61 protein-coding genes and 2 tRNA genes (2 of these 63 running past the window's edge) are annotated in these 57,279 nt (G+C 44.2%); 28 read left to right on the forward strand and 35 right to left on the reverse strand.

The window, feature by feature from the left end; genetic code table 11:
- The 3 genes in view from phnY to ACN0W5_RS10470 are tightly spaced (at most 49 nt apart) and all read right to left on the reverse strand, a layout consistent with a single transcriptional unit that may run on beyond the window.
- Window positions 1–13 carry the 5' portion of a phosphonoacetaldehyde dehydrogenase gene (gene phnY, locus ACN0W5_RS10460; protein WP_417454086.1) on the reverse strand. 1,421 nt of this gene lie to the left of the window's left edge, so the window shows 13 of its 1,434 coding nt (coding positions 1–13); the start codon lies at window positions 11–13; its stop codon lies beyond the left edge, outside the window.
- A gap of 24 nt (window positions 14–37) precedes the next feature.
- Window positions 38–1,288, reverse strand: coding sequence for a phosphonoacetate hydrolase (phnA, locus tag ACN0W5_RS10465; RefSeq protein WP_417454088.1), 1,251 nt, complete (start codon window positions 1,286–1,288; stop codon window positions 38–40).
- 49 nt (window positions 1,289–1,337) lie between these two features.
- Window positions 1,338–2,492, reverse strand: coding sequence for a 2-aminoethylphosphonate--pyruvate transaminase (locus ACN0W5_RS10470; RefSeq protein ID WP_417454089.1), 1,155 nt, complete (start codon window positions 2,490–2,492; stop codon window positions 1,338–1,340).
- Between the two features lie 190 nt (window positions 2,493–2,682).
- On the opposite strand from ACN0W5_RS10470, the gene ACN0W5_RS10475 reads away from it, so the two are divergent.
- The 5 genes from ACN0W5_RS10475 to ACN0W5_RS10495 all read left to right on the forward strand — a co-directional run bounded on the left by ACN0W5_RS10475 (window position 2,683) and on the right by ACN0W5_RS10495 (window position 6,122).
- Window positions 2,683–3,561: a LysR substrate-binding domain-containing protein gene (locus tag ACN0W5_RS10475; protein WP_417454090.1), complete on the forward strand. Its 879-nt coding sequence runs from the start codon at window positions 2,683–2,685 to the stop codon at window positions 3,559–3,561.
- Between the two features lie 96 nt (window positions 3,562–3,657).
- Window positions 3,658–4,446, forward strand: coding sequence for a substrate-binding periplasmic protein (locus ACN0W5_RS10480; protein ID WP_417454379.1), 789 nt, complete (start codon window positions 3,658–3,660; stop codon window positions 4,444–4,446).
- 214 nt (window positions 4,447–4,660) lie between these two features.
- Window positions 4,661–4,951 (forward strand): chorismate mutase, encoded by a 291-nt coding sequence (locus ACN0W5_RS10485; protein WP_299375623.1) that lies wholly within the window; start codon window positions 4,661–4,663, stop codon window positions 4,949–4,951.
- Between the two features lie 169 nt (window positions 4,952–5,120).
- The gene (locus ACN0W5_RS10490) at window positions 5,121–5,795 is read left to right on the forward strand and encodes a cytochrome c oxidase subunit 3 family protein (RefSeq protein ID WP_417454091.1); all 675 of its coding nucleotides are present in this window, start codon (window positions 5,121–5,123) and stop codon (window positions 5,793–5,795) included.
- Window positions 5,796–5,798: 3 nt separating this feature from the next.
- Window positions 5,799–6,122 carry a cytochrome C oxidase subunit IV family protein gene (locus tag ACN0W5_RS10495; protein ID WP_417454092.1) on the forward strand — a complete coding sequence of 108 codons (324 nt, stop codon included), beginning with the start codon at window positions 5,799–5,801 and terminating at the stop codon, window positions 6,120–6,122.
- A 43-nt stretch (window positions 6,123–6,165) separates the two neighbouring features.
- Here the strand turns inward: ACN0W5_RS10495 and ACN0W5_RS10500 are convergent, their stop codons facing one another.
- The 9 genes from ACN0W5_RS10500 to ACN0W5_RS10540 all read right to left on the reverse strand — a co-directional run bounded on the left by ACN0W5_RS10500 (window position 6,166) and on the right by ACN0W5_RS10540 (window position 15,730).
- Window positions 6,166–6,567, reverse strand: a complete 402-nt coding sequence (locus ACN0W5_RS10500; protein WP_417454093.1) for a YchJ family protein — start codon at window positions 6,565–6,567, stop codon at window positions 6,166–6,168.
- 22 nt (window positions 6,568–6,589) lie between these two features.
- Entirely contained in the window at window positions 6,590–7,114 is a 525-nt protein-coding gene (locus ACN0W5_RS10505; protein WP_299375615.1) for a hypothetical protein, read from the reverse strand.
- Between the two features lie 203 nt (window positions 7,115–7,317).
- Entirely contained in the window at window positions 7,318–7,545 is a 228-nt protein-coding gene (locus tag ACN0W5_RS10510) for a hypothetical protein (protein WP_417454380.1), read from the reverse strand.
- Between the two features lie 158 nt (window positions 7,546–7,703).
- A complete protein-coding gene (locus ACN0W5_RS10515) occupies window positions 7,704–9,407 on the reverse strand; it encodes a putative 2-aminoethylphosphonate ABC transporter permease subunit (RefSeq protein ID WP_417454094.1) in 1,704 nt (567 codons plus the stop codon).
- Window position 9,408: 1 nt separating this feature from the next.
- Window positions 9,409–10,530: a putative 2-aminoethylphosphonate ABC transporter ATP-binding protein gene (locus ACN0W5_RS10520; protein WP_417454095.1), complete on the reverse strand. Its 1,122-nt coding sequence runs from the start codon at window positions 10,528–10,530 to the stop codon at window positions 9,409–9,411.
- Window positions 10,531–10,828: 298 nt separating this feature from the next.
- Window positions 10,829–11,866, reverse strand: a complete 1,038-nt coding sequence (locus tag ACN0W5_RS10525) for a putative 2-aminoethylphosphonate ABC transporter substrate-binding protein (protein WP_417454096.1) — start codon at window positions 11,864–11,866, stop codon at window positions 10,829–10,831.
- 235 nt (window positions 11,867–12,101) lie between these two features.
- Window positions 12,102–13,790 carry a Na/Pi cotransporter family protein gene (locus tag ACN0W5_RS10530; RefSeq protein ID WP_417454097.1) on the reverse strand — a complete coding sequence of 563 codons (1,689 nt, stop codon included), beginning with the start codon at window positions 13,788–13,790 and terminating at the stop codon, window positions 12,102–12,104.
- A 481-nt stretch (window positions 13,791–14,271) separates the two neighbouring features.
- Window positions 14,272–15,087, reverse strand: a complete 816-nt coding sequence (locus ACN0W5_RS10535; protein ID WP_417429789.1) for an LOG family protein — start codon at window positions 15,085–15,087, stop codon at window positions 14,272–14,274.
- A gap of 163 nt (window positions 15,088–15,250) precedes the next feature.
- Window positions 15,251–15,730: a hypothetical protein gene (locus ACN0W5_RS10540; protein WP_417454098.1), complete on the reverse strand. Its 480-nt coding sequence runs from the start codon at window positions 15,728–15,730 to the stop codon at window positions 15,251–15,253.
- Between the two features lie 306 nt (window positions 15,731–16,036).
- Here ACN0W5_RS10540 and ACN0W5_RS10545 point away from each other — a divergent pair, with 306 nt between their 5' ends.
- Both ACN0W5_RS10545 and ACN0W5_RS10550 read left to right on the forward strand, forming a co-directional pair.
- Window positions 16,037–16,396, forward strand: a complete 360-nt coding sequence (locus ACN0W5_RS10545; RefSeq protein WP_417454099.1) for a hypothetical protein — start codon at window positions 16,037–16,039, stop codon at window positions 16,394–16,396.
- Window positions 16,397–16,506: 110 nt separating this feature from the next.
- The gene (locus ACN0W5_RS10550) at window positions 16,507–17,145 is read left to right on the forward strand and encodes a ribbon-helix-helix domain-containing protein (RefSeq protein ID WP_299371576.1); all 639 of its coding nucleotides are present in this window, start codon (window positions 16,507–16,509) and stop codon (window positions 17,143–17,145) included.
- An 85-nt stretch (window positions 17,146–17,230) separates the two neighbouring features.
- On the opposite strand, the gene ACN0W5_RS10555 is transcribed toward ACN0W5_RS10550, so the two are convergent.
- The 6 genes from ACN0W5_RS10555 to ACN0W5_RS10580 form a co-directional block, all read right to left on the reverse strand.
- Entirely contained in the window at window positions 17,231–17,587 is a 357-nt protein-coding gene (locus tag ACN0W5_RS10555) for a hypothetical protein (protein ID WP_417454100.1), read from the reverse strand.
- Between the two features lie 231 nt (window positions 17,588–17,818).
- The gene (locus ACN0W5_RS10560) at window positions 17,819–19,198 is read right to left on the reverse strand and encodes a TolC family outer membrane protein (RefSeq protein WP_299371570.1); all 1,380 of its coding nucleotides are present in this window, start codon (window positions 19,196–19,198) and stop codon (window positions 17,819–17,821) included.
- 716 nt (window positions 19,199–19,914) lie between these two features.
- A tRNA-Phe gene (locus ACN0W5_RS10565) sits at window positions 19,915–19,990 on the reverse strand.
- Between the two features lie 126 nt (window positions 19,991–20,116).
- Window positions 20,117–20,302, reverse strand: coding sequence for a DNA gyrase inhibitor YacG (locus tag ACN0W5_RS10570; protein WP_417454101.1), 186 nt, complete (start codon window positions 20,300–20,302; stop codon window positions 20,117–20,119).
- Between the two features lie 18 nt (window positions 20,303–20,320).
- Window positions 20,321–21,499: a ribonuclease E/G gene (locus ACN0W5_RS10575; RefSeq protein WP_417454102.1), complete on the reverse strand. Its 1,179-nt coding sequence runs from the start codon at window positions 21,497–21,499 to the stop codon at window positions 20,321–20,323.
- A 6-nt stretch (window positions 21,500–21,505) separates the two neighbouring features.
- Window positions 21,506–22,096: a Maf family protein gene (locus tag ACN0W5_RS10580; protein WP_417454103.1), complete on the reverse strand. Its 591-nt coding sequence runs from the start codon at window positions 22,094–22,096 to the stop codon at window positions 21,506–21,508.
- A gap of 258 nt (window positions 22,097–22,354) precedes the next feature.
- Here ACN0W5_RS10580 and ACN0W5_RS10585 point away from each other — a divergent pair, with 258 nt between their 5' ends.
- Window positions 22,355–23,128: a substrate-binding periplasmic protein gene (locus ACN0W5_RS10585; RefSeq protein ID WP_417454104.1), complete on the forward strand. Its 774-nt coding sequence runs from the start codon at window positions 22,355–22,357 to the stop codon at window positions 23,126–23,128.
- Window positions 23,129–23,130: 2 nt separating this feature from the next.
- On the opposite strand, the gene ACN0W5_RS10590 is transcribed toward ACN0W5_RS10585, so the two are convergent.
- From ACN0W5_RS10590 to ACN0W5_RS10625, 8 genes are all read right to left on the reverse strand, one after another.
- Window positions 23,131–23,574 carry a low molecular weight phosphatase family protein gene (locus tag ACN0W5_RS10590; RefSeq protein ID WP_299371555.1) on the reverse strand — a complete coding sequence of 148 codons (444 nt, stop codon included), beginning with the start codon at window positions 23,572–23,574 and terminating at the stop codon, window positions 23,131–23,133.
- Entirely contained in the window at window positions 23,575–24,069 is a 495-nt protein-coding gene (locus ACN0W5_RS10595; RefSeq protein ID WP_417454105.1) for a UPF0262 family protein, read from the reverse strand. It lies immediately after the preceding gene.
- A 175-nt stretch (window positions 24,070–24,244) separates the two neighbouring features.
- Window positions 24,245–25,537 (reverse strand): histidinol dehydrogenase, encoded by a 1,293-nt coding sequence (hisD, locus tag ACN0W5_RS10600; RefSeq protein WP_417454106.1) that lies wholly within the window; start codon window positions 25,535–25,537, stop codon window positions 24,245–24,247.
- Window positions 25,527–26,189, reverse strand: coding sequence for an ATP phosphoribosyltransferase (hisG, locus tag ACN0W5_RS10605; protein ID WP_417429813.1), 663 nt, complete (start codon window positions 26,187–26,189; stop codon window positions 25,527–25,529). Before hisG ends, hisD begins: the two co-directional genes overlap by 11 nt.
- A gap of 93 nt (window positions 26,190–26,282) precedes the next feature.
- A complete protein-coding gene (locus tag ACN0W5_RS10610) occupies window positions 26,283–26,852 on the reverse strand; it encodes a DUF2948 family protein (protein WP_417454107.1) in 570 nt (189 codons plus the stop codon).
- 34 nt (window positions 26,853–26,886) lie between these two features.
- Window positions 26,887–28,176 (reverse strand): UDP-N-acetylglucosamine 1-carboxyvinyltransferase, encoded by a 1,290-nt coding sequence (murA, locus tag ACN0W5_RS10615; protein WP_417454108.1) that lies wholly within the window; start codon window positions 28,174–28,176, stop codon window positions 26,887–26,889.
- A gap of 194 nt (window positions 28,177–28,370) precedes the next feature.
- The gene (gene dcd / locus ACN0W5_RS10620; protein WP_417429819.1) at window positions 28,371–28,916 is read right to left on the reverse strand and encodes a dCTP deaminase; all 546 of its coding nucleotides are present in this window, start codon (window positions 28,914–28,916) and stop codon (window positions 28,371–28,373) included.
- Between the two features lie 216 nt (window positions 28,917–29,132).
- Window positions 29,133–29,387 (reverse strand): hypothetical protein, encoded by a 255-nt coding sequence (locus ACN0W5_RS10625; RefSeq protein ID WP_417454109.1) that lies wholly within the window; start codon window positions 29,385–29,387, stop codon window positions 29,133–29,135.
- A gap of 111 nt (window positions 29,388–29,498) precedes the next feature.
- Between ACN0W5_RS10625 and ACN0W5_RS10630 the strand changes: the two genes are divergently transcribed.
- From ACN0W5_RS10630 to ACN0W5_RS10640, 3 genes are all read left to right on the forward strand, one after another.
- Window positions 29,499–29,573: transfer RNA gene (locus tag ACN0W5_RS10630), tRNA-Thr, on the forward strand.
- Window positions 29,574–29,942: 369 nt separating this feature from the next.
- Complete coding sequence (locus tag ACN0W5_RS10635) at window positions 29,943–30,599, forward strand: FkbM family methyltransferase (protein ID WP_417454110.1); 657 nt, start codon at window positions 29,943–29,945, stop codon at window positions 30,597–30,599.
- 195 nt (window positions 30,600–30,794) lie between these two features.
- A complete protein-coding gene (locus ACN0W5_RS10640) occupies window positions 30,795–31,322 on the forward strand; it encodes a hypothetical protein (RefSeq protein ID WP_299378853.1) in 528 nt (175 codons plus the stop codon).
- On the opposite strand, the gene ACN0W5_RS10645 is transcribed toward ACN0W5_RS10640, so the two are convergent.
- A complete protein-coding gene (locus tag ACN0W5_RS10645; protein ID WP_417454111.1) occupies window positions 31,234–31,923 on the reverse strand; it encodes a hypothetical protein in 690 nt (229 codons plus the stop codon). The genes ACN0W5_RS10640 and ACN0W5_RS10645 overlap by 89 nt on opposite strands.
- Before the next feature lie 246 nt (window positions 31,924–32,169).
- Between ACN0W5_RS10645 and ACN0W5_RS10650 the strand changes: the two genes are divergently transcribed.
- The gene (locus ACN0W5_RS10650; RefSeq protein WP_417454112.1) at window positions 32,170–33,105 is read left to right on the forward strand and encodes an alpha/beta hydrolase family esterase; all 936 of its coding nucleotides are present in this window, start codon (window positions 32,170–32,172) and stop codon (window positions 33,103–33,105) included.
- Between the two features lie 44 nt (window positions 33,106–33,149).
- Here ACN0W5_RS10650 and ACN0W5_RS10655 read toward each other — a convergent pair whose 3' ends face one another.
- Window positions 33,150–33,344 carry a hypothetical protein gene (locus ACN0W5_RS10655; protein ID WP_417454113.1) on the reverse strand — a complete coding sequence of 65 codons (195 nt, stop codon included), beginning with the start codon at window positions 33,342–33,344 and terminating at the stop codon, window positions 33,150–33,152.
- 270 nt (window positions 33,345–33,614) lie between these two features.
- Between ACN0W5_RS10655 and ACN0W5_RS10660 the strand changes: the two genes are divergently transcribed.
- The 3 genes from ACN0W5_RS10660 to ACN0W5_RS10670 all read left to right on the forward strand — a co-directional run bounded on the left by ACN0W5_RS10660 (window position 33,615) and on the right by ACN0W5_RS10670 (window position 35,902).
- Complete coding sequence (locus ACN0W5_RS10660; RefSeq protein ID WP_417454114.1) at window positions 33,615–34,262, forward strand: hypothetical protein; 648 nt, start codon at window positions 33,615–33,617, stop codon at window positions 34,260–34,262.
- Between the two features lie 36 nt (window positions 34,263–34,298).
- Window positions 34,299–35,468 (forward strand): amidohydrolase, encoded by a 1,170-nt coding sequence (locus tag ACN0W5_RS10665; RefSeq protein ID WP_417454115.1) that lies wholly within the window; start codon window positions 34,299–34,301, stop codon window positions 35,466–35,468.
- A gap of 95 nt (window positions 35,469–35,563) precedes the next feature.
- Window positions 35,564–35,902, forward strand: a complete 339-nt coding sequence (locus ACN0W5_RS10670; protein ID WP_417454116.1) for a hypothetical protein — start codon at window positions 35,564–35,566, stop codon at window positions 35,900–35,902.
- A 40-nt stretch (window positions 35,903–35,942) separates the two neighbouring features.
- Here ACN0W5_RS10670 and ACN0W5_RS10675 read toward each other — a convergent pair whose 3' ends face one another.
- The gene (locus tag ACN0W5_RS10675) at window positions 35,943–37,085 is read right to left on the reverse strand and encodes a trans-sulfuration enzyme family protein (RefSeq protein WP_417454117.1); all 1,143 of its coding nucleotides are present in this window, start codon (window positions 37,083–37,085) and stop codon (window positions 35,943–35,945) included.
- Window positions 37,086–37,454: 369 nt separating this feature from the next.
- On the opposite strand from ACN0W5_RS10675, the gene ACN0W5_RS10680 reads away from it, so the two are divergent.
- Window positions 37,455–38,201, forward strand: coding sequence for a hypothetical protein (locus ACN0W5_RS10680; RefSeq protein ID WP_417454118.1), 747 nt, complete (start codon window positions 37,455–37,457; stop codon window positions 38,199–38,201).
- Between the two features lie 24 nt (window positions 38,202–38,225).
- Here the strand turns inward: ACN0W5_RS10680 and ACN0W5_RS10685 are convergent, their stop codons facing one another.
- The gene (locus ACN0W5_RS10685; protein ID WP_299085088.1) at window positions 38,226–38,549 is read right to left on the reverse strand and encodes an HlyU family transcriptional regulator; all 324 of its coding nucleotides are present in this window, start codon (window positions 38,547–38,549) and stop codon (window positions 38,226–38,228) included.
- Between the two features lie 158 nt (window positions 38,550–38,707).
- Here ACN0W5_RS10685 and ACN0W5_RS10690 point away from each other — a divergent pair, with 158 nt between their 5' ends.
- Window positions 38,708–39,205: a hypothetical protein gene (locus ACN0W5_RS10690; protein WP_417454119.1), complete on the forward strand. Its 498-nt coding sequence runs from the start codon at window positions 38,708–38,710 to the stop codon at window positions 39,203–39,205.
- Window positions 39,206–39,251: 46 nt separating this feature from the next.
- Here the strand turns inward: ACN0W5_RS10690 and gatB are convergent, their stop codons facing one another.
- From gatB to ACN0W5_RS10715, 5 genes are all read right to left on the reverse strand, one after another.
- Window positions 39,252–40,706, reverse strand: coding sequence for an Asp-tRNA(Asn)/Glu-tRNA(Gln) amidotransferase subunit GatB (gatB, locus tag ACN0W5_RS10695; protein WP_417454120.1), 1,455 nt, complete (start codon window positions 40,704–40,706; stop codon window positions 39,252–39,254).
- A gap of 1 nt (window position 40,707) precedes the next feature.
- Window positions 40,708–42,189: an Asp-tRNA(Asn)/Glu-tRNA(Gln) amidotransferase subunit GatA gene (gene gatA / locus ACN0W5_RS10700; protein WP_417454121.1), complete on the reverse strand. Its 1,482-nt coding sequence runs from the start codon at window positions 42,187–42,189 to the stop codon at window positions 40,708–40,710.
- A complete protein-coding gene (gene gatC / locus ACN0W5_RS10705) occupies window positions 42,189–42,476 on the reverse strand; it encodes an Asp-tRNA(Asn)/Glu-tRNA(Gln) amidotransferase subunit GatC (protein ID WP_299380596.1) in 288 nt (95 codons plus the stop codon). The genes gatA and gatC overlap by 1 nt, the downstream gene beginning before the upstream one ends.
- A 285-nt stretch (window positions 42,477–42,761) precedes the next feature.
- Entirely contained in the window at window positions 42,762–43,202 is a 441-nt protein-coding gene (locus ACN0W5_RS10710; protein ID WP_417454122.1) for a YbaN family protein, read from the reverse strand.
- A 182-nt stretch (window positions 43,203–43,384) separates the two neighbouring features.
- Complete coding sequence (locus tag ACN0W5_RS10715) at window positions 43,385–44,080, reverse strand: NnrU family protein (protein WP_417454123.1); 696 nt, start codon at window positions 44,078–44,080, stop codon at window positions 43,385–43,387.
- 240 nt (window positions 44,081–44,320) lie between these two features.
- Between ACN0W5_RS10715 and ruvX the strand changes: the two genes are divergently transcribed.
- The 11 genes from ruvX to ACN0W5_RS10770 form a co-directional block, all read left to right on the forward strand.
- On the forward strand, window positions 44,321–44,803 hold the full coding sequence (gene ruvX / locus ACN0W5_RS10720) for a Holliday junction resolvase RuvX (protein WP_417429852.1): 483 nt from the start codon (window positions 44,321–44,323) through the stop codon (window positions 44,801–44,803).
- A gap of 346 nt (window positions 44,804–45,149) precedes the next feature.
- Window positions 45,150–45,368: a PLD nuclease N-terminal domain-containing protein gene (locus ACN0W5_RS10725; protein ID WP_417454124.1), complete on the forward strand. Its 219-nt coding sequence runs from the start codon at window positions 45,150–45,152 to the stop codon at window positions 45,366–45,368.
- A 96-nt stretch (window positions 45,369–45,464) separates the two neighbouring features.
- Entirely contained in the window at window positions 45,465–45,644 is a 180-nt protein-coding gene (locus ACN0W5_RS10730; protein ID WP_299380588.1) for a PLDc N-terminal domain-containing protein, read from the forward strand.
- A gap of 337 nt (window positions 45,645–45,981) precedes the next feature.
- A complete protein-coding gene (locus ACN0W5_RS10735) occupies window positions 45,982–47,208 on the forward strand; it encodes a CaiB/BaiF CoA transferase family protein (RefSeq protein ID WP_417454125.1) in 1,227 nt (408 codons plus the stop codon).
- A 92-nt stretch (window positions 47,209–47,300) separates the two neighbouring features.
- Window positions 47,301–48,275 (forward strand): aspartate carbamoyltransferase catalytic subunit, encoded by a 975-nt coding sequence (locus tag ACN0W5_RS10740; RefSeq protein WP_299380586.1) that lies wholly within the window; start codon window positions 47,301–47,303, stop codon window positions 48,273–48,275.
- Window positions 48,272–49,573: a dihydroorotase gene (gene pyrC / locus ACN0W5_RS10745; protein ID WP_417454126.1), complete on the forward strand. Its 1,302-nt coding sequence runs from the start codon at window positions 48,272–48,274 to the stop codon at window positions 49,571–49,573. Before ACN0W5_RS10740 ends, pyrC begins: the two co-directional genes overlap by 4 nt.
- A 56-nt stretch (window positions 49,574–49,629) precedes the next feature.
- A complete protein-coding gene (gene plsY / locus ACN0W5_RS10750; RefSeq protein ID WP_417454127.1) occupies window positions 49,630–50,247 on the forward strand; it encodes a glycerol-3-phosphate 1-O-acyltransferase PlsY in 618 nt (205 codons plus the stop codon).
- A gap of 77 nt (window positions 50,248–50,324) precedes the next feature.
- Window positions 50,325–51,470 carry a DNA-processing protein DprA gene (dprA, locus tag ACN0W5_RS10755; RefSeq protein WP_417454128.1) on the forward strand — a complete coding sequence of 382 codons (1,146 nt, stop codon included), beginning with the start codon at window positions 50,325–50,327 and terminating at the stop codon, window positions 51,468–51,470.
- A 168-nt stretch (window positions 51,471–51,638) separates the two neighbouring features.
- Window positions 51,639–54,326 carry a type I DNA topoisomerase gene (gene topA, locus ACN0W5_RS10760; protein ID WP_417454129.1) on the forward strand — a complete coding sequence of 896 codons (2,688 nt, stop codon included), beginning with the start codon at window positions 51,639–51,641 and terminating at the stop codon, window positions 54,324–54,326.
- 17 nt (window positions 54,327–54,343) lie between these two features.
- On the forward strand, window positions 54,344–56,608 hold the full coding sequence (gene rnr, locus ACN0W5_RS10765) for a ribonuclease R (protein ID WP_417454130.1): 2,265 nt from the start codon (window positions 54,344–54,346) through the stop codon (window positions 56,606–56,608).
- 124 nt (window positions 56,609–56,732) lie between these two features.
- On the forward strand, window positions 56,733–57,279 hold the 5' portion of the coding sequence (locus ACN0W5_RS10770) for a S41 family peptidase (RefSeq protein ID WP_417454131.1). The gene runs 1,070 nt beyond the window's last position; 547 of the gene's 1,617 nt are visible here — the first part of the coding sequence; the start codon lies at window positions 56,733–56,735; its stop codon lies beyond the right edge, outside the window.

Here is a 57,279-nt window from a genome sequence, read left to right on the forward strand (position 1 = left end):
TCTTTACAGACATTCTTCTATCCTTATTTAAGGCCAATTACTCAGCGTAGTTTACAGAGCAATAGAACGCGTCGAAATTACGAAGACGCATATCTGATGGAATACCCGACATTGGGCGGTTGCTGATAAACGGTACTTTCTGCTCGGTGATACCACCGTGCGTCCGCAATGGACGGTCCAACGCAGAAAGATCATGACGTTCTTCAGAAGTTCCCAAGGCCAGGTGACGTTCGGAAATAATGATAATGTCACCCATACGATCTTCGGGTAGCTCCAACATAGCACAACCAGCAGGGCCAGATACCGCCAACTCAACACCATCAATCGCAGATAAACGTTTGATCGCCTCATCAACGCTCTGCCCCTTTGGCAGATAAGCAGTCGCAAAAGATCCTAGCGCACCATGGTGAACAACATATGGATCAGTAATCGGCAGGATAACACGGGCTGCACCTTTGCCGTACCATTCATCAAACAGATCCTGAAGATACAAAACATTCGGTTTGCCGTCAGCATCATGTTTTGGATTCATCCCGTGGTCAGCTGTAAGTGTCAGGACAGCACCCAACTCATCAAGCTGTGCCCAGTATTTATCCATCATTTCATAGAAGGCCAATGCGCCCTCTTCTTCGGGAGCATATTTATGCTGAATGAAATCGGTTGTGGAAAGATACATGATCTCTGGACGAACAGTTTCCAACAGTTTGACGCCAGCAGCGAAAACAAACTCGGAAAGATCAGCACTGTATACAGAAGGAACAGGCATCCCCACAAAATCATTAACATTTTCAATGCCATTGTCTGCCATATTGGCAAGATCAGATTTTTCAGCAGAGAAGCAAATCGCATTGCCTTTGCTGTAATCAAGGCCGTGCCCAAGAAGTAAACGGAGTTTGTCTTTTGCGGTGACAACAGCAACCTTGGCACCAGCGTCCTGATAAGAAGAGAAGATTGTTTTTGCGCGATAGTAACTTGGCGCATTCATCAATTCTTCTTCACCAGTTTCCTGATTATAAAAATAGTTACCACAAATACCGTGATAGCGTGGCGGACAACCACTGACGATAGAAAGATTGTTTGGATTTGTGAACGAAGGGACAACAGATTCAGCAATGCGATTTGTATTCACACCGCTATCCAGTAAGTTTTTCAGCCATGGCATACGCCCAGCCTTCATCGCGACTTCCATATAATCAGGTTCGCTGCCATCAACACAGACGACCACAACCGGGCGGTCAGATCTTTTATACAAACGGCCATTGGCCTGAACGAGTTTACCAGTACTCATAGGGTATCTCCCACTATAACAAATTCCCAATCAAGGAACGAATATCGAATTAGGCAGCAGCCGGCGCGCAATTTTTCACGCCCATTTCATTTATTGTTTCTTCGATGACAACCAATGCATTGCGAATGTCATCATTACCCATGCGACCAATACAGCCAACACGGAACGAGTCTGCAACAGTCAGCTTACCCGGGTAGATCAAATAGCCACGTTCAGCAAGACGATCATAAAAATTCTGGAAATCAAATTTTGGGTCTGTCGGCTTGTGGAAGGTCACAATAATTGGCGCTTGCAGATGGTCAGGCAAGAGTGTTTCAAAACCCATCGCACGCATACCATCGACAAGAATTTTGCAGTTTGAAGCATAACGACCTCCGCGCCCCTCAACACCACCTTCAGCTTCGTATTCACGAATAGCCTGTTCAAAGGCAACAATACAGTGTGTCGGCGGAGTAAACCGCCACTGGTCTGTCTTTTCCATCTGCACCCACTGATCATAAAGATCCAGAACCAGTGAAGGCGCATTGCCTTTTGTTTTTTCCAAAACAGTTCTACGAACAAGAACAAACCCCATTCCAGGGACACCTTCAAGGCACTTGTTGGAAGAAGCAGCAACTGCATCATATTTGATTTTTGATGCATCAACAGGAAGTGCCCCAAACGCAGACATAGAATCAATCAAAAGAGAACGCCCATGCTTTTCAACCACCTCGGAGACACCCGCAATTGGATTGAGGACACCAGACGTTGTTTCACAGTGGATAACAGCGACATGGGTAACGTCCTTATCTTCACTCAAGCGAGTATCGAGATCTGAAATACTTACGGGTTGATCTTCCGGATATTCCATAATCTCGTGTGCACGTCCGTAATAACTACAGATTTTCGCCATACGATGACCGTAGGCGCCGTTGACAAGGATTAACAGCTTACCATCCTGCGGTACCAGCGTCCCCAACATGGCTTCTACAGAAAAAGTTCCGCTGCCCTGCATGGGAACACAAACAAAATCATCTTGCCCGTTAATTATGCTTAAGAGACTACTGCGAACACGTCGGTTAATTTCGATAAATTTTTTATCACGAGAACCAAAATCATGAAGCATTGCTTCCTTAGTAGCAACAGACGTAGTCAAGGGACCTGGAGTTAAAAGCCAGGGGTCACCAGACGGGGAAGCAGCAACTGCAGATGTCTTATTAGACATATGGGATCTCCTCATTTGATCCGAGAACAAAAGCGATGGGTTAACCCCACATCACCTGATTAACTTCATCTGTTCATCCACCTATTTATAAACTTTTTATTTTAAGTGTTCTGAACGTCTTGCTCTATATGCATCGAATCTTTATCATAAATCAAATCGATACTTTTTATATTACAAATTGGTTTCACCTATGAATTATGCTCAAATCCGCGCATTCCATGCCGTTGCTAGTGAAGGCAGCTTTACCAAGGCTGCAGATGTTCTCAATGTAACTCAGCCAACTCTCTCTGGTCAGGTCGCAGCTCTGGAAGAAATTTACGGTGTAAAACTGTTTGAGCGCCGGGGACGCGGTATCGAAATCACCGAAATCGGTCGTCGCTTACATGCTGTAACTCTCCGTCAATTTGCCGTTGAATTGGAAGCAGAACAGGTCTTACTTTCGGCCCGCGGCCTTATGTCAGGGCAGCTCCGCGTGGCAGCAGATGCCCCCTATCATGTTGTCCCCTTACTAGCGACTTTCAGCCGGTTGTACCCCGGGATTAACTTTTCAATGAGCTTTGGTAACTCTCAACAGGTTCTACAGGGGCTTTATGAACGAAAGTCTGATGTTGTAGTTATGCCCAACATCCATGAAGACCGACGCCTTCACGCCGCCCCCTTAAAACGGGAACCGCTTATTGTTTTCGTAGATCGGAACCATCCCTGGGCTGCAAGACGCAGTATAAGTATCACCGAACTGCCTCATCATCGTATTATTTTGCGAGAAAAGGGTTCCGTCACCCGTAAAATCTTTGAAACATCTCTTGAAAGCGCTGGGGTTAAATTAACCGATATTCTCGAAATCGGAAGCCGTGAAGCCGTCAGAGAGGCTGTTGCATCTGGCCTTGGGATCGGGGTGGTTTTTGAAAGCGAATTCGGCAACGATACTCGCCTTCATGGGCTAACGGTCAGAGATGTTCAACTCGAAGGCCTTGAATATGTCGCCTGTCTTAAAGACCAAAAGGACTCACCAGTGATACGCGCGTTCTTTGACCAAATACAAAGCTCAACAGCAACTAATCTGGCTTAGGGCCTTGGTATGAAAAAATATATTAACCACTTTCAGAGCCTCGGTATGGTATAGTTCTACCAAGCTTTTCCTGTATAGACATAGAGAGGCCAAGTGATGCTCATCAGAATATCCATTGTATTTCTTGCTCTTGTCAGCTTCTTTACCATTAGTTTCAATGCTAACTCTCAGGCTCAACCATCAAATAGCTGCACATCATTTAGCGGCAATGGCATTAATAACTGGTATCCCTTTGTCTATCGGAAAGACGATGGGCAGCTAACCGGTATCGTTGTTGATGGAACACAAGAAGCCCTCACAAGAATTGGTCTGGAACTTGAGATCGATAACGATAAACCCTGGAAACGTATTCTCTATGACCTAGAACAGGGAAATGTTGATATGGTGCTCGGTGCTTATTGGAACAAAGAACGCGCGGCACAATATCATTACTCAGAGCAACTCGGAACTGATGAACTCAGAGTATTTGTCAAAGACGGTAAACAATTTCCCCTCACATCTCCTCAGGACCTTATTGGTCACTCAGGTATGAGATTACTCGGCGGTTCACTCGGCGACGAATTCGATTACTTTGCGAGCAATCATCTAGATTTCACAGAAGTTCCGAAAAGCGATAGCATAATTATCATGCTCCAGAACAATAGGGCTGATTATGGGATATTGGGGTATGTAGAAGGCTTGCAACACATCCATGCCCTTGGTCTGGAAAAAAACATTGTTCCCTTGAATATGCCAATCCTATCGAATGCGATGCATGTCATGATAAGCAAAAATGCTAATTGTGCTCATCGAGTTGATGATATGAACAAGGCCATTTTAGACATGAGAGATGATGGTACTTTACAAAATATTATAGATGACCATCTCAGCTTAATAAGAAAGTGAGCCCCCCCCACCCGAAGCTTCTGACAAACCAACATTATTTCCATTAAGGCACACAAGAAAATATTTTCTATTGATGTATTCTAATTTACTCACCGCTTTTGCACATCTATAAGATTTCTAGTTAAATACTAAGATTACTCTTTGCGTTGTTTTGAACGCAATAAACGGCAAAGACATTGTCTAATTTTATCGACGTTTTGAAGGTACAGTAAGAATGACAGATGATATTAAAGCAAAGCTTGGTGAATACCGGGATAGTATTGATAATATTGACGCTGCTTTAATCTATATGCTGTCAGAGCGTTTTAAAGTCACAGAAAAAGTCGGGCTGTTCAAAAAAGAGTACGACTTGCCCCCCGCAGATCCGTCAAGAGAGCAAAAACAAATCGAACGCCTGCGTGAACTTGCAAAATCGGCAAAATTAGATCCTGATTTCTCAGAAAAATTTATCAATTTTGTTATCGAAGAAGTTATTCGTAATCATAAAAAAATCCGTAAGGGATAATTCTAGGTCAGATCGCGAACAAAGAAGGCCTGCCAAATAGTTACTCTTAGTTTTCCTAAATATATCTACCCTCAAGAAGGTCACTCTACTTGAGGCATTTTGTCGTATTGCCAACCTAATCTCATCAATAAAGGATAAACACTCTAAAAGAGAGATCCTAGGCGACACCATGCATCCACCAGATAAAGATAGTGATTTCTACGAGGTATACTTAAAAGAAATCAGGACTGAGAAAAATGAAGAACGGCGAGCCCCCGGTATTTCCCGAAAAAAAGTTGATCCGATCCCAAATAATCAAAGTGCTTGGGGCCCTTTAGACGCACTTCCTGGTAATCCCATGATGTGGATCTTGATTATCAGTGAACTCATGGTTTTTGGCCTATTACTTGCGGGGTATTGTGTAAAATTTATAGAAAGCCCAGAACTCTTTACCAATTCACAAGCTCAACTCAATCGTTTGATTGGGGGTCTCAACACTTTAATTCTCATAACCAGCGGCTTATTCGCTGCTCTAGCCAACGAGACAAGCAAAGAAAACAAAGCATCTTTGACCCGCGCTTTCTTATCCGTGACAGCGGCCCTTGGGTTTCTTTTTCTCGCATTAAAATTTTACGAGTACGGCGAAAAAAGCGCTTTGGGGATTTCAATAGAAACCAACAGCTTTTATACCCTGTTTTACCTCATGACTGGTTTTCATGCCGCACATGTAATCTTTGGTTTATTACTTCTTGGATTGGTCAGCTTTTACAATCGGCACGAAAACATTCAAACTGCTTGCGCCTTTTGGCATATGGTAGATCTTATCTGGCTGATCCTATACCCAGTTCTCTATTTGGTGAGGTAACCTATGAGCACCCCCCTCAATAATACCCCCTGTAAAAAGCCTGTCCCCGTATTTCGCCTCATCATCACCTGGGCGCTCATGTTCGGATTAACAATAATCAGCATGTTCAGCGGTAATGTATTTGAATCACAAGAAATAGCGGCACCAATTGGTTTTATTCCTGTTGTTATATTAATGTTAACAACTCTATTCAAATGCCGCTTGCTTTTACTTGATTTTCTAGAACTCCGTCACGTAGCACCACAATGGAAACGCGGCTTCTTTTTTGCAATTCTCGTCATCACCGGAATGGTTTTAGCCGCTTATGCTCTGGCATTTGGTATATAGAAACAAGCTTTGAATCAATTTTTTTCCTCACCATACCCCCCCCTTATTCTGAGAGGGCTTTAACATAATACCACTGGCGACCTTTTTTACGAAACAGGCTTTTTTCTCTCTGCTCATGGGCCACACCATTAACAACAGATCTAGCAACAAATACGACCGATCCCTCTTTATCGGTTACCTGCCCACGATCACTTGCTATAACCTCTAGCCCAAGCCATCGGCTATCTTGCGCTCTAAGTAATGTGCCGAGCTCATTAAATGATTTCTGATACTGCGGCCACAAAGTTGCTCTTAGATAACTGACATCCTGTTTAACATAGGCCGAATAACGAGACCGCATTAACTGTTCAGCAGTTTCTGGTAATGCCAAACCCGAATGAAATCGGCAACAGCAAACATCATAAGGGTCACCTGCTCCGCAGGGACACATTTCAGTCTCAACCATAAACGATTTGAACCTTCGTAATTTACGCCAACTGGCGGCTTAGTTGACTAAGCCCTTGTTCCTGCGCTTCACTCATTTGGCCACCCTCAATTGTAGAGATATAGGTAACCATTGTTAGAAGTTGTTTTTTCTCTTCCACGTCTAAAGCTCGCCTCAGCACACGACTCAATCGCCTGATAGCTTCATCGACATTAGCAGTCTGTTCCATCAACCAACGACTCTGGCCCGTAATTTCAACGGCCTCTTCTTCAGATGTATTGAACACCCGCTTACACTCTTCTTTAATCGCAACCAGCTGTTCTCTTGTATAGTCCCCATCCATACGAGCAAAAGCTGCCAAAATTGTCGCCGCAGCAACTCTGTTGTCCTCAACATTTTCAAGCGGATTAGCTTTGGTTTTACGTCCGTGATTATAACGTCGTGCCGTCGCTCTGATATCATCGACAGCTTCAACAACATCCCTTGCAGCTTCCGCAGTTGACCGTACACGCCAAATGAAAAAAGCAATTCCGCCTAAAACAGCAACAATACCTAGTAAAATATGCATAGTTTATATCCGAACCCCCATGATCGTAGATTAAACTATTTCGACTAATAACTTGTGAACTTTCTTTTAATATAGGGTTATAGCGCAACACAAGAACGTTTAAATCACATTTACCTTAAAACCATGAGATGCATCCCCAACATGTGTTCTATTTATTGGTTGCTCGTTCAAAGCGAACTCTCTTTATAAGCCCATGAACTACTTCATAGATTGCCAACACATGAAGGACACCATCCCCAAAGGCCTATTACCTCTTCTTCATCAATGACAACACGTCCCACTGCAATGCGGTTAAGTAACTTGGCGTGTAAATTTGGATGAGAAAAACAATCTGCATAGGCTTTACGAAAAGCAGCCATTCCCCGAAAAAGAACTTCGCCATCGATAAGAAATTCAACTTCGACATCATCACTAAAGCAGGAGCAAAACAGATCGAGATCGCAGCAAGCTGTTTTTCAGCGAGTTGAGTAGCTGAAAGGGGCATTACAGATTTCCTTTAGTTCATCAGACAATAAAATAACAAAAGGGACAGAAGATATCTGCCCCTTTTGTTTCACTAAATATACTGCCTATTAAACAACGATAAGCATTAGCGTTGTCGCCAAGCCTGCGTTTTCTTTTCCATATATTTAGACACAACAGCATGAAGAAGGCGCGCTGCCGCGTTCGTATAGAAAATCATCATTCCCATCGCTGCTGCCGGGGCGATATCCCCCGCATCATCCATGTTCAGAACCGCTACCGATGCCAGCTGTGTGTGGTACGAATAGATGAAAACCACCGCAGATACTGTCGTCATTGCATTCACAAAGAGATAGATCGCAATTTCCAAAATAGCTGGCGAGCAAACCGGTACCGTGACCTTCAGGAACATTTTGTAAAAAGGCTGCTGAAGAGATTGCGAGACGGATTCAAACTCTTTATCCATCTGCTTTAATGCTGTCATCGCCGTTAGATGCGCCACAGTATAAAAGTGAGTCACAGTTGAAACGACAAGGATTGCCATTGTCCCATAGATAAAGTTGAAAGGATTATCTGGGTTATTAAAGAAGAAAATGTAGGATAAACCCAACACCATACCCGGCACAGCCATCGGCATCATCGCTAGGAATTGGAACAGTGTTCTTCCTTGTTGGAAACCACGCCCCTTTTCCACCATATAAGCCCCGGTAAACACAACTGTCGTCCCCACAGCCGCTGTCCAAAGAGCCATCTGGATAGAATTATAATAAGAATCCCATCCGCCGCCATCCATCAGATCAAAGTTATAATGCTGCAAGCCAAGGGAAAGATTGTAGGGCCAGAACTTCACCAAGGCAGCAAACTGACAGGTTCCAAGAATTGTAACAATAATCAACACGATAAAGCCGGAATAGCTCATCATAAGCGTATCAAATTTTTTATCCGGCTTTGGTTCGTACGGAACAGCTCTGGCAGATAACTGTGCAACTTGTTTCTTCTGTACCTGTCGATCAATAAAGAACGCAAAAATCGCAGGGATCAAAAGTACCACGGAAACCACAGCACCCATGGAAAAGTTTTGCTGGCCGATTACCTGTTTATAAATATCAACTGCGAGAACGTTATACTGCCCACCAATCACCTTTGGCACACCAAAGTCCGTAATCACCAATGTGAACACAACGAAAGCAGCAGAAATCAAGCCGTAACGCGCGCTTGGTAATGTAACAGTCCAGAAAATCTTCCACTTTGGTGCGCGTAAAACAGTTGCTGCTTCATACAAACGTGCGTCAGAAATCGACAGAGCAGTCATTATGATCAAAAGTGCATGGGGAAAGGTAAAGAAAACCTCTGCGATCACAATCCCCAAAGGACCATATATCGTCTCTCCAAACAGAAGCCACTTCATATAACCCTGTTTTCCGAACATATATATAAGCCCAATCCCCGGTAACAAAGAAGGAACCAGAATGGGGATCATTGCCATGATCTTGAAAAAACCCTTGAACCTCATACAGGATCGGGTCAATGCATAGGCATAAATAAAGGCCAACGTGACCGTTATCACCATAGTAATGATCGAAATCGTTACTGAATTTTCAATGGAATTAAACAGAGCTGGCGTAGAAAAATACTTGATATAGTTTTCAACGCCGATGAAAACGCCGTCTTTATTCTCGAACGACTTTGACAGCATGGTGTACAATGGGAAGGCTAATGCGATCAGCAAATAAGCCCCAATCATCACCATAAAGGCGCGCATGGTCCAATCGTCACGACTGGCCTTTGGTTTCACCATTTTCAATGGCGTAGAATTTGTAACCTCCGCCATATCATTTTACTCCGGGAAATACCGTCAAACGGTCTTGAGGAATAGAAACCGTAATGGTGTCACCTTCTTTAACACCCGTACGACGTACCATATTGATAGAAAAATCCCCTTTGATATGGGCATCACTATTGGTTTGCTTACTCAACAGGTCTACCCGGAAAAAGGATCCCATAAATTCCATAAACTTCACTTCAGCTTCGAAGGCGTTTGGAAGTTTCTTATCACCCTCTTGAACCAAAAGATTTTCAGGACGGAAGGCTACTGTAATATTACCACGTTCTGTGATTTTTTCTGGGTCGCATTTAAGCTCAACACTACCCATTTTAAGGGTATCACGGCCATTCACCTGCCCCGGAACAAAATTCATCGTACCAATAAAATCCGCAACAAAGGCTGACGCCGGATGACGGTAGATTTCAAGTGGCGATCCCACCTGCTCAATGACCCCATCATTCATAACAACGATACGGTCTGCCATTGTCAGGGCTTCTTCCTGATCATGTGTGACCATAATCGTTGTAACGCCAAGTGTACGCTGTAATTCTTTGATTTCATGGCGAAGATGGGCACGTACCTTTGCATCCAACGCAGATAGAGGTTCATCAAGCAATAGCAAACCAGGGTTTGTCGCAATCGCTCGTGCCAACGCAATACGCTGTTGCTGGCCCCCAGATAACTGTGCAGGGTACTTGTCAGCTTGTGAGTTAAGACCAACAAGTTCGAGAAGTTCATTAACTCGTTTATCTATGTCAGCCCTAGGCAGTTTTCTGTTTTCCAAACCAAAGGCAATGTTTTTGTGGATCGTCAGATTTGGGAATAAAGCATACGATTGGAACACAATACCAAAATCTCGCTCACTCGGCGGAAGAGATGAAACGTCGCTCCCCCCTTGCGTCACTGTGCCAAAGGTTTGAATATCCAGACCTGCGATAGCACGTAATAGTGTGGTCTTCCCACAGCCGGATGGCCCCAAGAAACACACAAACTCGCCTTCGTAAATCTCTAACGAAATATCGGATAACGCCGTAAAGTTACCGAACTGTTTTGTTAAATTAGATGTTGTTAAATAGGGCTTTTGCCCATTTCCTGTTTCGACCCGGATATCAGCAGTATTTGCGCTCATTGCCATTCCTCTCAAGCGGCAAAACGGCACAGTTTATCCTGTGCTCTTTTGCAACAGCTTAATTGCATCAGCATCAACGACTCTCGATATTTTGCACAGAATTTGCACTTTTCAAAACCTGGCTCAAACATCAAAACAATAGAATTCCGTTTGATTACTGACGTTTTATTTAACTGTAAATTATTGTGTAGAGCGTTAAGTGAAAATGTATCACCGTTCTAACACTTGTATTTTGATATTCCGCTCTCTGGCTCACCAAAGAGCGGAATATCTAACTTACCTTATGATTTTGGTCTGATTAGTTTTTAGGCTCAGACTTGGAATCATAACGATCTGTCCATTCAGCCAGAATCGCATCACGATTATTCGCAGACCATTCAAAGTCCATTGCGATCATGCTGTCTGTAATGTTTGCAGGGTAATTTTCAATTGGTTTTGAAACACCTGGCATAGCAACAACAGCGTAACCTTGATTGTAATGCTCCATTGCTGGCTTGGAAACGATGAAATCCATCAATTTCTTAGCAGCATCAAGCTTCTTGGTACCTTTAACAATAGCCGCAGCTTCCATTTCCCAGCCAACACCTTCAGATGGCATCACAATTTCCAATGGCGCACCTTGGTTTTTAGATTTTGCAGCACGGAAAGCAAAAGAAATCCCGATTGACACTTCACCAGCTGCAGCCTGTTTACAAGGTTTGGAACCAGAGTGTGTATAATGGCTGATGTTTTCGTGGAGGTCATCCATGAACGCCCAACCATCTTCTTCACCAAACATTTGTAACCAGCTAGCAACATCTAGGAAACCAGTACCAGAAGACCCTGGGTTTGGCATTGCTACATGGCCTTTATATTCAGGCTTCGTCAGATCAGCCCAAGATGTTGGCATTGGAAGATTGTTCGCTTCTGCTTCAACTGTGTTCACACAAACAGCAGCAACCCACGCATCCATACCAGCCCAAACAGGGGTATCTGAATTATCACGGAAGCGACTATCCAGTTGATCAACGCCAGCAGGAGCATAAGTTTCAAACATGTCTTCTTTTTTCATAAGAAGAAGACTGGACCCAGCCAAGCCCCAGACAACATCAGCTTGCGGGTTGTCTTTTTCAGCCAATAGTTTAGCCGTCACAACACCTGTGGAATCACGTACCCAATTGACCGTAATGTCGGGATGAACTTCGTTAAATGCAGCAGCATAACGCTTCAGATCTTCAGCTTCCACAGCAGTATAAACAGTTAGATCTTCAGCAGATACACTGCCGGTAAGAAAGCCAATAGCGGCCAAAGTTGTGGCTACGCCACCTAGCAGTTTGGTTGAAAATGCTTTTTTCATTACTTTCATGCTCCTCGTTGTGATCGTCAAAGGGCTTTCCCTTCAACATCCCTATTCAGTTTTATGTACTGTGCCGTCTATAGCGACACTTTGTTACATTTATGCTAAGTCTTTGTTACGCAAAAACTTTAACTTGAACATCCGTCCAAACTTAATTCCTCCGAAAAGGAATCAAGGCCCTTTCAAACTGAGAGTATCCTGCCAATAGCACTCTCAGTTTACCGGCTACGCCGGATTACGTGTTCGCCTTCGCAGACCTTCTCTCAGAATGAGGCCGTACCCGAAGACGACTTTCATGCAATTCACCACTCGCATCCAAAATCGGATAAGCAACAGATGTCAAATGTGAATTTATTCGCTTTAAATCCCTGATCATGTCGATATGCAAAGCAGAGGATTCAATTGATTCTATGCGTCCTTCTCTCAACCGATCGAGGTGCTTGTCTCCACCACGTTGCTCCATATCCCTGAACTTCTCTTTACCAGCAATAAGCTGTCTGGCGATATCCACATCACCAGATACAAAAGCCGTCATCGCCAGCTGCATCTGATCCAATGCCATGCGATGTAGCTCGACCAATTCAATCCAACCTTGCTCAGAGAATTCAATCCTTTTCTTAATTTTTGTATTCGCTATCTCAAGCAAATTCTTATCAATGATATCCCCAATGTGCTCTAGATTGGTCGTGAATGAAATCAGCTCGACACAACGTGCACTTGTGTCTTCATCCAACTCACGAACACTCACCTTGGTAAGGTACAGTTTGATTGCTTCATGAAGTTCATCAACTTGATCATCAGCTTTGCTAACTTCCTGAAGAAGTGCAGGATCATTTGTTTCAAAGACACCAATACTCTTACGTAACATTTCTTCGACAACATCCGCTAAACGAAGTACTTCACGGGTAGCGCATGCCACAGCAACTGTTGGAGTATTGATAACACTCTGATCTAAATATTTAGGTTTAAGGTCATCTTCGGCGCCAGCACCTTCAGGCAAAGCGCGCTCCATTAAGCTCGACATCACCCCGACAAGCGGCAAAAAGACAATCGCAAGGCCAATATTAAATATGGTATGGAAATTCGCCACTTGGCGTCCTACACCTGCACCACTCAATTCTGCAACATAAGGCGTGATAATTTCCATCAATGGTAAAAGGATAAGAACACCCGCAAATCGAAAGAGCATATTCCCCATGGGTATACGTCGAGCTTTTGGCGTTTCTGACATTGTTAAGGCCATAGGAACAATACCAGCACCGACATTTGCCCCTAAGACCAGAACCAGAGCTAAATCAGCGGAAACGACCCCAGCGACACTCAACGACATTATCAATAAAACCATTGCCACCGACGAATGCGTGATCCAGGTAATTAAAGCAGCCAAAATAACGGCAAACAACGGGGCTTCGGACAAAGCGGCCAGAATGTTTTGCAAAACCACACTATCACGCATTGGCTCAGAAGCACCAACCACCAGCTTCAATGAAAGCAGCATCAAGCCAAGCCCAATAAACACGCGCCCCAAGTGGCGAAGTGTCATTGTTGGTCTTGTGGTGAAACAAACAAATCCTATTAAAATCAATACTGGTGATAACCAGGAAATATCCAGAGAGAGTATTTGTACGACAAGCGTAGAACCGACATCTGCCCCCAGCATCACTGCCAAAGCTGGCCCAATCGCGATTAATCCTTTTCCTGCAAAAGCAACTGTAAGTAATGCCGTTGCCGTGGAACTTTGTAGGATACCGGCCATACCGATGCCCATACCAAATGAAGAAAGCGTGCTTTTAGTGGCCGATCCTAAAAATCGACGAAGCTGACTGCCATATGCACGCAACACACCCGTGCGCACCATTCTTGTCGCCCACAATAAAAGAGCAACACCACCAGCTATTTTTAACAAAAGGTCAAAACCAGACACGCTTATACTTACCTCATTCAATGATTTTTTGGTTACAGAATACTACCCGCGAATAACGCAGCACCACACCTACCATGTGGCAGATCATTCCAGAATTAGTATTTGTAGCTTTAAGCTCCTCTTGCAGACAAGGCTAATTTCACAAAAGTGTCACAATATAGAAATATTTTCATAACAATAAAATGTGGCATTAACAACAAAATATCAACAAAAATATATCTATATACACCATTTTTCTAACATTTGCACATTTATAGTTGAACAAAAAACTATATTTACGTCAAAATAAGAGAATTATTTATATAGTGGCGTGACAATCGACATACATCAAATCGATATTTTGTATGATTGTTATAGTTATGTCCTATGGATAGAACTATAATCCAATAGCAATAATAATCGCCCCCATAAAAGCAACTTCATAAAAAACAGGCCCCTTCTATGAAGAGGCCTGTAAACAATCTTTCAACTCAATTGCATCTCAGAGCATTGGTCCGGGGGATTCCAACGCATGTTCTAACAATCCTTTGGTGACATACTCGAAAGCCTCATCCTTAGAATCTGTAACCAGATAGAGATCAAGATCTTCTTCGCTTATGGTGCCAAACTCGCAAAGCGCTTCAAAATTCACCACCTTATTCCAATAATCAGACCCAAAGAGAACTATTGGCATCTTCTTTTTTATTTTTTGGGTTTGGATAAGTGTTAGCAATTCACAGAATTCATCAAGCGTACCAAAACCGCCTGGCATCACCAGAACCGCTTTGGCCAGATAGATAAACCAAAACTTACGCATAAAGAAGTAATGAAATTCCAGAGCCAACTCTCGGGTAATGTAAGGGTTCTCACTTTGCTCAAAAGGCAATGAGATGTTTAAACCTACATTAATCCCCTTGCCTTCCGAGGCACCTCTGTTAGCTGCCTCCATAATCCCAGGGCCACCACCTGTGCACACAACGAAACGGCGCTCATCATTTGTTAAGGTCTTTGACCACTCTGTAAAACGCCGTGCTAATTCACGCGTCTCCTCGTAGTACCTAGAGACCTTCATCATTTGCTCGGCCTTACGCAAACCATTCCCGGTACGTTTAGCCTCAGCCATCGCGGCCAGAGCCTCTTCCTCTGACTTAATACGGGCAGAACCAAAAAAAACGATCGTGTCTTCTACGTTAAATTTTTCAAATCGATTTTGCGGACCAAAATACTCAGAAAGAATTCTTAATGGCCGAGCATCCCCAGAGTCCATAAAATCATCATCGTGATAAAATTTCGGAATATCATATGTCTTATCGTCCATGTAATACCTTTCAATAACACTCTATAAATATCGCCTCATAAATACATGAGAACAAAGTCATTTTAATAAAAATAACATCACCATTTTATAGATCAGCTTATTAAGCAAAATTTAAATCACGAATATTTACGAAAAAAACTTTCTGAAAATTTTCGATAGCAACCTACTGCTGATCTTTTTTCCAAGCCTCGTGTAGCTTGCGTCCAACCTTTCTCAATGCGCTATTAACCTGAACCTGATGACTGTCATTTACAGAACTATATAATCCACCAGCCCGCCACACTTCTACACGTCCAGAAAGCTCCTGCTGGGTAGCCGGATTGTAATAGCGCGTGTTTGCGTACAACGTGACCTCAACGTTACTGACGCAATTGGTCTTTTCAAAAATGACTGTCGTTACCCGAGTATGTAGCCAATAAGACGATGAATTACTCAGACGAATACCGCCTTCGGGAATTCCCCCCAATAAAGCACGCTCAAACGCTTCTCTACTCAGCCCGCACTGCTTGCTATAATGCCCCAGGGGTGAAATATTTAATTTAATATCCTGTACCCCGGTTAAGGGTCTTGCATTCGCGGACACAGAGAAACCTGCAATCAACACGCCTAAGAAAAAAATAATTTTACTTACGAACTTTACCATCTCAATCCCCTTCATTATTACACGACAACAAACATAACACACCACAGTGCCTGCAATGATAGTATATTGATAACTATTGATAAAAATATGTTCCCAACAAGGCCAAAATCTTGCTGGGCATCTTTTGCCGTACTAAAACATACTCGCATTATCGTTTTGCGAAGTATTTTCCATCAGAAAGACAATTACTTACCTGTCATTAACCATTTATCGCTACCTTAAGCACAGAGACCCTCCATTAAGGAGGTTACCCGTTTAGCAATTTTAGATGAGGGTCGTGATTATCACTCGCCCGCTGGAGAATTTATGCCTTACGTATCACGATCACAGGATGGAAAAATTACCGGCATCCATCAGGAAGAAACAAGTACAGCGAACGAATTCTTAGAAACTGACAATCCTGAACTCACAGCCTTTCTTGTACAAATGGGGCAACAACAAGACGGAAAAGAAGGCGAAATACACCAAGAGCTCGTAGCTTCCGACTTCGAAATGATCCGCGTTTTAGAAGATCTGATCACAACTCTAATCGATAAACGTGTACTCATGATGACAGATTTACCCAAAGCTGCCCAAAGGAAGCTTTCCCAACGGTATTCCTTAAGAAGCAAGCTTACAGACCTTGGAGGAATCGTAGGACAAAACGACGACATTATGCTTCCCTAATACTTTTCACGCCAGTTTATACCAATATTGAATTACAATATTTACACGACATCCTGTATCTTATCCCTCTTACAAGAGGTATATAACTGGCTTTATTTAAATAAGGGAACATGCCGAAACCCATTCTTCCAGTTAACTTTGCAGACCAAGCCCCAAAAGCAAGGATCGTGCAATACAATAAGAAGCGCTATTCCATCAGGTTAGAGCCTGTTTTCTGGCGCGCCCTCGAAGCTGTTGCCAATGAGCATGAGCTTAAAGTTGGTAAATTCATTGGTAAACTAGAAACAATTTACGAAGGACCAAATTTTTCATCGTTTTTAAGAGTATTCTGCATGGTATCCGCAGAACGTCAATTAGCGTCGGCTGAAGTAGATACTCATAAAGACACCCTCGTATCCATCATCAATGCAAGCCCCAGCCCAGCAGCACTTATTGCCCAAGACATGACAATCGTATCCAGCAACAATGCATTTTACAGCTGGTTAGGTGAAGACAAACATGCCTTGGAAGGTACAACTATAAATAAATTATTCCAGCTAAGAACAAAAGGCTTGCTGAAGGACAGCTTAAGCGAACTCCTATCCCTTCAGATAAACCATATAGATGCCAGAATAATAAGAATGATCCCCGGCAAAGTGATAACTGCACAGGCAAGAATGGTCCGTGCCAGCCTATTTAATCACAAGAAACAATACCTTGTTATCTGGATCGCAAGCGCACCAAGAATAGCGGCCCCCAAACAAGCATGACTTTGTACAACCTTATAAAAACTATGGTTTATAAGATTAGCGAAAGGCACCTCGAACGAAAGAAGCCGTACTTACTCGAGAAAAATCACATCCCGGTTTGGATTGTAATTTCGCCTTCGCTATAGAGGGTTAAACCGCTGGCAAAGCTATACACATTAAGCCCGGTTACATCGACACCAGAAGCAGTAACATGTGAACTGGCGACACCACATGACACCAAAAGATCTCCTGCCTCTAAAAATACCTCGTTACATTCACCAGCAAAAAGAACAACGGCACCAGATTCATCTGGCAAAAGATCATCGAGATGAAGGGAAACAATATCCACCTTATCATCGAAAGAACTTTCAAAAGTAGAGTAGAAAAAATCATCAGAAACCGATGGCCCCTGTTTATTTTTCACGGCACCAACAGCCGTAGTATCTTTTACGTTGGAACTCATCTCTACTCGCAAGCTCAAAAAGAATAATTTTACATAACGATCCTGCTATATATAGCATTTATTGTAAATAACAACTCACATTTTCACACACTATGTAAAAAATAAACAATCGATTTTAATTAGCCGCGTTACCATTACGAAAATGATAACGCCACACTCAGAGATATGAACTACACAAAAAAAAGGGCGCCCGATCAGGCGCCCTTTAATTACCAACAATCTCAGCAGAGATTATTCGATCAGACCATCAGCCCATGACTTGTGATCAACCCGTGCCTGCTCTGGAGCTTGCACACCAAGATTAGTCATCAACTGACCGCTAAGAGCAAGAATACGGTATGAAGCAAGCTGCTCATTCGTCATTGCAGAGATCAACTGCCCACGAGAAGTGAAAAGTTCATTCTCTGCATCAAGAACGTCAAGCAATGTACGCTGCGCTACATCAAATTGGTCACGATAAGAATCGCGTGTTTCTGTGTTGTACTGAACAGAAGAAGCAAGATCAGTTACAGACTGACGATTTGATTCAAGCGCGAACCAAGATTGACGCATTTCACGTTGTGCATCAACAACAGAGCTATAACGCTGGTTCTTGCTTTCAGACAAACGAGCCAACGCCTCTTGTCTTGCAGCACGATCAATACCACCGCGGAAAAGATTCCAACGCAAGCGAAGCATTACTGAGTTATTTTGTTCGTATGAACCCGGAGTTGCATCGAACTCATCGCGATGTTCTGTTGAGGCTTCAAGATTTACTGAAGGGTAGAAAGGAACTTCAGAGAGTTCAACTTCCGCCTCAGCAGTACGAACATCAGCTTCAAAGATACGGATTGTAGGGTTGCTGTTCACAGCCAAATCTACAGCTTCATCCAAACCACCAGGCAGCTCAGATGAAAACGCTTCAGGCGTATCCAGATCTTCAGGGAAGTGACCAACGATACGCGTGTAGTTAGCTTCCGCATCACGCAAATCGTTATAAGTTGTTGTCAGTGTATTTCTTGCACGAGCAGCACGCGCCTCTGACTGAGAAACATCTGCACGACTACCGCCACCGCCAGCAAGACGTTCTTGCAGGTTAGCAACAATATCAATGTGAATCTGTAGGTTGTTTTTAGCCAAATCAAGCAGTTCACGCTGTCTCAAAACTTCAAGATACGCGCCAATTGCATCAAGAGCGAGGAATTCAGCATTTTCTTGAACGCGGTTAGCAGCAGATTCGACTCTGGCTTTCTCACGTTCAACTGTAGCGCCAGCTTCGAAACCATCAAAGATACGCTGCTGAAGGGTAATTGAAGCATCAGTAGGATTAATCACATCGTGCTTACCAGTACCACCGCCAGCACGAGATGTTGAATCATCGTTACTTTCAATTCCGGCACCAGCAGAAAGATCAATCTGCGGAAGGTAAAGGCCACGTGCCTGACGAAGTTCTTCGTCTACAGCCTCACGATTATGAGCAACAACCCCGATATCCGGGTTTGTTGCAAGAGCTTGTGTAATTGCTTCTTGCAGCGTGACTGCCTGAGCAGAAGACATAGCTGGCACAGCTAACGCACTTGCTAGAAGTACGGTTTTAAAGCTAACTGCCAATGTTTTACCCAACTGGCGCATTGGTATTTTTCCCCCGATGCTTCCCCGTGTTCATTGACGAATCACAGGCAAATAAATGACTAATTCATAACCTACAAATAGAATACTGTGGTTCTTTTACAATCCACTGGTCTCTAATGTCAAGAATCCAATAGAAACTAAGGCCATTTAAGCAAGAATGTTGCAAAAAAACCACACCCGAATTCTCTCCATAAGATTTGGCGGTCACCGCTTACTTACGATTGCCAATACATTTTATGGATAAATCTGTTGTTCGTCACAGAAGCTATACCAAAAACCAAATACCTTCAAGTTTCAATTGTGGTTTTTCATGAACTTTTCACACCCTATTGGTGCTTTCCTTTCACATCAAATCCCTTAGAGGGTGTATTTCCGACAGCTCCGTGGCATTCTAAAGTCCACAAAAAAGGAATTAGGGGCAATATAAACCACCAACAAATGCATCTGAACGTAGAGTTATGCAAAATAATTCTAAAGCTTCCGCATAGCTAAAGAACACTAGGTTAATCTTTTGCCCAAGCACACGAGACACAGAATGAACGGATTAATTTTAACATTGAAGATTACAATATAAGATTACTATTGAAAAAGCTCTGCGTTAGCCTTGAGAACAATCGATAGAGATTAGAACGCAGATCAACAAATCAACAGAAAATCAATATTGATAAATACGATGATAAAAATTTATGAGAGAGTTAAATTTGAGAGAGTTAAAATGGTGCCCAGAGGTGGATTTGAACCACCGACACGCGGATTTTCAGTCCGCTGCTCTACCAACTGAGCTATCTGGGCACCGTGGGCTTGCCAAACTCGTTGGCCGCCGATGAAGGGCTTATAGAAAATGATTGAGGCTCTGTCCAGCCCTATTACAAAGAAAATGTAAAAAAAGAGAATTTTCTTATATTTACAAGCGCTTAATTACAATATTTCGTCATCGTCAACATTACCTAATGGTCGCTCTTCAGTAGGAATCCGATAGCCGCCATCAAGCCAGCGATTCAAATCAACATCAGCACAACGTTTTGAGCAAAACGGCTTGTATTTCTCAGCCACCTCTCCTCGGCACACCGGACACAACAATTTATTTAGACTTTTCTTTGGCATTATCTTTCACACAAGGCTCTATTCAAACACAACACGATCATCAGCACTTAATTCAGGGTCAATAGACAGGTTGATCTTTTTCCCGATTTTTTCTTCAATATACAGCAAAGCATCGCAACCACTCAATGATTGCACGACTTTACGAGAAGCGACAATTGATGATCCAACTTGCCTGTTCCGCATACTTTCCGCCCAAAACCTTCTCAATCCTTCTAGGCCCTCGATAGCTGGATCTTTTTCGTGCCCCAACCCACCGATACCAACAGGCCTAAGTAGTAAATCCTGCAAGCTCAATCCCGCTCTCTTTCTGGTTAACTCTTGCAAGCCAGTCATATAAAGCGGCAGTAACTTATGCCCAACTCTATCAGCTTTGAGCTGGGACTTAAAAGTTGCTTGTAGTTTTTTTCTATGATCAGGGAACTTCATGTAAGGAAAGTCGATGACAATGCGTCCTGCGATATTTCTGAGCTTCAATTGCCGAGCAATTTCACCTGCGGCTTCAAGATTAAGCTGATAATGAAGCGCTTCAGCCCCACCATTATGCTGCATTGATCCTTTATTAACATCAATCGCAGTTAACGTCCGGCCTTGTTCAATGAGCAAATTTCCCCCAGAGAAAAGCGGGATTTCAATTTCGAGTAAATGCTCTATCTGTTCCTCGATTCCGACAACGTCAAAAAGATCTGGTCGCTCGGCGGAATGCTTAATACTAATCAGATTAGCTCCCTCCCCACCAAGATAGCTTTTAATCTTTTGGGCAATCCCAGCATCAGTTACCTCTATAAACTCAATCGGCTCTTTCTGTCGCAGTATCCATTCACCAAGCCTATCAACCGCCTTTAAAACCTGTACTTTTGCAGGAATATTGTCATCTAACCGAGCTTTTAAGCGTACACCTTTACCATCAAAGGCCTCCCTTACGGCCTCAACGCACAAAAACATCCCCTCACCAACCGACTGGCCACCAAGCGATTTCGGGATATCTTGAAGAGGGAGAAAACCTGGCTGCGACAACCCAACATCAACAAAAGCAGCCCCCAAACCTTTGTCAATTCCAGCAATACGACCGACATATTGGTTTCCAACGACTTGAGGTCTATCAGAACGTATAACAAGAACATCTTCCAGTTTCTCATCCACCAAGCGTGCAGCACGAATTAGTCCCGGAAGATAATCTATGTAGATTTCATTTGTCATACAGCTTTAAAAACCATTCCCAACCAACATGTTTGCGACTTCTGGTAACGATAGCCCAACGACATTTGTATAAGACCCCCCAATCCAAGGTATGAATACAGCTGCCCCCCCCTGAATTGCGTAACCACCCGCCTTCCCTTGCCAATCTTGGGAATCTATATATGCATCAATTTCGTTTTGGTGAAGACGCTTGAACTTTACAGCTGTTGTTACGACTTTTTTGATTACCTTACCATTAGGCAGCACAAGAACATGGCCCGTCAGGACACGGTGACGACGCCCAGAAAGTAAGGACAAACAATCACGCGCATCATGCTCATCTTCTGCTTTGGGCAAAATGCGCCGCCCAACGGAAACCACCGTATCAGCAGCAAGAACAAAAGCACCATCATGCCGTCCAGATATCAGCATAGCTTTTTCCAAAGAAATTCGCTTTGCGTAGTCAAGGGGAAGCTCTCGGTTCCTTGGCGTTTCGTCAATATTCGCAGGATCAATTACATCTGGCTTAACCCCTAATTGTTCCAGCAAATCCCGCCTGCGCGGAGACCCTGATGCCAATACAAATGTAGCTGAAGATTGACGAGAAAATAATTTCATAGACTATACAATTCTTAACTTTAAGACGCAGGACAAATTTCGACCTTATCAACAAGAAACAAGCTGAAGAGTGCTCTTAAATAAACACTCAAGCTAGATAACAAAATTCTTGCTTTCAAACAATGACCTTAACCAACGACCAACATTTAGAGAAAAATCAGCAAAAAAGCTTTACTGACCAATGGGAATTGTTAAGCTTTTATGTGTAATATACGGCATTGATTTTCTTTTATTATGAAGGGGGAGGAAACGACAAGTATGGGCATACGCTTCGCATCCACCCTATGCGTCCTGCTTTCGCTTTGTTTTCCAGCAAAAGCTGAAAAACTTGTTCTTGCCTGCAATGAATGGACTCCCCTTGTTGATAGCAAAAAAGAAAACCATGGACTCTTTGTAGATATATTAAAAACAGCCGGGCAACGTGTAGGTTACGACATTGAACACCTAATTTTGCCATGGAACAGATTGGTTGCTTTAACAAAAACCGGCGAGATTGATGGCATATCATGTTCGACTTTCATCGCCGACAACCAAGACTGGGTAACCTATACCGATCAAGCGTTCTGGGTTACTGAAGTTGGATTATTTGTTAGAAATGACAGCCAGATAGAACTTACACAGCTTAAAGAACTTAAACAGTACACTTTTGGCGCACTGAGAGGTGGGGCCTATACAAAGGTATTACAAGGGCTAATTGATGATGACATCAAACTCGTCTTTTACCCCAAAGAGGCAAATGGTATGAAGATGCTAATTGAGAAGCGTTTTGATATTCTCTTTACAGGCAATATTCTGGGTAATTATATCCTGCAAACAAAAAAATTGAATCAAGCCGACAGTATCGTTTATCTGGAAACGCTGTTTTTGGAAGACATTCATCCGGCTATTAGCCATAAAAGGGCCGATGCAGATATAATTGCTAACCGTTTAAGTGAAGGTTACAAACTGATAAAAACAGACGGAACACTCGAAACCCTGTTTAAAAAGCACAATCTCTACCCAACTTCTTATAATGTTAAACTAACAAATTGACATTACAGGTTTGGTTTTAGATCAAGCGTAAATCTCTCCTCTATTTTCTTCTTTAAGAAGTTCCTTACCTGTCGATAGGCCTCTAATCTCGTTTCCCGGCTACCCTCAATTAGCGTTGGATCAAATGTGTGCCAAAATTCAACATCGCATGCCATCGTACGGGTCATCTCGACTGCAGAGTGTTGAGCTTCGGGAGAAAGGCTGATAATCAAATCGAACGAACTATCTTCCAGATCTGAAAAATTTTTGGCGCGATGCTTTGAAATATCAATGCCAATTTCATCCATTACTTCAATAACAAAACCGTCAATCTCTTGAGAGCGCACGCCAACAGAGTCCACAAAAACCTTATGCCCAAGCAAATGCTTTAAAATACCTTCGGCCATAGGCGACCGTACCGCATTATGCGTGCAGGCAATAAGAACCGCGTCGGGAAGATCGCTCACTCAACGCCCCCTGACATGGTGAAGAGCACAAACCAAAGTAAACAAACGTCGGGCAGTATTGAAATCCATCTCAATCTTGCCTTCGAGCCTCTGTTGTAAAATTTCAGATCCCTCGTTGTGTAGTCCGCGGCGCCCCATATCAATAGCCTCAATCTTCATTGGGCTGGCCATTTTAATGGCCTCAAAATATGTCTGGCAGACTGAAAAATAATCTTTGATCACCCTACGTAATGGTGTCAGAGAGAGAATATGCTCACACAAGAACGTATCCCCTTCCCTGTCAACTCTGAACCTTAGGCGGTTTTCAATAATAGCCAAATCCAGAATATAAGGACCTGATTCAGAACCGAAAGGCACAAAGTGGTTCTGCTCCAAAATGTCATAAATGGCAATTGCACGCTCTTTTTCGACATCAGGCGAACTGCGTGCCAGAGATGTTTCATCTAAATTGATATGGGAAAGATAGTGACAAGACTTCTGACCATCCTGTTCCATTTTCAGCCCCCCAAACACCTATAGTTCGTATCACACCCCGTCAGTAGCGGTGATCCCCATACTATGCCAGCGGAATAATAAAAAGGTAAAGCCCCGACCTAGAACAGAATAACCCGATTTACGCTTTATTATTTCAGAGCAAATCGGGTTAGAGCTTTCCTTCGACGAACGAAACTTAACCTTCCAAGCGCAAAGATACCGATAAGGCGTGCGCGGTAAGCCCTTCCTCTTTGGCGAGAGTCACCGCTGCTGGGCCAATCGCTTTCAAACTCTGAGCATCACAGGAAATCAAGGATGTACGCTTCATAAAATCAAGTACAGACAATCCTGATGAAAAGCGGGCTGATCGGGCAGTTGGTAGTACGTGATTAGGTCCCGCCACGTAATCACCGATAACTTCTGCGGTATGACGCCCCAAGAACATAGCCCCTGCATTTCTAATATTAGCAGCCATCACATTTGGTTCATCAATAGCTATCTCAAGATGTTCAGGAGCAATTCTATCTGTCAGGGCAACAGCCTCTTGAAGATCATCAACCAAGATAATTGCCCCATGATCTTGCCAGCTTTTTCCTGCTATCTCACTTCTGGACAGAGCTTGTAGGTGAATGTCAACAGCTTGCTTTACAGCTTCTGCAAAGCTGGCATCATCAGTAATTAAAATTGATTGCGCCGCAGTATCGTGCTCAGCTTGTGCCAAAAGATCAGCCGCAATCCAACGGGGATCATTTTGACCATCAGCAATAATCAGAATCTCTGATGGCCCCGCAATCATGTCGATACCAACCGTACCAAACACCTGTTTCTTTGCGGCGGCCACATAAGCATTACCAGGACCGACAATTATGTCGACAGGATTGATTGTATTCGTGCCATAAGCTAGCGCACCAACTGCTTGCGCACCACCGATGCGATATATCTCATCGACACCAGCAATAGAAGCGGCGGCAAGAACCAATGGGTTCAAAACACCATCTGGTGAAGGCACGACCATCACCAACCTATCAACACCAGCCACCTTGGCCGGCAAAGCGTTCATCAATACTGATGACGGATAGCTTGCCAGTCCACCGGGAACATAAAGACCCGCAGCCTGAACCGCGGTCCAACGATGACCAAGCTGGACACCAACTTCATCCGTATACTGCAAATCTTCTGGTTTCTGTCTTGCGTGATAATTTGTGATCCGTTCTGCAGCCAAATTTAGCGCTGCAATAGATTCAGAATCACAGGATGCAACGGCCTCTTCAATTTCGCTCCCAGAAACCCGCATTGACATTGCGTCCAGTTCCAGACGATCAAACCGCTTGGTATAGTCAAAAAGAGCCTGATCCCCCCGACGTTTCACATCAGCTAGTATCTCGGCAACGGTATCGTTTACATCAGAAGAAGCTTCACGTTTTGAGGAAAGAAGATCAACAAAACGACTTTCAAAATCAGCAGAACTAGCTTTGAGTTCACTTGGCATTGACCGCCTCCTGAAAGCTGCGGACCCAGTGATTAATTTCGTCGGGTCGGGTTTTAAGGGCCGCACGATTTACAATGAAACGGGACGAGACATCAGAAATCTGTTCAATTTCGGCCAAACCATTTGCCTTTAGCGTAGCACCGGAAGAAACCAGATCAACGATACGTCGACACAAGCCAAGGTTAGGTGCCAATTCCATCGCACCATTTAACTTGATGCATTCCGCCTGCACGCCACGGGCTGAAAAATGCTTCTTAGTTATATTCGGGTACTTCGTTGCAACACGAATGTGGCTCCATTGCGAAGGATCTTCGTTTTCCAATAGCGTCGTAGGCGCGGCCACGGACATGCGACAGTGTCCGATATCCAGATCAACAGGTGCGTATATTTCAGGATAGTCAAATTCCATAATAACATCGCTACCTGCCACCCCGAGATGAGCCGCACCAAAGGCAACAAAAGTCGGAACATCAAAGCTCCGCACTCTGACAAGTTCCAGATACTCAACATTGGTGGCAAAACGTAACTGACGACACTTGTCATCAAAGAATGACTCTTCGGGTACCACCCCTGCACTTTTCATCAATGGCAGAAGTTCTTTAAGAATACGTCCCTTTGGGACAGCCAGGACCATCGGTTCGATCTTGGGCATAATATTTATCCGTTTTCTTTACTAAGGCCTAAGAAAAAATAAGATTTGTGAAATTTCTCTACAGGCCTGAAATAATCTTTGTCTTGTTCTCTATCACGCTTCTTCCGGGGAGCGTGTACCCGCTGAATGCTCGTCTTGTTCGTGACCTGCATCATCGACACCATGTCGAGGCTGATTTAGTGTTGGCCACGGCTCACTAATATCATCCATATGGCAACGAATTTGTGACACCACCAACCGAATAGCCGCACCACCAGAAAAATGGAGCGTAATATAACCGGGTATCGCTGCAACTGTCAGCAGGTTGAGGATCTCGTCTTTGTTTTGAAGGTCCACACCTTTGGTTTGAACCGATTTTACCTTGTCAAAACAAAGCCCTGTATTAACCCGATGAAAAGTTGGTAGATCATCAACATCTTCAAAAGACACATCATCCTGTTCCGCTTGTCCTTCGGGTGTATCAGGCGCAGATAAAGCACGCTCACGAAGTTCTTGTGGTAACATTTCCCAGCAAAAGCGATTAACCACTAACACAAATCGTTTCTCTTCACGCAAATAGGCCACATCACACAGAGGAGCCAGGGAATCCTGAAGTAAGCCCGAGAGTGTACGAATGTCCTCGGCGTCACGCGCTCTGATCTTCAGTCTTTTTCCCTCAGTCATATCTTCAAATTCCCAACTGGTTCCTATTTAGACGCTACTCGCCCTTGATACGTTCGATATCGGCACCACAGGCAGCAAGTTTATCTTCAACACGTTCATAACCTCTATCGAGATGGTAGACACGGTTTAACACAGTTTCACCATCAGCAACCAGTCCTGCCATTATAAGAGAAAAGCTTGCTCTTAAATCTGTCGCCATCACTTCGGCCCCGGTCAATTTAGCCTGACCTCTCACCAAGGCAGAAGAACCGTGCACTGTAATATTAGCGCCCATTCGACATAATTCTGGTACGTGCATAAAACGATTTTCAAAAATCGTCTCGGTAATCATCGATGCCCCATCTGCAGTGGACATCAGTGCCATTGTCTGTGCCTGCAAATCCGTCGGATAGCCCGGATAAGGTTCTGTCATAATATCAGCCCCCATAACCCGTTTACCTGAACAGCTTGCAATCATGCCGTTATCAAGCTCTTTGATATTAACACCTGCATGGGCCAACTGGTCGATCATGGAACGAAGATGTTCTGGGCGCGCGCCAATTAACTCCAGCTCTCCACCAGTCATCGCTGCCGCCATGGCATAGGTCCCGGTCTCGATACGATCTGGCACAACAGTATGGGTATAGCCATGTAAACGATCGACTCCTTCAATCGTTATTGTATCGGTACCAGCGCCCTGAATTTTAGCACCCATTCCCATCAGACACTCGGCGAGATCAACAACTTCGGGCTCGCGCGCCGCATTAATCATACGTGTTGTACCTTTTGCCAACACCGCAGCCATCATAATATTTTCTGTCGCACCAACAGATACTTTCGGGAACATGACTTCACCACCGATCAGGCCTTTTGGAGCCTTAGCGTGAACATATCCCTCTTTAAGTTCGATTTCAGCGCCCAGTTGCTCCATACCTTGCAGATGCAAATCAACTGGGCGAGAGCCGATTGCACATCCTCCCGGCAAGGAGACTTCCGCATGACCTTCACGAGCAAGCAAGGGACCAAGAACAAGAATAGACGCCCGCATTTTTCGAACCAATTCATACGGGGCCTTGGTTGTCGTTATCGTCTTGGCATGCATTTCAAGAACACGCCCGGCACAACCTTCACTTCCGGCAGAACCATTCATGTGCAGCTCAACACCATGTTGAGCCAAAAGGTTTGCAAGGGTCGTAATATCAGCCAGATGAGGAAGGTTTTTGAGTGTCAGCACTTCATCAGTCAACAAAGAAGCCGTCATCAACGGCAAGGCCGCGTTTTTGGCCCCTGAGATCCAAATTTTGCCTTTAAGCGGATTACCACCGCGAATTTTAATTTTATCCATCGTACTTTACCGTTTCTGCCTGGTTATCAACTGTCAGACAGGACTATCCAAAGGCTTTGTTCAAATCGTGGCGTTGATTTGTTTAAAGGATCTCAATTCCCAAAATAAATCGTCTTATTTTTGTTACAGAACTTAGAGCTAAATAATATTTGAATGCCCTAAGCTATAGAGCTTATCCTCAACGAATAACTTCATTACAATCGAGGCAGGGTAACGCCGCGCTGCTTCATGTATTTACCTGCGCGATCTGCATAGGAAACATCACAATCACCCTCCCCCTTCAAGAAGAGAAACTGACAAACCCCTTCGTTGGCATAAATTTTTGCGGGTAAAGGTGTTGTGTTTGAAAACTCCAAAGTCACATGGCCTTCCCACTCTGGCTCTAGCGGCGTCACATTCACGATGATACCGCAACGGGCATAGGTGGATTTACCCAGGCAGATAACCAGAACATCGCGTGGAATACGAAAATATTCAACGGTCCGGGCTAACGCAAAAGAGTTCGGGGGAATAATGCAGACATCATCATCTTTTTCGACAAAACTCTGATCAGAAAATTCTTTTGGATCAACAATGGCATTATGCACATTGGTAAAGATCTTGAATTCTTTGGAAACTCGTGCGTCATACCCATAGGAACTGACGCCGTAAGAGATAACACCCTCACGTCTTTGAGCCTCGACATAAGGCTCAATCATACCATGGTTTTCGGCCTGTTCTCGAATCCAAGTATCCGGCATAATTCCCACGGCATATCCTCCCAATGTTCACCGATTCCATTTTCTTGCACGTCAATGACATACAAGGCCATAAGCCTTCTACTGTCTTCCGCCCCAAAGCTCAAGATGAAGATAAGGAGAATGCTAGATTTGTCGCGATAATTTATCCAAAGATGTATAGGCAAATTCCGAGAGATTACCAATGCAAGAGGTATGCTTTACATTAATTGCGCCAAACTACTTGCGCTCGCGAAGCTGACCTTTCCTCTTTTTAAGGTTATCTCTCAGCGCCTTTGCCTCACGGTCCAGCCGTATTTTTGTCCGCTCCGCCATTTCCTTTTCGGCATTGATGGACTTCTGGCTGCGCTGTTTATTATCAGTAAGGCTTTCGCCTGCCGAACTTTCGGTCTTGTTATCATCTGTCATGGCTGCAGATTGCAAAGTCTCACCGATAAGGTCAAGCCTCAAGCCATCGAAACAGCCGATTATCATCCCACCTGCCATTCGTATAGCATATAAAGGGATGACAAAATTTTACAAAAAGATAAAAATAAGGCTTGCATTAAAATGCGGGCAGAGGCATATAACGCCCGTCCAAACAAGGCCGTGGTAGCTCAGTGGTAGAGCACGTCATTGGTAATGACGGGGTCGGCAGTTCAATTCTGCCTCACGGCACCATTTTTATTTATTAAAATCAACCACCTACGGACTAACGTGTTTCCCGATAACTCAGAGTTTTTGGGCAATATTACCAAAAACGATTGAAAATCGACCTATTTTTGACTTCCTAACCAACCCAACAATCCAAATCATCAAACCTCATTTCAGACGGGTCAATGTCGCCCGAATTCTTATAAACCACCTTGTATATTTGGCCGACACCCTTCTCTCGCGCGTCTTGTCCGTATTATCTCATCGATCAGCTTTGCTTTAATCAGTATCACTTTACTAATCATTTCTTTTTAGATACGAGGCTATACTCAGGTCTAATACAAAATTAATCTACGTATAAGAAAAAGCTTAACCCTATAACAGGTCACTTTTTTTATGAAAATTTCTTGGATATCCCGAATTAGAAAAAGATGGATTTTTAATCTTTATCAAATCCGCCTATTTTTAATGCCAAAACATAAAAAGCGTCTCTTTATTGATTGCGGCTCAAACCTTGGCCAAGGTTTTTCATTTTTTCGCAAGTACTTTCCTTGTGAATATTATAACTACGTTTTAGTGGAACCAAATCCAAACTGTGCATCAGCGCTTAGAGAAAAGTATCAAAATATTGATAATTTAGAAATAATTGAAGCTGCCGTATGGATTGATGACGGCCACATGAATTTATTTGGCTTAGTTGAGGATGGTCGAGGGACACAATCCGATGGAGCCTCTATTATAGAGAACCACAACAATGCTTTTTATAATTCAGACACTTCGAAAGCCACAAAGGTTCAGACGATTGACTTTGCGAGATTATTGAAAGAGAAAGCCAATTTTGATCAAATAATAGTGAAAATGGATATTGAATCTAGCGAATATAATGTTTTAGAAAAATTAATAGACGAAGAGCTTCTCGATAAAATTGATTTTATGTTTATCGAATTTCATAGCCAATATATGACAAAAGATACGAAACATTCCATTGAGGAACGTGAACAAAAGATAAAAAAACACCTGAATGACAAGCATAAGCTATATATATGGCATTAACGTTTTTTAAACGGCATCGAATTTTAATAATGCCTTCAACGTTTAATTATAGCTCCCCATTCATAAAAACAGTTTAACTGGTTTAGTTAATTTGATCGCGCGGCCCCAGTGCATGATTAATAATTGCCGAATGCTCTTATTAATGGCATTATTCTTTTCTCGCTCGTAGTGTGTTTCTTGCTGTGTAAAGTTTTGATGACAAAACATGTTATCACATTAGCCCCTATCACCTTACCTTCGGGTAATGCCAATATCCTTTTGTCGCAAGGACTTGAGTGGTGGGAAAATTCTGGTGGTATCATCGGTCGAGACCAGGCAACCAAACGCATACTAGAAAATCTGCAAATATCAGTTATCCAGCGGGAAGATCGTATCCCCCCGCTTATTCATGCCGGAAATACATCGGTAACAGCCCAGGTATTCGGGCATAACTGGGCAGAAACTTGTACCGGATCGACCTTGCCCGATGCTGAATTTGATTTGGCTGTCACAGAATCTTATATCAAGGTTCTCGAAGACAATAGACCAACGGCTCATGAAGTCGTCGCCCCACTGGCTCACCCGGTAAAAGGAAATTGTCTAGTTAGTTATCAGCGCCTGCTTTTACCTTGTCGCTTTAAAAGCGGTGGAAATGTTATTGGGAGCATAACAAGCCTGAAATCATTTTATGTTGAGCAAGGTATTCCAGGTCATGACGCCCCATCCAGACGAGCCAATCGCTAGGATCGATTTCCCGGGGTTGTTCTACCCAATGAGAACCGATGGGTTCACAGTGAAAATACCCTTCTTTCAACGCAAACCCTGATAAACAAAGTTTTTCCCGCATAAAACCATAAACAAAATCCGGCGCCCATTTAAGTAACGCAACTGACAAAGCGAGATGGGACATAATCCCCCCAAGGTTCATACGGGCACAAGAATGATCAACCCAAACATCCCCGTGATACACAACTCTGCCATTGATAAGTTGAGCACCAGGGCTAGATGTCGTCATGAGTTTCCCGCCATGTAAGCGTTGGAGTTGTTGCTGCCATAGTGTGGCTAAATTGGTCTCCCCCAGCTCAGAAAGACGCATAACCTGTGTACTAACCGTATTACCATCCTGATTAAAACCTCTAATCCAAAAACCATCCCGAGGCAGAATATCGAAATACTTGGAACTAAAAGGCTCGGAAAGGGACTTCCTGTCTTCTATCGAGTTACAAACCCTTTCCAGTTTTTGAAAATCCTCACACATTTCTATCGCAATCCCTTTATCAGATAGCGTGGCCTCTATATCCGATATCTTCTTTGTTACGGCCTGTATTATTCTTACTTTTTGCATTCGAACACCCTCACTCCCCAGCAGTTAAGAACAGCATCTCAATCAATAACAGATAATGGCTCCCCTAAAGACAGCGAGAATGGCTGCCCAGAATTTGAAAAAACACACCATACAGGAAACAAAATTTGGTGGGAGGAAATGACGCCGAAAAGATCACAATTGCGTGGGATCGTATCTTTACCCTGCTATCAAAGACCGAAATGGATTACCTTGCCCTACGCAAACAAAATGACCCGTTGAGATTTTATGAAAAAGAAAATGGTTCCTACTTTATTGCTTGTGCTGACGATCGCCATTGCGACCCCCAACGCTGCGGTTTCTGCAACAGAAAATAATCTCTGTGGAGAGGTTGGGAATGCCTGCCAAGTAAAGCTCGGCGCGTACAATATATCTCTACCTGGGGTCTCTTTATCCAGCACTTCTCTTCCTGGTACAAAAAAAGATCACAGGATTCCCGCAGTCATTTTTTACCATGGTGCCGGAAGATCAGGAGCTGACACCTTAAAAAATATCACAATGATCAAGGCAATGAACCATCGTGGATATGCCGTCATTGCCCCCAGTGGCCTTAAACGACCAAACTCTCGGTTTGGACCGGGATGGTCTTTTATACCGCAACGAAAGGAAATGCGCGACGAACTCGCCTTCACCCGTGAAATCATTCAGGATGCAACCCACAAATTTAAAATTGATCGTGACAAAATTTTGATGAGCGGCTTTTCTATCGGCGGGTCCCTCGTATGGTATTTAGCCTGTCAAGACAATCAGGTTGCCACAGCCTACGCACCCGTTGCCGGAGCATTCTGGTCACCAGAACCAACAGCACAAGATTGTAGTGGTCCCATCAAGCTGATGCAAACACATGGCTGGCGCGATAAAACCGTCCCTCTTGAAGGCCGACCAATTGGTGCAAGCACGGTTCAACAAGGTGATGTGTTTCATAGTTTGAAGGTTATCCGGGAAGTCAATCAATGCGAAGGACTTCGCGCAGATGAATTTGATACGAGCCCCACAACATCTGGCCCGACACTTTTCTGGCAGCGTTGGTGGACGCGTTGTCATCCCGAAAGTAATTTACGATTAGCGCTTCATACCGGGGGCCATTCCATCCCGAAAGGTTGGACAAAAATGGCCTTGGACTGGTTTGAAAAAGTCACCACACAGCTTGATAAAACGAATTGAGAATATTTTGAATTTTCCCGTCATAAATATTCACAGGCCCCACACTAACTCAGACAGTGGTCAACACCTTGCCCTTGCAGCTTAACCATACCTGACTTATAGCCTTGTTCTCTATATTGAAGCAAGAGTTTCTGAGAAACATCTAGAGCAACCGAAATCGACCTAATCCAAGGTAATTCACGAGATAAAACAAGTACCCCTTCTGGACCATATAGCGTCACTTTAAATGACTCTGTCATTATTGTATCCTTTAAATCAACAAGGAACAAAATAAGAACATTTAGTTAAAATTATGTTAAGCACTTCCTAATCGAGATGACATATTTACAGAATATATATATCACACACCCGACATCTATACTCCGTAGAGAATGGGCAAAATATTTTTCTATCCTTGGGGAGGTATATCACGCTAAGCTGTTTCATGCGCACTTATTAACACATGTCCCATCAGCGCTAAAACCAACAAGACGCCAGTTGTAACAGAGGCCATAAAAACAGGAAGACAAATGATATTACGCTTATTTCTCGTTATCGTTTTTATAACTGGATTATCGGCCTGCGCGCAGACCAGATCTGTCGCTACGTTAAATAAGCATGATAAATCTGTTGAGTTTGTTGAAATGATTTTCACAGATGAGTTTGTCAAAAAATCTGTCTTGGAATCATTTCTTGAATACAAAGCAGAAAATAAAGTCGCTGCATTGCGTATACCGGATAAAGCGCTTGAAGAAATAAATACACTCATAACAGAAGAAATAATTAAAAACCGTACAAGCCTGATCAACAAAATAGCAACAATTTTCACCGAAGAGTTAACCAACGACGAAATCATAGCACTTCATAGTATTAAAGATTTTAAACTGTTTCAAAATGCACATGCTAAATTGGCAAAAAACAATGGCATGCTTACCGGGCTCACTCGGCAAGAAATTGATATCTTGTCGAATATAAAAAAACCTGAATCTTTTCTAACGGCAATTCCAAAGTTAGAGAAACTCGAAAACAGAATGAAAGCAACAGGGGAAGAATTTGCAAAAGAAATTCTCCCTAAAATCTTACCAAAGCTGCTTATAATTATCCTAGAAAATGAACCTCTCATTAGCGCTTTTCATTTTTCACATGGAACAAACTCAATCAACCGCGCGCATATTTAAAATCACACAACCGTATTTAAGTAATGAGTACAATAAATGCTTTTTGATCAGGAAACCCTCGACAAACTGATAACACTTCGACGTGAATTACATCGCCACCCTGAAATTTCTGGTCATGAGAAAGAAACCAGTGAACGCATCACAGTCTTTCTTAAGCAGTATAATCCTGACAAGATTATCTACAACCTGGGTGGCTATGGAATAGCCGCAATTTATAATGGTGAAGAAACAGGACCTACAGTTCTCATCCGGTGCGAACTTGATGGGCTACCCATAACCGAAACAGGTAATTTACCCTATCAATCAATCCATCAAGGCAAAGGACATCTATGTGGTCACGATGGACACATGACAATGGTTGTAGGCCTAGCCACTTTGTTACACAGAACACGCCCAGCGAAAGGCCGCGTCATCCTTTTGTTCCAACCAGCAGAAGAAAACGGCGCGGGAGCCAAAGCAGTCATTAATGATCCCAGTTTTGATAGTATCAAACCAGACTACGCTTTTTCGCTTCACAATTTACCGGGCCTAGCATTACACAAGGTTGGGATCAAAGAGGGTTCTTTTAACTGCGCATCCCAAGGTCTTTGGATTAACCTCGAAGGCAAAACATCACATGCGTCCCACCCTGAAGACGGTATCAGTCCTGCCGCGGCGATGTGTGATTTAATAACAGCCTTCTCACAACTTCCAACCAGCCCTGAATTTACAAATGATTTTGCCCTTGTAACCGTTGTTCATGCCAGCCTTGGGGAAGAAGCCTTTGGCATTACACCCGGCTTTGCAAAAATTATGGTCACCTTGCGGAGCGAAACAGACAATATTATGTCCTTATTACAAGAAAAATCTGAAAAGCTGATCAGAGATGTTGCTCAAAAACACACCTTGAAAGCCTCTTACGGATACGAAGATATATTTGCAGCTTCGACAAATGCACCAGAAGCAACACAGATATTGAAGACCGCTTTTCAGGACGAAAATATTGTCAGTGATGAAATGATTGCCCCCATGCGCTGGTCAGAGGATTTTGGGCAGTTCGGCAATATCAGCAACAGTGCAATGTTCACTTTAGGATCAGGTGTAGACCAACCTCAACTTCACAATCCTGATTATGATTTCCCTGACGAACTAATTGAAACAGGAACAAAAATATTCCACCGTGTCGTCAGAAGTGTCTTAGGCCCCAGCAACTCAAAATACTTGTAATTAACAATTATACCTAACACTCTACCCATACCTTCAAAATCATATCTACTGACGTTTTCTTCAAAAACCAACATAACATTTTCAGGTAAACCATTATGCATCGGCACTACGGCGTTATTATCAAATGTTTTCTCTCAGCCTTAATATTGGGTATCGTTACACAACTGGCTTTTACCGCAGGGTTTGTTCGGTGGGCAGCCGCACAAGGGAATGATTTTAGCGCAAACTATTGGATGATCGTTAAAGACACTTGGCACAATGATGGATTAACCACCTTTTTAATTTGCATGGCATCAAGCCTGATTATTTATTTAATAATCAGAAAATTCACAGCTCAACAAGAAACGGCCGAGAAAATTATCACATGGCTCATTATCCCGATCACACTAATTTATAGCGTGATTATGTATCCAAACTTTTCCGATTATCTATAACCAACTCACCCCAAGCATAAAAACAAGAGTATGGAACAGGCTATCCAAGGATAGCCTGTTCCATATCATCAATTAGATCCTGAACATTTTCAATGCCGATAGAAAACCTCAACAAATCATCAGGCACCGGCGTTCCCTCGCCCTCAACAAGCGCCCTGTGCTCAACAAGGCTCTCCACACCACCCAAGGATGTCGCCCTAACAAAGCGTTTCATGCGCCCCATGATTGCTGCGGTCGTATCTTTTCCACCTTCAAATCGGATAGACAGCATTCCACCAAAACCACCCGTCATTTGTTTGACGGCCACTTCATGGTTTGCGTGGGATGCAAGCCCAGGATAGATCACTTCCTTTACACCAGCGCGCCCATCGAAGTGCTGCGCCAGCTTCATCGCGTTTTCACATGCACGTTCAACGCGGATGTGCATGGTTCGCATTCCACGAAGTAGAAGCCAACTTTCAAATGGCCCCAAGATACCGCCTTGTTGAGCGCGGATTTTACACAGACGCTCCCATCGCTGATCTTCTTTCGCAGCAATTAAAGCACCAGCAACAACATCACTGTGGCCATTTATATATTTGGTCGCAGAATGAAATACAAAATCCGCACCAAATTCAATCGGCTTTGTGATCAGTGGCGTTGAAACAGTAGAATCAGCAACCAACTGTGCCCCTACAGAATGCGCCAAGTCAGCAGCTTTTCTGATATCGACAACTTCCCAAGTTGGGTTCGCCGGGGTTTCTATCCATAAAATTTCAGTCGGGGCGGCCTTCACCACATTAATCATATCCGCTTCGTTCTGCGGATCATAAAAAGCAAGATCGATATTCCAGTCAGCACAAAAAGAAATAAGCCATGCACGAAGAGACCAATACATAACCGTCGGCGCAACTATCCTGTCGCCAGGACGAAGTGTTTGCACAAGCGCCGTTGCCGCCGCCATCCCAGAACCAAACAACTTACAAGAAGATCCTGCCTCTAGCTCACAAAGAATAGCTTCGGCCATTTCAGCATTTACACTCTGATCGCGTGCGTATATGCGGTTGCTGTTATAAAGCTCCCCTTGTTCGTTACGGGCAAAGGTTGTAGACGGCTGGATTGGCGGGACAACAGAGCCGCTCTCTTTATCCAGATAATGTCCAGCCTGTGCCAAAAGTGTTTCAGCCTTATCCTTAGTTCCCATAACATACTCCTTTATTAATTCAGCCAAACAATAAGCGGAACAAAAAGGAATGAAAACTCTTAGTTTCAGATGCTCAGGATAAATTAGTAAAAACCAAATACCGATAAATAATCAACACGATAAAATAATTAGGATATTCATATATAACACGCTTAAGGGCTTCTCATATTTTGCGATCTAATAACTTGCGAGTGTTTTCGCTAATGAATGTAAAAAATTTAACGTTCTGACAAACAAACAATTCGAAACACATCAGTTTCAACGAACCACCTCTTACTTCTTTTTCAACATAACAAGACAGATTGTGTTATCTTTAAGCTTATAGAGAATGAATATGTGCGGTTTCCCTATAAAAATTCGGAGGCACGAATGGCATTTTCCCGACGTAAATTTATTACCGCACTGACGACACTTGCGGTATCACCCCCCCTAAACCCCTCAATAGCCAGCAACAAGAAATCTGATCACGAATCAGATAAAAACAGAAAAGACCTGACAGAAACCTGGCAAAATCCCGGGTTTATACGACTGGAAACCCTCTCAACTTTAATCCAGATAAATAATATTATTATCCTCACTGCCCTCACAGTTTATTTTTTGAAAATAATAAGTCTCAGATCCATAACACGGAACAATGAAAACAGGCTTTCAGTTCCCAAGTCTGTGCCTCTATTTGGTAGTTTGTTCGAGGAAACATACGACAGTGATGATTTTTCTTCTCAAAACAAGCTGGGCCTTGCCTACACACACAATAATTCATTGATTTTAGATCTCGTCCCAAACAGGCCGCAAGTAATCACAGAGATCATGCCAAATTTTGATCTGGAACAGGAAATCACTCGCCTGGATCGTCAGATTTCCCCAATTGGTAAAAACCTTATCCTGAATTTAGGAGCAAAAAGTTATTCAAGTGAACGCATCGATCTTCTGAATGGTGATTACAGCTATCGGATAGCATCAAACGAAGCAAAGGCCGTCACCGAAGATAACAGTCAACTACCACTATTAAGTAAGACGCCACTTATCTCACATTTTTTTAAAAATGAAGTCGGTGCCGTATATGGTTCCAGAAATCTGCATATACTCGTCAAACCGACAATTGTTCAAAACAATTAACTCCATAGCTTGCCGCGATTATGGTCAAGCTCGACCTGTTGGCTCTCCATTTGCAAACAGTCGCTTCCCTTGTTCATCAATAATCTGCCGCCCTTTACGGACGGTAAATTCAACGGCTTCTTCACGTGTAGGAAAAGTATCAGCCCTCAAAAAAAAGCGTTCCATTTCGGGATCATCCGGATTTTCATTGAGCTTCTTTATGTATCCACTCAAACGCCATTGGCCACTATCGGCTTTATCTGGCGATGGAACAATCGCATAGCCTTCGTACATAACAGGCTCGTCTTTAGACTTAGCCTCTTCTGTATTTTGTGAAGAAAAACCAAAAAGCTTTGAAAAAAATGACATCCAGCCAAAACCCTACCTAAATACATAATGAATATCCTTACACCTTATTTTATATTCCCCAAAGGATACAAAGGTAAAGTTTTACATCAAAATTAAGAATTTGATTACGGCTTCCTACTTATACTTTTCAATGAAAATTGCCATCGAGAGTAGTTAGCGTGACAAAAACGAGATACGAAGTACTTAAGTATTATCCAGTTACATCACCAGATGAACTCATAGGATTAAGCAATAAGACGTTGCTAGAGTGGTGGCTTTCCTTTGCCCCCAATATTCCTTTTAAAAGTGACTTTGATATTCTTGATCATATTGACTTGGTGTCAGATATTTTCCTCGTCAAAAGACTCAGCGACACCGATTATGAATTTCGCGTCCACGGAGAAAGCGCCCATAACATTTTTGATGACAACATTGGCAAAACCATAAGTACAAACGGCCCGGAGACAACGGAAAAAGAACGCGAAGATGTTCGCCTCGCCAGATATTATACTGAGTTTTTAAAACAGTCTCATTGTTTTAGGAATGAAGGCAATCTTCCTTTTTTAAAAAAAGAACATATCCGCTTTGAATCATTAGATTGCCCGTTGTTAGATGAAGACAAAAATCCAATCTATATCATTGGCACAATAGCAATTCTTGATGACAAAAATCATTAAAATAAAAGGGAGCAAAAAAGCTCCCTTTTATTTTTAAATTGCTAGATTATCCGGCAAGCTTCTTTTTGAGCAACTGATTCACCATACCCGGGTTGGCTTTACCACCCGTCGCTTTCATTGTTTGACCAACAAACCAGCCAATCAGTTTTTCATTACCACCACGGAAGGCTTCTACTTGATCAGGATTAGCTGCCATGATTTCATCAATCGCGGCTTCGATCGGTCCAGTATCTGTGATCTGTTTCAGACCTTTTTCTTCTACTATGGTATCAGCATCCTTGCTGGTTTCCCACATCACTTCAAAGACTTCCTTGGCAATACGCCCGGAAATTGTATTGTCCTTGATTAAACCGATAAGACCGCCAAGCTGTTTGGCTGAAACAGGGCTTTCCTCTAAAGAAAGGCCACTTTTGTTCAGCGCACCAAAGAAATCACCCATCACCCAGTTCGCTGCCAATTTTGGATCGCGACCTTCTGCAACCTCTTCGTAGAAGATGGCTTTTTCACGATCAACGACTAGAATCCCAGCATCATAAGAAGACAAACCAAAGTCATTAATGAAACGGTTTTTCTTTTCATCCGGAAGTTCTGGAATTGTCGCTTTGATTTCTTCAACCCATGCCGGGTCAAGAACCAATGGTAATAAGTCAGGATCAGGGAAGTAACGATAATCGTGCGCTTCTTCTTTGCTTCTCATCGAACGTGTTGTGCCATTACTGGCATCAAACAGGCGCGTTTCCTGAACGATCTCTCCACCGTCTTCCAGGATTTTCACCTGACGTTTAGCTTCATGTTCAATTGTTTGCTGGACATAACGAATAGAATTTACGTTTTTCGTTTCTGTACGTGTACCCAGCTCATCACCCGGCTTGCGAACAGATACGTTCACGTCAGCACGCATAGAACCTTCGTCCATGTTACCATCACAAGTACCAAGGTAACGCAAGATAGCACGAAGCTTACGCAGATAAGCACCCGCTTCTTCAGGAGAACGGAGGTCTGGCTTGGAAACGATTTCCATCAAGGCCACACCAGAACGATTCAGGTCGATGTATGATTGCGTCGGGTGTTGATCGTGAACTGATTTACCAGCGTCCTGTTCCAGATGCATACGTTCGACGCCAACTTCACGAACATCTCCACCTTCGAGATCCAGCGTGATCGTACCTTCGCCAACAATCGGCTCCAGAAACTGAGAAATCTGATAGCCCTGTGGTAGATCGGCATAAAAATAGTTTTTACGCTCAAACACAGACTTCAGGTTGATTTGAGCTCGAAGGCCGAGCCCTGTTCGAACACCCTGTTCAACGACTTCTTTGTTCAACACAGGCAACATACCCGGCATCGCAGCATCGACCAATGACACGTGATGGTTAGGATCAGCACCAAATGTTGTTGCTGCACCAGAAAAGAGTTTGGATTTTGAAATGACCTGAGCATGAACCTCTAGCCCGATAACAACTTCCCACTCGCCTGTATTTCCTTTGATACGATAGCTCATGTTACTTACCTCCGGCCATTAGCTGCGGCAAAGCAGAGAAACCAGCAGCTTCTTCAACAACACCCGCAACCTTCAAGACAGTCTCTTCATCAAAAGCTTTACCAAGTAATTGCAGACCAAGCGGCGTCCCCTCACTGGAAAGACCTGTTGGAACAGATATACCGGGAAGTCCGGCCAAACTGGCTGGAACGGTAAAGACATCGTTCAAGTACATGGCAATCGGGTCATCCATCTTTTCACCAATACCAAACGCAGGGCTTGGGGCAGTTGGTGTCAGAATTACATCCACGCTTTCATAAGCTTTTTTGAAATCATTCGCGATCAAGGTACGAACACGACGCGCCTTGTTGTAATAGGCATCGTAATAACCAGCAGACAGAACATAGGTTCCGATCAAGATACGACGTTTGACTTCATCCCCGAAACCTTCACCACGGGTACGTTCATACATATCATCCAGACTTTCACCATCGACACGTAGACCGTAACGAACGCCATCATAACGGGCCAGATTTGATGAACATTCCGCAGGTGCGATAATGTAATAGGCAGGCAGCGCATATTTAGTATGCGGAAGGCTGATTTCAACAGGCTCGGCGCCCGCTGATTTAAGCCATTCGATCCCCTGCTCCCACGCTTCATCAATTTCTTTTGGTGTGCCGTCCATGCGATATTCTTTTGGAATACCAACTTTTAGGCCACGAATATCACCTGTGAGAGCTTTTTGATAGCTCGGTACATCGACGTTCACCGATGTGGAGTCTTTGGCATCATACCCGGCCATTGCTTCCAGCATGATCGCCGCATCGCGCACAGAACGTGTCATCGGACCAGCCTGATCAAGAGACGAAGCAAAGGCAACAACGCCCCAACGAGAACAACGACCATACGTTGGCTTTAGCCCTACAATACCAGAAAACGCAGCGGGCTGACGGATCGAACCACCTGTATCAGTCCCCGTTGCTGCCATCGCTGAACGTGCAGCAACTGATGCAGCAGAACCACCGGATGACCCACCCGGTGTGAGCTGTGCATCGCTACCATTACGCTGCCACGGATTGATTACATTGCCGTAGTAAGACGTAATGTTTGCAGAGCCCATAGCAAACTGATCAAGGTTGGATTTACCCAACATCACAGCACCGGCATTCCATAGATTGCCAGATACAGTCGATTCATAAGTCGGCACAAAACCATCGAGAATACGCGACGCAGCGGTTGTCTGTGTCCCTTCAGTACAGAAGAGATCCTTCATCGCGATCGGAATCCCCTCCATCAAGCCAGCATCGCCAGTAGCGCGCTTTTTATCAGAAGCATCAGCCATTTCGAGGGCAATTTCAGGTGTCTCAACGATATAAGCGTTAAGCCCGCGAGTTTCTTCCATCGCACTGATATGCGCTTCGGTCAATTCGCGTGCAGAAAAATCACCCTTTTCCATGCCATCAAGAGCATCGGAAATTGTCAAATTATTAAGGTTACTCATTATTCGACCACCTTAGGAACAGCAAAGAAACCATGGGCAGACTCAGGTGCATTTTTTGTCACCCGGTCAACATAGTACCCATCATTGACCACATCCTCACGTAGAGGTTGGGTCATTTCCACAACAGATGTCATAGGCTCAACACCCTCTGTGTCCAGTTCAGAGAGTTGCTCAATCCAACCAAGGATTTGATTTAATTCTCCGGTCAGCTCTTCTTGCTGCTTTTCATCAACCCGGATGCGCGCCAGCCTGGCAATTTTCGCTACCGTATTTTTGTCGACAGACATACTCTGTTCCAATCTTCTATGGATATCGAAAGTATCACGTATTAAATTCGAGCGGAAAATAGCACTCACCCGCCCAAGCTGCAACGCCTACAGAACGCTTTTTATCAAGTAAAACTGCTTTTCTATTATTCAACTGCGACTGCGATTAAAATAGCTAGAGAAATAAGCCTCGAACTAGACTGGGTTACATAACGAGACAACAAGAAAGATATATGCGTTGTCTCGGACAGATTATCACAGGGAAATATCACAAGAGAATAGGTAACAAATTAATGTATAATGGTCTTATTCGGTTAATTGATTTGTAGTTTTGGCCGGGGGCTGACTTGGGCACCTGAGAATGAAGATAGCAACACAAAGCAAACATAAACCGATAAGACCCAGTCCCCATAATGGAACGACTTCTTTATAAGCAACATAGCCTAAACTGGCGCTCATCATTGTAATTGCCAAAGCCTTCGCCTTAAGCGGAATTACCCGATAACAATCCCAATCGCGAACCATCGGGCCAAAGAGATGATGCTGATACAACCAGTTATGAAATCGCTCGGAAGAATGAGAAAAAGCCCACAGAGCTACAAGAAGAAAAGGTGTCGTTGGCAATAACGGTAACACCACCCCGATAAGACCAAGCGTAACGCATAACCAGCCCAAGCCAATCAAACAAACACGTCGAATACCCGTTTTTTTTAGTTTCGTGCTCTCTGCGAAATCAGGTTTCGACATAAATTCTAAAAGGCCCTTTATGTTACTTAAACACTTGAGATTACTCGAGTAAGAGAGATTATTTAAACAGGGAAACAGCTACCCTAACAAACTATAATTAAAAGTTCTTTATCTTGATTTAAGGTGCCCTAACCAAGATATCAATTATTTAAATATCAGCAGACAAATGATTAATTAAAGACTTAGAGAAAACCCGATAAAGGGGAAACATTAAACAAAATTGGATGTAGCCATAAAACAAGCCCAAAACTCAGAATCGCAAGAATAACTCCAAAAAGATCTTTCAGTGTCGGGCGGCAATTTCCACCCTTTAGAAGACCCATAAATGGTATATTTGATGTTCCGGAGGATATTGCGTTCCAGCTTTCTTCCCCTAATAAACGTCTTTTTCGACGATCGACAATGAACATGCCACCAACAGATAAAAGGAGTAAGCCAGCAAAGAATAAAACTTCTGCCAAACTACCGTTCGCAAAAAGATGCGCCCCTGCCCACAAAGCAAAACCCCATAATATCGGGTGACGCACAATTCCAACAACGCCCATACGCGTTTTGTCGAACCCATTGCCCGGACCAATAGAAAGAGGGTTTGGTCGCAAGAAGCCCATAACAAAAAACAAGATTGAAAACGGCATAATATGCGCTGTTGCTCTGGCGGCCCAAGGCTCGTACGGCCACAGCTCAACGTAAGGAGCGGCCCACACTTCATGGATAAGCCAGATCAAGACCCCCGTCGAAACAAGGGAATAGAGAATATAATATCCCGCTTTCCCTAATAGATTAATAAGGGACTGCTTCACCCGACGCATCGGTGGAATTGAATGTAGCAACAAAAAAACAAGAAAAGAGCCGATCAGCCCCCCAAATCCACCAAACATATGCTTTCCGTTTTCTGCCAATTAAGGTAAGTACAAGACACTTATGACAAAGCAATTATCACTTATCTATAGGACACGCTGTCGCGCATCAGACTTCTCTGTGTCCAATACATTTGAATTGTCCGTTTTGTACTGGCAAGTCAAGTCTGTACAGGTAAGTCAAAAATCAAGATAAGAAGATCACGGCTTCGGTGTGATATCGAGATCATAAGGCAAACTAAAAATAATAGGCAGAGCAAAGTGCAGGATTTAGATATTTACGACCTCCCCGATCTCGTCGACCGCAATAAACGTCTGCTCGGCTTGGATCCCGGTACAAAAACAATAGGCGTTGCAGTCTCTGATCGTGATTTTAGAGTTGCGTCCCCCGTCAAAACAATCAAACGCACAAAATTTAAAGCCGACGCCCAAGAGCTTAAAGAGATCTGCGCCGACAAAAATATTGGTGGCATTGTAATGGGGCTGCCCGTCAACATGGACGGGTCCGAAGGCCCTCGCTGTCAATCTGTCAGGACACTTGCGGATAATCTTCGAAACATTGCTGGTATAGAAATACCTATCGTTTTTTGGGACGAAAGGATGTCAACGTCGGCTGTGGAGCGATTTTTAATTGGGGAAGCTGATATGACACGAAAAAATCGTGCAAAGGTTATCGATAAGGCAGCGGCAGCTTATATACTTCAGGGGGCACTGGACGCAATTCAACGAAGAACATCCTCTTAATACCCCTCTATAATCCTCAATATAATGAAACTCTGCGCGTATCCCTAAAAAAATCACTTTCATTGCTGCCATGTACAAAATGCATAAAAAGCAATGAAAGTGCACTCAAATACCAAAACATAACATAATAGATCCACAAATATTTCAAATTTTCGCTGAAAATACTTTTCTATAAAATTTTCCTCAAATTCAAGTTAACATCACCCAGCACAACCTTGCGTTTAGACCCGTCATTCGTATTTATACGAATGTTTACATTAGCGCATAACGACTATCTTCCCTAACAAGACAGACAAATAAGCTCTGATATTTTTGTGCTTTAAAACCTGTAAAGAAGGAAAATAAAATGTTTAGCCTGGAAACCGGCAGCATAATTGTTATACCTATTTTACTCATCAGTTTGTGGGTTGTAACAAGAATTTTTCAGAGTGATGAAAAATCGGCTGTAAAGGTCCTGTGGACAATTACAATCTTTATTTTGCCTGCCATCGGTTGTGCATTGTGGTATTTTATTGGACCACGCAAAGAAAACTCAACACAAAACAGCCTATATTTCCATAAATGACACTATACATATTCGTAATCATACGAATATCATTTCCGGAAAATAAAGCTTACTCTTCCTACAAATGACAACAATGCTTTAAAGAAAGGCATCAAAATGTTTGGTTTCGAATACGGTGGCATCCTGGGGCTTATTCTTCTGGTTGCAAATATATGGGCAATCGTAAAGATCTTCCAAAGCGGTGCAACAACAGGGTCCAAAGTCCTCTGGATTGTGCTTATTATTCTCTTACCAGTAATTGGTCTGATTCTCTGGTTTTTAATGGGCCCCAAATAACCTAATCCCCGAAACACCCAACAACCAAGGTAGCCTTTTCCTCTTTCGAAGGTGTTTCGTCTAGCGACTAAAAAGCGTGCTTATTCTAAGTGCGCTTTTTTCTTCTTCACAAAAAATAATTACCTGCATACCGATCGGCACGAATTTCGACGTGTTGATGCAAGTACAAAACTTACCCGATACTTTACATTCTCAAATGATATGGCTTGAACAAAAAAAAGTGATGGGAACTTTGGCCGTTGCATCTGCTCTCCCCTCTTTTTAAACTTTCCGGCATATTATTTTGTTTTTGCCAAACTGGATGTAAATCCAGACATAAGTTTTTAAGGATATTCTTATGACCAAGCCTACAGGTCCTCTGTCAGGATTAAGGGTTTTCGATCTCTCGCGTATTATGGCTGGCCCAAGCTGTACGCAAATGCTTGGCGATATGGGGGCCGATGTCATAAAGATAGAACGCCCCGGTCAAGGGGATGATACACGCAAGTGGGGACCACCTTTCCTTAAAGACAAAGAAGGCAACGACACAGAAGAAAGCGCTTACTACCTGTCTGCAAACAGGAATAAGCGCTCTGTCAGTTTGGATATTTCCCAAGCTGAGGGACAAAAACTGGCAAAGCAGCTTATTGCAAAAAGCGATATTCTCGTCGAAAACTTCAAAGTCGGCGGACTTGCCAAGTACGGTCTCTCTTATGACGACCTAAAAGAAGAATTCCCCAATCTCATATATTGTTCGATCACCGGATTTGGTCAAACAGGTCCCTACGCCCCGCAGGCTGGTTATGATTTCCTCATTCAGGGTATGGGCGGCATTATGAGCTTGTCTGGCGAACCAGATGGACAACCAATGAAAGTTGGCGTCGCCATCGTAGATCTGATGTGCGGGATGTACGCCAGTAACGCGATCCTTGCCGCCCTTCATCACAGAAACCAAACAGGCGAAGGGCAATACATTGACGTCTCACTTCTGGACACACAGATTGCCTGGCTTGCCAATCAGGGACTTTATTACCTGACGTCCGGCGAACTCCCGCCGCGTCTGGGCAACGGTCATCCCAATATTGTTCCCTACAACGTTGTCCCGTCCAGTAATGGCCACTTTATTCTCGCCATCGGAAATGATGGTCAATACGAAAAATTTTGCCACTTTGCAGATTGCATGAACCTGTTTCATAACGAACGTTTTCATACCAATCAAAACCGCATAAGAAATCGAGACGAGCTTTATTCCCTCATTGGCGAAATCACATCACAACATCCTTCAGAATATTGGATAGAGAACTTGCCTCCTCTTGGCGTTCCCTGTGGCCCGGTCAATGATATGAAAGGTGTTTTTGCCCACCCGCAAACACAGGCCAGAGAAATGAAAATTTCCATGCCCCACCCAACAGCAGCACAAGGTTCCGTCGACTTAATCGGTAGCCCAATGAAATTCTCTCAAACACCTGTAGATTACCGCAAAGCACCACCAAGCATGGGACAAGACACACAAGAAGTTTTGGAAGAGTTGTTAGATCTGGATAGGTCGGCTTTGTATGATCTAAAAGAAGATGGCGTTATTTAAATTTTGACCATCCGATAAAGCTTTTTGAATTTCAAAAGAATCCTCTTTCCACAATTGCACTCCTCCCACTTCAATGACATATTGCGGTTTTAATGACGACATATGCTGAAACGATCGCTGCTGGCCAGACTGGCCACGGGCACCTGCTAGGAATAGAGGGCCTGAGAGCTGATCAGATTTCCAACTTGCTTGACCTAGCCGATGGCTATGTTGACCAGAATCGCGCCGTGAAAAAGACCACTGATTTGTTAGAAGGTCGCACGGTGATTAATCTCTTTTTCGAGAATTCCACCAGAACACGTACTTCTTTTGAGCTGGCCGCCAAACGGTTGGGCGCTGATGTAATCAACATGACCGTTGCCTCAAGCTCTATCAAAAAAGGCGAAACACTGGTTGATACAGCCATGACACTTAATGCAATGCATCCCGATGTCATGGTGGTCCGACATTCAGATTCAGGGGCTGTAAAATTGCTTTCTGAAAAGGTAAATGGCTCGGTCATTAATGCTGGCGACGGAAGCCATGAACACCCGACCCAAGCATTGCTTGACGCCCTGACAATCCGCCGTCGCAAAGGCGATCTTTATGGATTGCGTGTTGCGATCTGTGGCGATGTCGCCCATAGCCGTGTCGCCCGGTCAAACATTCACCTGTTGAATACAATGGGCGCAGAAGTTCGCCTGATTGCGCCACCGACGCTTCTTCCTTCTGCGGTTGACCGTATGGGTGTCGAAACTTTCCACAACATGAAAGAAGGTCTAGAAGGCTGTGATATCGTCATGATGCTCAGGCTACAGCTTGAACGTATGCAGGGATCGTTTGTTCCTTCCGTCCGCGAGTATTTCAGATACTTCGGTTTGGATCAGGAAAAATTAGCTATGGCAAAACCAGATGCCTTGGTTATGCACCCCGGTCCCATGAACCGTGGCGTCGAAATTGACAGTGAACTAGCTGATGATCTAGACCGATCACTGATCAGGACACAGGTAGAAATGGGTGTCGCCGTACGCATGGCCTGTTTACACGCCCTGACACAGGGTACTTTGTCAGACGGAGTGCAATCATGAGCCAGCTCGATAACAAAACGAAACGCGCTTATATAAACGCACACCTCATCGACCCGGCAAGTGGCCTTGATACAAAAGGTGCCTTACTGACCGAAGGTATCCATATTGTCGATTTCGGCCCGGATCTATTCAAAGACGGTGTTCCAGAGGGTATCGAGACAATTGATTGCCAAGGACATCACCTTGCGCCAGGTCTCGTTGATATTCGGGTTCACCTTCGCGAACCCGGCGACGAACACAAAGAAACAATTTTCACGGCAGGCCAAGCCGCCGCCGCGGGTGGTATCACCTCTATCGCCGCATTACCCGATTCCACACCGGTACTAGATGATGTTTCCGGCGTTGAATACGTCGCCCGACGCGCCCGCGAAGCCAAAATGGTTAAAATCTTTCCGTACGGCGCCCTAACAAAACGCCTAGAAGGAAAAGAGTTGACCGAATTCGGTCTGCTTTCCGAGTTTGGCGCCGTCGCCTTTACGGATAGCACCAAAGCAGTCGCAAATGCACAAACCATGCGCCGTGCGCTGAGTTACGCAAAAACATTTAATGCGCTCATCGTTCAACACCCGGAAGAACCAACCCTTGCTGGTGGTGTTATGAATGGTGGTGAGATCTCTACACGCATGGGACTGTCAGGTATCTCTACCTACGCAGAGATCATTATGGTTGAACGCGACATCCGTCTTGTAGAAATGACAGGCGGCCGCTATCACGCTGCGCACCTTTCCACGGCGGGGGCCGTTGACATAATTCGTCAGGCCAAAGCCCGTGGATTGCCTGTTACCTGCGATACAGCACCCCATTATTTCTGCCTGAACGAAAATTCTGTTCTTGATTACAGAACTTTTGCCAAGGTATCACCGCCCCTTCGTTCCGAAGACGATCGTGAAGCCATCTTCCAAGGCTTAGCGGACGGAACAATCGATGCCATTGCCAGCGACCACAGCCCGCATGATCAAGATTCAAAGCGCCTTCCCTTTGCTCAGGCCGAATTTGGTATCGTCGGGCTGGAAACACTCTTTCCTCTGGCCCTTCAACTCTACCATAAAAAAGCTCTTTCGCTTTTGGATTGCCTCTCGCTTGTGACCAATAAACCTGCTGAAATATTAGGACTACCTGTGGGGAAAATTGCCAAGGGTGCAGCGGCCGATCTTGTACTCTTTAATCCTGATAGTCCTTATTTCATCGATCCCGAAAAATTTAGAAGTAAATCGAAAAACTCTCCTTTCACTGGCTTCCCAGCCCAAGGAAAAGTTTTACGAACGGTGGTTGATGGGCGTACAATCTATGAACGATAAAATTCTTAGATGACATATCTCGCCCGCTAACTCCCGAAAAACAAGGACATTTTTCTATGCCAGACCCCATATCATGGAGCCACGTGGCTCCCTTTTATCTGTTAGCATTTGCAGGCAGTTATCTGTTGGGGTCTGTTCCTTTCGGGCTTGTCATTACCCGCCTTTTTGGCTTGGGCGACATACGTCAAATAGGATCAGGAAACATCGGGGCCACGAACGTCCTACGCACGGGCCGCAAGGGCCTGGCTCTCCTCACGCTGATATGTGATAGCGGGAAAGGTGCTGCTGCCGTTTTGATTGCAGCCCTTTGGGGGCCTGATCTTGCTCTAATCGCAGCCCTTGGCTCGGTGCTTGGTCATCTTTTCCCTGTTTGGCTCAAATTTAAAGGCGGGAAAGGCGTTGCGACAACACTCGGCGTGGTCATCGCTCTGTCGTGGATGGTGGGTATTGTTGCCTGTCTTACATGGCTACTCACCGCTTTAACCCTGCGTATGTCATCGCTGTCGGCGCTTACGGCAATGCTGGCAACACCCATAGCGGTCTGGTTTATTCATCATGATCTCCAAATGGTTGAATTGACAGCGTTACTAGCTATCTTGGTTTGGGTACGCCATCACGAAAATATCAAACGTCTAATTAAAGGTGAAGAACCTAAAATCGGTCAAAAGAAATGATCATTTCAGTATTCCCGTACGCTTCAACATAGCACTTCAGGGTTGACTCACCCCCCAACAACACCCCAAATAAAGGTATGTTGAACACCATACGCCCCCCTGCAAATCTGGAAGAAAAGCTTGATTGGCTTCAATTAATTCGTTCCAGATCTGTCGGACCAATAACATTTTACAAGCTATTAGAACGGTTTGGATCAGCGCGTGATGCGCTGCAGGCCTTAACGGCAAAGGCTATAAAGAACAATCAAAAAGACCCCGTCTCAAGCAAATCGAGTATTGATCACGAATTCACTAGAATTCAAAATTTCGGGGCAGAACTTATTGCTTATGGCGAAGATAATTACCCGCCTTTACTTGCACAAATTCCCGATGCCCCTCCTCTCATTCAGGTTCTTGGCAACACAAGGTTTCTCAAGAAAAGAACTGTCGCAATTGTTGGTGCCAGAAATGCATCAACGAACGGGATCACACTGGCAAAAGAATTAGCACAAGACTTGGGGAAATTTGGCTTCCTCATTGCATCAGGTCTCGCCAGAGGCATTGATACAGCCGCACATCAAGGCGCCATACAAAACGGAACAATCGCGGCCGTAGCTGGCGGACTGGATGTCATTTATCCACCAGAAAACAAACCGCTCTATGATGCCATTATCGAGAACGGGGCTCTTATCTCTGAAATGCCATTGGGTAGCGAACCACAAGCCAAACACTTCCCGCGCCGCAATCGACTGGTTTCCGGCCTAAGCCGAGGCGTAGTTGTTATTGAAGCATCCCTGAAGTCTGGATCAATGATTACAGCCAGACTGGCGCAGGAACAGGGCAGAGAGACTATGGCAATTCCAGGTAGCCCCCTTGACCCCAGAAGCAAAGGCGGAAATGCTTTGATCAAACAAGGGGCAACCCTGGTCGAAACAGCTCAAGATATCGTCGAAGCACTCGAGCGTCCTTTTGATCCGCCGATAACAAAATCCGAAAGAAAAAGGGTTGTGCCAGAACCATCAGCACCTCTTTTAAATATCGTAACTGAGAAAAAAATACCTCTTAATGCGGTTGATGCTCGACTTTCTGTAAAAGAGTTGTTAGGTCCTAGCCCAGTATATGTAGATGACCTGCTCCGACAGAGCCAGCTATCACCAACAGAATTGAATGGTATTTTGCTGGAATTTGAATTGGCAGGACAGATTGAATGGCAACCGGGAAACCGTGTTGCCCTGATCAGTTAGGGGTTTCTTAATGGGATCAGTTAGAGGATCTCTTATGAGATCTCTTGAAAGAAATTTGTGATATCAGGCGTTATCCCCAATATCATAACAATAGTATCAGACTATTAGTTAACAGAACCGATTTCTGTTAGTGACCTGGAATTTTAGACGTAGGTAGAACCCGAAGCTATGAACATTGTCGTTGTTGAATCCCCGGCGAAAGCCAAAACAATCAACAAATATCTTGGCGAAGATTATCATGTCCTCGCCAGTTACGGGCATGTGCGCGATCTCCCCCCAAAGGATGGATCTGTCGATCCCGAAGAAGACTTTGCAATGTCATGGCAAGTAGACAGTGGATCTGAAAAACGTCTGAAAGACATTATTGCTGCCTTAAAAGATGCCGATCAACTGATCCTCGCAACCGACCCCGACAGAGAGGGAGAAGCGATTTCCTGGCATCTGGCTGAAGAGCTTGAAAGAAGGAAAAAGCTCAAGGGTAAAAAAGTTTCCCGGGTTGTCTTTAACGAAGTCACAAAAACCGCGATCCAGCAAGCGTTCTCTGAACCAAGAGAACTGAACATGGAACTGGTTGAGGCTTATCTCGCCCGCCGTGCTCTTGATTATCTGTTCGGTTTCACCCTGTCGCCTGTTCTTTGGCGTAAGCTACCGGGCAGCCGTTCGGCAGGTCGCGTTCAATCTGTTGCCCTTCGCCTGATTTGTGACCGGGAATCCGAGATTGAAATCTTCAAACCACAAGAATATTGGACTGTTGACGCGAAACTTTCTACTGAAGACGGTCAGAAATACGGCGCGCGCCTAACTCAACTACGGGGCAAGAAGCTCGATAAATTCGATCTCGCCAATGCCGCCGCCGCACAAGACGCAGTAGATCTGCTCGAAGATGCCACCAGCTTTACGATCAAAACAGTTGAGAAAAAGCAATCTCGACGCAATCCACAACCACCCTTTACGACCTCTACACTTCAGCAGGAAGCGTCTCGTAAATTGGGTTTCGGAGCTTCTCGGACAATGCGGATTGCCCAAAAGCTATACGAAGGGATTGATCTTGGTGGTGAAACGGTTGGTCTGATTACCTATATGCGTACAGATGGTGTCAGTCTTTCCGCAGATGCCATTGCTTCCGGTCGTGATCTTATCGCCAAGCAATACGGCAAAGATTATCTGCCCGCGAACCCGCGCGTTTATAAAAGCAAAGCCAAGAATGCACAAGAAGCGCACGAAGCGATCCGACCGACAAATTTAGAATTGCTGCCACGTGATGTCGTCGCCCATCTTGATGACGAAGGACGCAAACTCTATGAACTGATCTGGAACAGAACCGTCGCCAGTCAGATGGAAAGCGCCATTCTGGATCAGGTAGCTGTGGACATCGACGTTGCCCAAGGGCAAGCCGTTCTTCGTGCCAATGGGTCAGTCTTAAGGTTTGATGGCTTCTTGAAGCTATACAAAGAAGATAAAGATGACGAAAAAGAGGGTCAAGATGATGATCGCCGTCTGCCAAAGCTAACAGAAGGCGATATTGCGAACCGCGAAGAGATTGAAAAAGAACAACACTTCACACAACCTCCACCGCGCTACTCAGAAGCCAGCCTTGTCAAGAAGATGGAAGAACTGGGCATCGGTCGTCCGTCAACCTACGCCTCTATCATACAAGTTCTACAAGATCGCGATTACGTTGTTCTGGAAAAGAAACGCTTCAAACCCGAAGATCGCGGACGTATTGTTGTTACCTTCTTACGGAACTTTTTCGCCAAATATGTCGAGTTCAACTTTACTGCAGACTTGGAAACTCAGCTTGATGATATTTCAGCAGGCTCCGCTGATTGGAAAAAGGTCCTCAGAGGTTTCTGGGATGCCTTCCATACTGCAGTTGATGAAACCAAAGGTCTGACAATCACCGAAGTCATTGAGGCCTTGGACGAAGATCTTAGTGATCATTTCTTCCCGACCCCAGAGGATGCAGATACAAAACATCCAAGAGAGTGCCCAACATGTGATGATGGACGTCTTGGGATCAAGCTTGGAAAAACCGGTGGTTTCATTGGTTGCTCTAATTACCCAGATTGTCGCTATACTCGCCAACTCTCACTCCCAGATGGTGAAGGTGGAGAAAATGATCTCAGTCAGCCAAAGGAACTGGGCATAGACCCAGCAACAGAGCTCGCTGTAACCCTGCGCAAAGGCCCCTATGGTGTTTACGTTCAGTTGGGCGAAGCGGTTGAGAAGACAAAACCCAAACGCGTATCCATTCCCAAGGGAACCCCGATCAGCGATATAACTTTTGAACTTGCTCAAGGCTTGCTTTCGCTACCTCGTGATATTGGTCCTCATCCGGATGATGGTGCCATGATTATCGCTGGCATCGGACGTTTTGGCCCTTACGTAAAGCATGGATCGACCTTTAAGTCCCTGACCAAGGATGACGATGTTCTGATTGTCGGCCTGAACAGAGCTGTTGCCCTTATTGCTGAGGCTCCAAAGCGTGGTCCCGCAGCTGCCCTTAGAACAATCGGAGCACATCCAGAGGACAGTGTTGATATTACCGTTCACTCCGGTAGATACGGCCCCTATGTGAAATGGAACAAAGTGAACGCTTCTTTACCCAAAGATAAAGAAGTCGATACCATTACACTGGAAGAAGCTGTCGAGCTTTTGACTAAACAGCTAGAGAAAAAGGGCGCGAAGAAAAAAGCACCTGCGAAAAAGAAAGCTCCAGCGAAGAAAGCCACAGCTAAAAAGACCACCGCTAAGAAAACGGCCGCAAAGAAACCCGCAGCGAAGAAAACAACCACTGCGAAAAAAACTGCGACTAAAAAGGCTCCTGCAAAAAAGACCGTAAAAACTGAAGAATAAGAGTTAGGAAAAAGGGCGTGACCTCTGATCGAAAATCCCCGCCCTTTCCAACAAAGGAAGCGGTTTTAGACTTTATTGAGCAATCTCCAACTTCTGTTGGAAAACGCGAGATTGCCCGTGCTTTTAATTTGCGTGGCAACGACAAAATCCCCTTGAAACAGCTTTTGAAAGAGCTAAAGGACGAAGGGCATTTTGGACGCGGTGCAAAACAACGCAAAAATAATGTCGACGGTCGCTTGCCCCCCGTTCAGGTCATAGAACTAACACGTATAGATAGCGACGGCGAACTCATCGCAGTTCCTGCCTCGTGGGAAGAAGATCACCCAGCACCGATGATTTACGTTTTGCCAGATCGCAAAAGTAAATTCGACCTTGTGGTTGGCGACCGTGTTCTCGCCAAACTCAAACGACTTGATAATAAAAGCTATCAGGGCATCCCTATTAGAAAACTAGAAGCAGCCCCTCTTAAGATACTCGGCATCTACCAGATTACGGAAGAGGGTGGCTTCGTACGTCCCGTCGATAAAAAGGCAAAGAAGGATTTCATCCTAAATCCCGATCACGCCAAATCAGCAAAACACGGCGAGCTAGTACTCTGTGAAATTCGCAAAGGACGCTCTCGTAAAGGGCTTAAAGAAGTAAAAGTTGTCGAGGTTCTCGGCCGCATTGATAGTCCTCGGGCGTTAAGCCTTGTCGCAATCCACGAACGTAATATTCCCAACCAATTCCCTGAAGAAGCTTTAGAAGAAGCAGCCGCAGCCAAACAAACCACTTTGGGGAAAAGAACGGATCTCCGCGATCTGGCGCTGGTCACAATTGATGGGGCCGACGCTCGCGATTTTGATGATGCCGTCTGGGCCGAACCTGATCCCGATCATGAAGGTGGCTGGCATATCATTGTCGCCATTGCCGATGTTGCCCACTACGTCAGAGCCGGAAGTCCACTGGATGATGAGGCGCAAACACGGGGTAATTCAACCTACTTTGCAGATCGGGTTGTTCCTATGCTTCCCGAAGCACTTTCCAACGGATGGTGTTCGCTTAAGCCCAATGAAGATCGACCTTCAATGGCAGTTCATATGTGGATTGATACAGAAGGCGAACTCAGAAAGCATAAATTTGTCCGAGCTTTAATTCGCTCGCAAGCTCGACTGACCTACGAAGAAGTTCAAGAAGCCCTTAACGGCCATCCAAGCGACAAGACATCTGATCTGCTTGATCCAGTGTTAAAGCCACTAAAAGGCGCTTATGACACTATGCTCAAAGCCCGTCATAAACGGGGAACACTGGAACTCGAAATTCCTGAATTTCAAGTCGTTATGGACGAATCTGGTGAAGTCACAGATATCGTAAAACGCCAAAGACTTGATAGTCATAAACTTATCGAAGAATTTATGATCACGGCCAATGTTGCCGCAGCAATCGAACTCGAAAGCAAGCAACTTCCCTGCATGTATAGGGTTCACGAAGCTCCTGATCCTGTTAAGATCGAAGGTCTTGCAGATAGCCTACATGGCATGGGGATTAAATTCGCCAAAGGGCAAGTTATTCGCCCTAAAGTCCTGACACAGGTTTTGGAACGGGCTTCTGACTTACCAGAAGCAAAGTTAATTAACGAGCTTATACTCAGAGCCCAAAGTCAGGCCAGATACGACGCCACAAATCTTGGTCATTTTGGCTTGGCTCTGACAAGATACGCGCACTTTACGTCTCCCATACGACGCTATTCAGATCTCATGGTTCATCGCGCACTTATCAAAGGCCTGAATCTTGGTAACGATGGCCTGACAAGCGCAGAAACAACGAAGTTTAATGATATTGCTGAACATATCTCGGCAACAGAACGGCGCTCTGCAGCTGCTGAGCGCGATACTGTCAACCGATTCACAGCTTCATTCTTCTCGAAAAAAATTGGAACGATCTTTCCCGGAAAGATCAACGGAGTGCACCGGGCTGGTCTCTTCATTACCTTGGATGAAACTGGCGCTGATGGACTGGTCCCCATGTCCTTTCTGCCCGATGATTACTATATCCACGATGAAAAAAACCACAGCCTGACGGGGCGGCGTTGGGGACGTGAATTCCACTTGGGCGATAGTGTTATGGTTCGTATCTTTGAATCAAACCCTATTACAGGCGGCATAGCACTTCGCATTGTTGAGGGGGATGGCGATGAAGAAACATCCCCACTAAAGCCTAAACCTTACAAACAGAATAGTCGAAGACGCGACAAAATAGGTACAAGTTCTAAACGATCTCCAAAAAAGAACAGGCGAAGGTAGTCACCCGCTATAAAGATTGAAGAAATCCCCCTCTTACAACTTGATCTGATTAAAAATATGCTCTTAATGTATCTTCTGAGCCGTAAGCCCGTGTTTTGTAATTATGAAAGAGGAGACTAGGTAGATGCCTATACGTTTTCAGCCGCATCTTTACCTTCTCAATGCTGACCTGACATCAAGAATACTTTCTGTATTCCTGTTGATTTTCCTTTCTGCATGCGGGACGCCAAATCTAAACCGCAACTACGCTCATAATTACCCCGAAAATGCAGAGTTTGAGCAAAAAACGGCCACAGCTTTGTACGCGGATGCTTTCGAGCATATTGTTCATTATTATATCGAAGAAATTGACGCCTCAAGACTGGCTCTTGCCGCGATGGATAACCTGGCAACTCTCGACCCAGAAATAGATATCATCGATGCCGGTAGCTCTCTTACTTTTACCTATTCAGGGGAAGCTATTTCCCGGCATAGCTATCCTTCTACAATCGATCATAAAGCTTGGGCACGATTGACTGCATCAGTTATTTCAGAAGCCTCGAGATTTTCATCTCCCCTAAGACGTGCGACTGGCGAACAAATCCACCAAGCTATTTTTGACGGTGTTGCTGGTGAGCTAGACAAATTTTCGCGCTACTCAAATCCAGACAAAGCGCTTGCTTATCGTGACA

The sequence above is a fragment of the Kiloniella sp. genome (genome assembly GCF_048270245.1).
GTDB lineage: Bacteria > Pseudomonadota > Alphaproteobacteria > Kiloniellales > Kiloniellaceae > Kiloniella.

Bases quoted from the DNA above. Each gene is read 5' to 3' on its own strand.
- phnA (WP_417454088.1), bottom strand. From the start codon at position 1,288: ATGAGTACTGGTAAACTCGTTCAGGCCAATGGCCGTTTGTATAAAAGA.
- ACN0W5_RS10470 (WP_417454089.1), bottom strand. From the start codon at position 2,492: ATGTCTAATAAGACATCTGCAGTTGCTGCTTCCCCGTCTGGTGACCCC.
- ACN0W5_RS10475 (WP_417454090.1), top strand. From the start codon at position 2,683: ATGAATTATGCTCAAATCCGCGCATTCCATGCCGTTGCTAGTGAAGGC.
- ACN0W5_RS10480 (WP_417454379.1), top strand. From the start codon at position 3,658: ATGCTCATCAGAATATCCATTGTATTTCTTGCTCTTGTCAGCTTCTTT.
- ACN0W5_RS10485 (WP_299375623.1), top strand. From the start codon at position 4,661: ATGACAGATGATATTAAAGCAAAGCTTGGTGAATACCGGGATAGTATT.
- ACN0W5_RS10490 (WP_417454091.1), top strand. From the start codon at position 5,121: ATGCATCCACCAGATAAAGATAGTGATTTCTACGAGGTATACTTAAAA.
- ACN0W5_RS10495 (WP_417454092.1), top strand. From the start codon at position 5,799: ATGAGCACCCCCCTCAATAATACCCCCTGTAAAAAGCCTGTCCCCGTA.
- ACN0W5_RS10500 (WP_417454093.1), bottom strand. From the start codon at position 6,567: ATGGTTGAGACTGAAATGTGTCCCTGCGGAGCAGGTGACCCTTATGAT.
- ACN0W5_RS10505 (WP_299375615.1), bottom strand. From the start codon at position 7,114: ATGCATATTTTACTAGGTATTGTTGCTGTTTTAGGCGGAATTGCTTTT.
- ACN0W5_RS10515 (WP_417454094.1), bottom strand. From the start codon at position 9,407: ATGGCGGAGGTTACAAATTCTACGCCATTGAAAATGGTGAAACCAAAG.
- ACN0W5_RS10520 (WP_417454095.1), bottom strand. From the start codon at position 10,530: ATGAGCGCAAATACTGCTGATATCCGGGTCGAAACAGGAAATGGGCAA.
- ACN0W5_RS10525 (WP_417454096.1), bottom strand. From the start codon at position 11,866: ATGAAAAAAGCATTTTCAACCAAACTGCTAGGTGGCGTAGCCACAACT.
- ACN0W5_RS10535 (WP_417429789.1), bottom strand. From the start codon at position 15,087: ATGGACGATAAGACATATGATATTCCGAAATTTTATCACGATGATGAT.
- ACN0W5_RS10540 (WP_417454098.1), bottom strand. From the start codon at position 15,730: ATGGTAAAGTTCGTAAGTAAAATTATTTTTTTCTTAGGCGTGTTGATT.
- ACN0W5_RS10545 (WP_417454099.1), top strand. From the start codon at position 16,037: ATGCCTTACGTATCACGATCACAGGATGGAAAAATTACCGGCATCCAT.
- ACN0W5_RS10550 (WP_299371576.1), top strand. From the start codon at position 16,507: ATGCCGAAACCCATTCTTCCAGTTAACTTTGCAGACCAAGCCCCAAAA.
- ACN0W5_RS10555 (WP_417454100.1), bottom strand. From the start codon at position 17,587: ATGAGTTCCAACGTAAAAGATACTACGGCTGTTGGTGCCGTGAAAAAT.
- ACN0W5_RS10560 (WP_299371570.1), bottom strand. From the start codon at position 19,198: ATGCGCCAGTTGGGTAAAACATTGGCAGTTAGCTTTAAAACCGTACTT.
- ACN0W5_RS10570 (WP_417454101.1), bottom strand. From the start codon at position 20,302: ATGCCAAAGAAAAGTCTAAATAAATTGTTGTGTCCGGTGTGCCGAGGA.
- ACN0W5_RS10575 (WP_417454102.1), bottom strand. From the start codon at position 21,499: ATGACAAATGAAATCTACATAGATTATCTTCCGGGACTAATTCGTGCT.
- ACN0W5_RS10580 (WP_417454103.1), bottom strand. From the start codon at position 22,096: ATGAAATTATTTTCTCGTCAATCTTCAGCTACATTTGTATTGGCATCA.
- ACN0W5_RS10585 (WP_417454104.1), top strand. From the start codon at position 22,355: ATGGGCATACGCTTCGCATCCACCCTATGCGTCCTGCTTTCGCTTTGT.
- ACN0W5_RS10595 (WP_417454105.1), bottom strand. From the start codon at position 24,069: ATGGAACAGGATGGTCAGAAGTCTTGTCACTATCTTTCCCATATCAAT.
- hisD (WP_417454106.1), bottom strand. From the start codon at position 25,537: ATGCCAAGTGAACTCAAAGCTAGTTCTGCTGATTTTGAAAGTCGTTTT.
- hisG (WP_417429813.1), bottom strand. From the start codon at position 26,189: ATGCCCAAGATCGAACCGATGGTCCTGGCTGTCCCAAAGGGACGTATT.
- ACN0W5_RS10610 (WP_417454107.1), bottom strand. From the start codon at position 26,852: ATGACTGAGGGAAAAAGACTGAAGATCAGAGCGCGTGACGCCGAGGAC.
- murA (WP_417454108.1), bottom strand. From the start codon at position 28,176: ATGGATAAAATTAAAATTCGCGGTGGTAATCCGCTTAAAGGCAAAATT.
- dcd (WP_417429819.1), bottom strand. From the start codon at position 28,916: ATGCCGGATACTTGGATTCGAGAACAGGCCGAAAACCATGGTATGATT.
- ACN0W5_RS10625 (WP_417454109.1), bottom strand. From the start codon at position 29,387: ATGATAATCGGCTGTTTCGATGGCTTGAGGCTTGACCTTATCGGTGAG.
- ACN0W5_RS10635 (WP_417454110.1), top strand. From the start codon at position 29,943: ATGAAAATTTCTTGGATATCCCGAATTAGAAAAAGATGGATTTTTAAT.
- ACN0W5_RS10640 (WP_299378853.1), top strand. From the start codon at position 30,795: ATGACAAAACATGTTATCACATTAGCCCCTATCACCTTACCTTCGGGT.
- ACN0W5_RS10645 (WP_417454111.1), bottom strand. From the start codon at position 31,923: ATGCAAAAAGTAAGAATAATACAGGCCGTAACAAAGAAGATATCGGAT.
- ACN0W5_RS10650 (WP_417454112.1), top strand. From the start codon at position 32,170: ATGAAAAAGAAAATGGTTCCTACTTTATTGCTTGTGCTGACGATCGCC.
- ACN0W5_RS10655 (WP_417454113.1), bottom strand. From the start codon at position 33,344: ATGACAGAGTCATTTAAAGTGACGCTATATGGTCCAGAAGGGGTACTT.
- ACN0W5_RS10660 (WP_417454114.1), top strand. From the start codon at position 33,615: ATGATATTACGCTTATTTCTCGTTATCGTTTTTATAACTGGATTATCG.
- ACN0W5_RS10665 (WP_417454115.1), top strand. From the start codon at position 34,299: ATGCTTTTTGATCAGGAAACCCTCGACAAACTGATAACACTTCGACGT.
- ACN0W5_RS10670 (WP_417454116.1), top strand. From the start codon at position 35,564: ATGCATCGGCACTACGGCGTTATTATCAAATGTTTTCTCTCAGCCTTA.
- ACN0W5_RS10675 (WP_417454117.1), bottom strand. From the start codon at position 37,085: ATGGGAACTAAGGATAAGGCTGAAACACTTTTGGCACAGGCTGGACAT.
- ACN0W5_RS10680 (WP_417454118.1), top strand. From the start codon at position 37,455: ATGGCATTTTCCCGACGTAAATTTATTACCGCACTGACGACACTTGCG.
- ACN0W5_RS10685 (WP_299085088.1), bottom strand. From the start codon at position 38,549: ATGTCATTTTTTTCAAAGCTTTTTGGTTTTTCTTCACAAAATACAGAA.
- gatB (WP_417454120.1), bottom strand. From the start codon at position 40,706: ATGAGCTATCGTATCAAAGGAAATACAGGCGAGTGGGAAGTTGTTATC.
- gatA (WP_417454121.1), bottom strand. From the start codon at position 42,189: ATGAGTAACCTTAATAATTTGACAATTTCCGATGCTCTTGATGGCATG.
- gatC (WP_299380596.1), bottom strand. From the start codon at position 42,476: ATGTCTGTCGACAAAAATACGGTAGCGAAAATTGCCAGGCTGGCGCGC.
- ACN0W5_RS10710 (WP_417454122.1), bottom strand. From the start codon at position 43,202: ATGTCGAAACCTGATTTCGCAGAGAGCACGAAACTAAAAAAAACGGGT.
- ACN0W5_RS10715 (WP_417454123.1), bottom strand. From the start codon at position 44,080: ATGTTTGGTGGATTTGGGGGGCTGATCGGCTCTTTTCTTGTTTTTTTG.
- ACN0W5_RS10725 (WP_417454124.1), top strand. From the start codon at position 45,150: ATGTTTAGCCTGGAAACCGGCAGCATAATTGTTATACCTATTTTACTC.
- ACN0W5_RS10730 (WP_299380588.1), top strand. From the start codon at position 45,465: ATGTTTGGTTTCGAATACGGTGGCATCCTGGGGCTTATTCTTCTGGTT.
- ACN0W5_RS10735 (WP_417454125.1), top strand. From the start codon at position 45,982: ATGACCAAGCCTACAGGTCCTCTGTCAGGATTAAGGGTTTTCGATCTC.
- ACN0W5_RS10740 (WP_299380586.1), top strand. From the start codon at position 47,301: ATGACGACATATGCTGAAACGATCGCTGCTGGCCAGACTGGCCACGGG.
- pyrC (WP_417454126.1), top strand. From the start codon at position 48,272: ATGAGCCAGCTCGATAACAAAACGAAACGCGCTTATATAAACGCACAC.
- plsY (WP_417454127.1), top strand. From the start codon at position 49,630: ATGCCAGACCCCATATCATGGAGCCACGTGGCTCCCTTTTATCTGTTA.
- dprA (WP_417454128.1), top strand. From the start codon at position 50,325: ATGTTGAACACCATACGCCCCCCTGCAAATCTGGAAGAAAAGCTTGAT.
- topA (WP_417454129.1), top strand. From the start codon at position 51,639: ATGAACATTGTCGTTGTTGAATCCCCGGCGAAAGCCAAAACAATCAAC.